The organism is Sneathiella sp. (assembly GCF_029233945.1).
Taxonomy (GTDB): Bacteria; Pseudomonadota; Alphaproteobacteria; order Sneathiellales; family Sneathiellaceae; genus Sneathiella.
The window spans coordinates 1-57,071 of the sequence record NZ_JARGOQ010000005.1 but is presented as its reverse complement, the minus strand read 5'-3'; the positions used below and the strand labels follow the sequence as shown (position 1 = coordinate 57,071).

The following is a 57,071-nucleotide window of genomic DNA, read 5'->3' as shown; positions in this document are numbered from 1 at the left end:
TCTCTCTACCCGGACCGAATTGATCTCGGGCTTGGGCGAGCTCCCGGAACGGATGGACTGACCGCGCAGGCGCTTCGGCGCACAATGAACGCCAATGTAGACAGCTTTCCCCGGGACGTGTTGGAACTGCAACAGTATTTCGCCGATCCGGAACCGGGCCAGAAGATTCAGGCGGTGCCGGGCGCGGGACTAAACGTTCCGCTCTGGATTCTGGGGTCCAGCCTATATGGCGCAGAACTCGCGGCGCATTTCGGGTTGCCATATGCATTCGCCTCTCATTTTGCGCCGACGGACCTGCGGCAAGCCCTTCATATTTACCGGCAGAATTTCAAACCATCCGCGCAGCTTGATAAGCCCTATGTCATGGTCGCCATGAACCTGCAGGCCGCCGATACCCGCAAGGCAGCGGAATTTATCGCGACATCTCTGATGCAGGGCGTTCTGGGCCTCGCGCGGGGGATGCCGATCCGGTTGCCTGCGCCGATTGAAGGCTTTGCCGATCAGCTTGGGCTTCAGGAAACAGCGGCCATCTCGCGCTTCATGACCTATACGGCACTTGGCGATGCACAGGATGTGTCAAAACGACTACAGGAATTTAAAGCGGAAACGGATGCAGATGAAATTATCCTGACGGCGCAGATTTTTGACCATCAGGCGCGCCTGCGGGCCTTCGAAATCGCGGCGGAAGCAATGGCAACACTCATCTAGTCAATGAGAAGGTCAGGGTTTTCTGCGCCTCCCCTGATTTTGCTGCGGGACGCGAATAGCGCCCCGATTGCATAATGTTTATTGAATTTAAAGCATTGAAATTCTTCTAATAAATCTAATTTTTTGCAATGCAAAATAAATTTCGTCTCGGGCGACAAATATACTTTTAAATACTGTGTTTTCGGTTATCATGACATCTGGAAAAGCCGATTGCACGATCCATGCTGCAGTCCATTTGTAATAAAAGCGTCGCTAAACCCGTTCATTTACTAAAGATCTCGAAGCTACAAAATCAAGGGAGTATAGAATGACCGTTAAATCTCAAAAACCCACTCAGACAGATGGAAAATCGGCAACAACAGTCAGCCGCCGGAATGTCTTGAAAACAGCGACAGCTGTCGGCGCCTTTACCGTTGCCGGACCCGCGATTGTCAAAAATGCGTTTTCCTCTTCCGGGGAAATTAACATCCTGATGTGGTCGGATTACCTGCCGGAACCCTTCATTGCGGACTTTGCAAAAGAAACGGGTATCAAAATCAATTACACGGGCATTGGCTCGAATGAGGAAATCATCAACAAGATGAAGGCGAACAAGGGTCAGGGCTTTGACATTGTATCGCCGACAAATAACCAGGGGCTGGAGTGGGGGCCGCTTGAACTCCTGCAGCCTTGGGACATGAGCCGTGTTCCGGTCGATAAAGTCAATCCGACGATGGCTGCCATCGGCACCAAAGACTGGGACTTTGAAGGAAAGGGGTCTCACTGGCTTCCTCACATCTGGGGAACGGAAGGCGTTGCCTGGCGGACTGATAAATGGACGCCGGCCGGCACCGCGCCGAGCTATGGGGATGTCTGGGCTGAAGAGAACGCCGGCAAGACCATGGGACGCCCGCATTCCATGATGCTGTGCGCGGGCTTGTATATGGAAACGACCGGTGAGCTTAATCCGGGCGATATGTGGAAAGCGTATGAATCTGAAGAGACCATGCGGCCGATCTGGGAAAAGGTGACGGATTGGTGCATTGCCCGAAAAAACAATATCAAGCTGCTTTGGAACGATGCAGACACACAGAAAAATGGCTTGCTGAACGAAGGTGTCGTCGTCGGCCAGACGTGGGATGGTCCACCAATGTCACTTAAGACCGCTGGCGATCCGGTTATGTATCAGGCGCCGGTTGAAGGGGCGATGGCCTGGGTTGACGGCATGTCGCTGCCGATCGGGGCGAAGAATATGGATCAGGTCTACGAATTCATTAAATTCTCCTACGACGCCAAGAATGCCGGTAAGGCGATTGATTCCCACGGCTATAACTCGCCTGTCCTTGGGGCGGATCAATTTGCGGGCGATGCCTATAAGAAGAACTTTGCGGATGCCTATCCGGGCGACTCGCTTAGCAATCTGAACCCGTGGCCACCACAGGCCCCTTGGTATGCCGCTGTGCGTACCGAATATGTGAACAAGTTCAAGAGCTCTTAAGTCTTGAATAAACATGCCGGGTCCGCAGTTGCGGGTCCGGCACAATTCCCGCTTATTTTCTTTGGATCGAGGGGGTTTCGATGAAAAAGGGTATTAATTGGGGAATGATCCATGACCAAAGGCGTTGATGTCGATCTGGAAAATGTCTGGATCAGGTTTGGTGATTTCGTTGCTGTTCGTGAAGCTAATGTGAATATAAAGGGCGGGGAGTTCTTCTCTTTCCTTGGGCCGTCCGGCTGCGGCAAGACGACGATCCTGCGTTCGGTATCGGGTTTTCTGGAACCAAGTGAGGGCAATGTCAGGATTGGCGGCCGGGATATGGCCGGGATCGGACCGAACAAGCGGCCTACGGCCCTTATTTTCCAAAATCTCGCCCTCTTTCCCCTGATGAAAATTTGGGAAAATATTACTTTCTCCATGGAGGTGAAGGGCGCCAGCAAGGCCGAACGGCGCAAGCGGGCCGACGAGCTTCTTGATATGATCGCCCTGCCGGATCAGGGAGAAAAGCTCCCCTCCGAACTGTCCGGGGGGCAGAAACAGCGTGTTGCCATTGCCAGAGCGCTTTGCGCGGAGCCGGATGTTCTCTTGCTCGATGAGCCGCTTTCCGCGCTGGATTTAAAACTCCGCCAGCATATGCGCACAGAACTCCGTGAAATTCAGCAGCGCGTTGGTATCACCTTCATCTATATCACGCATGATCAGGGCGAGGCACTGACGATGTCCGATAATGTGGCCGTCATGCGGGCAGGGATCATCGATCAGATCGGATCCGGCCATACGGTTTATAATGATCCGGCGACGCCCTTTGTGGCCTCCTTCGTTGGGGAGAATAATGTTTTTCGGGGCAAGGTAAAATCCATCGATGGAGATATGGCTCTTGTCAGCACCAATCGGACAGGTGAGTTGTTGGCGCGCATTGCGACGACGGTGCAAGGCAGCTTGAAAGTTGGCGATCCGGCGATGATGTTCGTTCGACCGGAGGCGCTCAATATCGCCCCGGATATCTCGTCAGCGCCGAACCGTTTTGCGGCCATGGTCAAGCATGAGGAATTCGAGGGGCAGATTTATAATGTCTTCCTTGAAGGTTCTGAGGGCAAGGAGATCAAGATGTCCCTCGTGAACATAGGTAAGGAGCGGCAATCGGCGGAAGGTATGAACCTGACACTTGAATATGTGCCAGAGCAGGCGATCGTGTTGCCCGCTGGCGAGCTTGCCAGCGAATAGGGGCGCGTGATGAATGTAGGGCAGCTGTTCAAAGATTTCTTCGCTAAAAACGGTATCGGCCTTGGAACTTTTCTTCTCGTGGCGGTCTTGTTTTGGGTTGTTATCCTGATTGTCCTGCCGCAGTTGTCCATGCTCGATTTTTCCTTCCGGCATCATCTGCCACCGCCGGAAATGGGGGGACCGAAAGACACCTATACGATTGAGCATTATAAATATCTGGTCCTCGGCGCGCCGGGTGCGGATACGTCTTACAACGTTGTTGATCTCGGTGTCTTTGGCCGGACATTGCTTGCCGCCCTTTTCGTGACGATTCTTGATCTCCTGCTTTGTTATCCGCTTGCCTACTACCTCGGCCAGTCACGGGGCGGTGGGGCCATCCGCATCTTGGTGCTGCTGCTGATTATTCCTTACTGGATTAATGAGATCCTGCGCGCTTTCGCCTTTCGGATTATCTTTGGCGAGAGCGGCCTGATTAACGAAATGATGCTGGCTATGGGATTGATCAGCAATCCCGTCGACTTTATCAGAGCAAATGTGGCGCTCTATGCGGGGCTTGGGTACGCCTATATCCTGCTCATGATCTTCCCGATATATAATGTGATCGAAAGCCTTGATCGCAACCAGATCGAGGCGGCGCGCGACATGGGCGCACCTTGGTGGCGTATTCATTGGCGAATCGTTATCCCTTATGCCAAGCCGGGGATTTCATCGGGCTGCACGATGGTGTTTATGCTTTCGGCAGGCGCGCTGGCTGCCCCCCAAATTCTGGGCGGTCCCTCCAGTCTCTGGTTTACGCAGATTATCTATCAGTGGTTTAACACAGGCGGAAACTGGCCACGCGGTGCGGCCTTTGCCATCGTCCTGCTTGTCACTTGTATTATCATCGTGCTCAGCATGATGCGGCTGTTTAAGGTGAAGATAGGAGATATTGGTAAATGAAGACCAACAATATTCTCCTCAAATTCATTCTTGCCGCCTATCTCGTCGTCTTTTTTGGATATTTGCTGGGCCCGCTCGTCGTTATGAGCATTACCGCCTTCAATTCCCCGTCTTTCCCGAAACTGACGCCCTGGGAATGCCTGACCTTCGAATGGTTCGACGTTCTCGCCCATGATGAGCGGATATTGAACGGCATCGAGAATAGCCTCATTATCGGCATTGGCACCGTTATTCTCTCCGTGATCATGGGGCTTGCCGGCGCCCTGATGCTAACGCAGATCTGGCCGAAACTGAGGGCGACATACTATACTATCGTTATTGCGCCGATCCTTATCCCGGGGGTGGTGCTCGGTATTTCCACCCTCGTGTTTTGGGACCGGATCAGCATCATGCTCGGCATGAGTAGCGGGGGCATTCTGCATAACGGTATCTTCCTCACTATTCTGGGCCAGTCGACTTTTATCGCGTCATATTGCATGCTCGTCTTTATCGCCCGGCTGCAGCGCTTCGATACGGGCCTGACGGAGGCGGCGCTTGATCTTGGGGCAACGCAGGTGCAGGCCTTCCGAAAGATTTTGCTGCCCTTTATGAAGCCCGCCATAGGTTCGGCGGCGGTCCTCGCTTTTTTGGCGTCGTTTGAGAACTACAATACGACAACCTTCACTTTTGGTAAGTTTCCAACCCTGACCATTGAGCTTGCGCAGAAGGTCAGATATGGGATTAACCCGTCCATTTCCGCGCTTGCCTTTATCATTATCGTGCTGACTATTCTCGGTGCGCTCGCCCACGAAATTTACCGCCGACGGCAGCAACTTGCGCTCGCCAATGGCGCGCCGGTCGCGGCGGTCTCAGGCGGATTTCAGCTACCGAAGATTTTTCGCGGCAATCCGGCTGCAATTATACTCGTACTTTTGACGCTCGGCGGGGCCTCAACCCTCTGGTTCGCCCAGAGCTACAGCCCGGATGTCTGCAAAATGGATGTACGCGAGCAAAAGCGCCTTATCCAGGAAGAGCGGATCAAGGCCATTCGAGAAAAGCGCCAGCTCGAACTACAGCAGAAACAGCACCAGGGTCCGGATGTGTTCGGGGGCAGCAAGTCAGCCGCACCAGCCACACAAAGCCCGGGAAAAGGGGCTTTTGGCAATGTGTTTGATCCGGGCAATCTCGATAAGAGCGGGCCAGGCGCGGTAAAACCTCAGGAACCAACCAAGAGCCCCGGCAAAGGGGCATTTGGAGATGTTTTTGCGCCACAAAATCTCGATAAAGCGGCCCCGAAGGAAGACTAGGAAGGTTAATCGATATCCGAGATTTCGGGTATGTTGAGCACCTGCCGGAGGCTGTCGGCCGCGGTCCCGCCTGCATTGATCCGATGCCATGTCAGACCGGAAACACCGCGTTCTATCTGTTGGTGCACGACCGCTGGTGTCGCATCGGAGGCATCGCCCTTTCGGGCCTCAACCCGCGCTGAAATTACTTTTTCGTCTGCCTCAAGCCAGATACCAATAAAAGGAACGCCCAGCTCTTTGGCGAGAGATTCAAAATCCTCTCTTTCCCTCTCCTTGGAGAAGACGGCATCAACAATGATCCGCTGCCTGGCTTTCAGGCCAATCCGGGCTTTGCGCAGCAGTTTGGCATAAACCTGATCGCTCACTTCCTGCGTATAGCTAGATGGGGCCAGCCGTTCCGTCTCGGGCACATTAAAGAGCGCTTTTCGCTCAAGATCCGTGCGGAAATGCAGGAACCCCGGTGCCTGTTCCAGCGTGCCTGCAAGCAATGAGGCAAGGGTGGTTTTCCCTGTACCCGAGAATCCGCCAATTGCCACCAGCGCGGGCTTTTTTGGAGATAGATACTGCATGGCGGTGGAAAAATATTCCTTCGCCGTTGTCCGTTCCTCATCCGCTACCCCGCCGGAGAGCTGCTGTGCGTGATCATTTGCGACCATGGCCCGTATTCCGGCGCGGATTGCAAGGAAGAGTGGCATGGCTTTCATGCCGTATATATCCTCCAGCGCGCGGGACAGATAAAGATATCGGTTCAGCAGTTGGTTTGCGCTTGGGCTCATGTGCCGCTGGTCAAGATCCATGAGAAGGAAGGCAAGATCATAGAGGGTATCAATCGTTGCCAGTTCCTCGTCAAACTCCAACGCGTCAAAAAGAACGGGCTTTTCATCCATCAGGACAATATTACGAAGATGCAGGTCGCCATGGCAGCGGCGGATAAATCCCCGGCGTCCCCGAAGGCGCAGGCAATAATGGGCATGAGATAAATGTTCCTCTGCCATTGATGCGAACTGCGTGGCTTCCCCCTTCGGGAATATTTCTGGTGACTTGCGAAAGCTATCCTTTAGCTCATCTATCAATAGCTGAATCCGCCCGGGACCATCCGACGCTCTCTCAGCGGGCGCGTGCTGGTGGTAATCAAAAACCGCCTTCGCCAGCCTCTCGATCAGTGCTTTTTCTGTTACCTTGTCGTGCGGGAGTTGATCCAGCATCATCTCCTGATCAAATCGTCTCATCTTGACGGCCCATTCGACAATTTGCCCGGATCCGTCGAGCATCAGGCAGCCATCCGCCTCCTTCGTGATAGTGACAAGACCGAGATAGATTTCCGGGGCGGTGGGCTGATTAATGGCTATTTCTCGTTCGCAAAAATGCCGCCGCTTTGCAAGCGTGGAGAAATCCATATAGGGAAATTTGATCGCTTTCTTTATTTTATAGGCCATGTCACCCGCAAGAAAGACCATTGCGCCATGGGTTTCATGTATATCGACGGTATCTGGTTTGGCTGGATAGCTCTCCGGGTTTTGAAGAAACGCGATAACCTCTCGCTGCGATATGTTCTGAGCTTTCTCGTTCATTCTCACGTTTATATCCCAGTGAGCTTTCAAATAGATGACGGGAATATGGATGTGCTGGCTTTTGCTCCCGCATTTCCTTGACTGCGGCTTTCGTACTTTAGTTTGTACGCAAACCATTTGAAAAGGTTCGCACTTTACTTCCGCTCTGTCGAGAGAGTTTTCACGGGCCAGAATGGGTAGGCGGGCCACCATTGGCAAATTTTATTGGAAGAGTTGATTTACCTCAAAATAGGCGATGAAGGATATGCTAATATCAAATGCGATTGAACAAAATGGGCCGCTTAATGATGGATAGTAAGATACCCCAAGCGTCAGGGTTTTGATGTGCAGGATGTGGATGGGAATGACGCGGTGACAAGACCGGCGGAGCTAAGGCGAAAGCTTACACTCCCTCTCCTCATTCTTTATGGCCTCGGCGTGACAATTGGCGCCGGGATTTATGTGCTTGTTGGAACAACGGCGGCGCGGGCCGGGGTCTACGCCCCGATTTCATTCCTGGTGGCCGCTGCCGTGGTTGCCTTTACCGGCTTTACATACGCCGAGCTGTCAACCCGACATCCTGTTAGTGCGGGGGAGGCCGCCTATGTAAGGGCGGGGTTTAATTCCGGCATCCTGACACTGATTGTCGGGCTGTTGGTCGCCTCGTCGGGCATTGTCTCCTCTGCGGCGGTTTCAATCGGCGCGGCGGCCTATGTCGGGGAGATTATTCCGCTGCCCCGGCCACTGCTGACAATCGTAATTATATTGATTGTTGGCGTCATTGCGGCATGGGGGATACTTGAATCCGTGTTTATCGCTGCTGTTTTCACAGCGGTCGAGATTGCGGGGTTGGGGTTGGTCATTTACTTTGGTGTGAGCACAGAGCCGGACATTTTGTTAAACATCGATACCTTGCTGCCGCCATTTGACGATGTTGTCTGGGGCGGTATAATTTCGGCAAGCCTGCTCGCCTTTTTTGCCTTCGTCGGATTTGAAGATATCGCGAATGTTGCGGAGGAAGTGATTGAGCCTCACAGAAATATGCCGCGCGGCATTATTCTCACACTCCTGATTGCGACGATCCTTTACTTTCTTGTCGTTTCCGTCGTCGTTCTTGTGGTGCCCATGGCGGACCTTGCGGAATCAGCCGCGCCGCTTGCTCTTGTCTTCGAGACAGCGGGAAACGCCGCATCGGGCACCTTCCGCCTGATTGCCATTGTTGCGACGACCAACGGTGTGCTGATCCAGATCATCATGGCCTCCCGGGTGATATATGGGTTGTCTGTGCAAAAAAGCCTGCCGTCCTTTCTTTCAGCCGTTAATCCCGTGACAGGAACGCCGCTTATTGCGACAGCCGTGATTGTTGCGCTTGTGTTGGTCTTTGCAACTCTTCTCCCGATTACACAGTTAGCGGAGGCAACATCTACGATTGTCCTGATTGTGTTTTCGGGGGTGAATCTTGCGTTGATCCGTCTGAAAATGACTGGGCAACAGCCGATGGATGGCGTGTTTGTTGTGCCGTTCTGGGTGCCGGTAATGGGAGTTCTTTTTAGCGTAGCCCTGTTGATTTCCGGTTTTTTGCCGATTTAAGGTGACTAGGCTGTCAAAAAAATGAGGCGGTCAAAAGCCGCCTCATCATGTGGGGTGAGATTGTACTAACTGCTATTAGCTGTTCAGGGCTTCTGTAAGAAGCTCCGCCTGATGCGTGAGTTCACTCGCAACGCTTACCAGCTGTTCAGAGCTGGTACTGACCTCTTTGACATTGTCATTTACGATGCCAACATTGGTGGTGACTTGCTGGACGCCCGAGGCAGCCTCTTGTACATTTCGGGAAATTTCCTGCGTTGCGGCACCTTGTTCTTCAACAGCGGACGCAATAGCCGAAGACACCTCGTTAATACTGGAAATGGATTTGCTAATGTCAGAGATAGAGCCTACGGCGGTTGTCGCCGCCTTCTGAATTGCTTCGACTTGTAGTCTGATCCCTTCCGTTGCCTTTTCCGTCTCTGCGGATAGGCTCTTGACTTCACTTGCGACAACCGCGAAGCCTTTGCCGGCGTCTCCCGCGCGCGCGGCTTCGATTGTGGCATTCAAAGCTAGGAGTTTGGTTTGCCCGGCGATATTATTGATCAGTTTGACCACGTTGCCAATCTCTTCCGATGCAGCTGAAAGACTTGCAACCATATCATTGACTTCTTTAGATTGCGCTACGGCTTCACCGGACATAGTCGCTGAGCTGGTGACTTGGCGGTTGATCTCTTGAATGGAGGAGTTGAGTTCCTCAGCGGCTGAAGCGACCGTTTGTGTGTTCTGGCCAGCCTCTTCTGCGGCGGCGGCAACGGCCGCTGTCTTCTCGCTGGTGCTTTTGACCGTGTCGCCCATGAACTGAGCGCTGGTGTTCAATTGGCCTGCCGCTGTTGTAATAGCAGTGACGGCATCGTGGAACTTCGATATTTTTTTCTCAACACCATCTGCGGCGCGGTTGATTTTATCGACAGCCACGCCATAAGAGCCCAATAGCCCTTCCGGAGCGATACGACGGAAATACTGATTTTCCGCAATAAAGCCTAGACAAGCCGTGGATTCGCGCAAGTAAGCATCGGCACGGTCGATCATTTCGTTGATCTTAGTGCAGAGCGTGCGTTCCATTCCTTCTTCAGCCGGAATATTCTTTATCCGGCTTTCAAAATTGCCAAGACAGATGTTGTCCGCGACTTCCAGGATTTCCTGCAAGCGCTCAGGAGCAACGCCCAAAGTGTCGGTTGCGTCTATTTTCAGTTCCATGTTCATCTTACTGCTCCTTCATCAAGGATGCCGCAAACTCGTTGTAGCTCAATCCTTTTTCCGTCAAAATTTCCTCAAGGCGACTAACAGATTTCTGAATGCCTTCCTTGCGGTTACTAGAGGCGCTTTCGATGTCGTTCAACTCTGTGTAAAGCGGCTCAATAACCTCTTTGATTGTTCGCGGGTTGGGCACGCGGCGGGTGGAGTGGTATCCCGAAACATTGCCATTTTGATAGCTTGGCGTTACATGGGCGATGACCCAGTAATGATCTCCGTTCTTTGTCGAATTTACCACATAGGCGAAAATCTCTTCCCCCTTCCCAATGGTGTTCCAAAAAAGGTCGAAAACGCCGCGCGGCATATTGCCGTGCCGGATAACGTTGTGCGGTTTCCCGATAACCTCATTTTCCTCATAACCTGCTATTTCCAGGAAGGTATGATTTGCATAAGTAATGTGTCCTTTAAGATCGGTTTTACTTACAATCAGGTCGTTTTTATCAAAATAAACCTCTTGTCCAGGATAGTTCACTTTCTTTCTCCAAATTCATGTTGGTGTTTTAGAAATAATTTCGTCTGTACTTGGTAATATGAAATATATCTCTAAGTACTAGATATAATTGTACTTAATTGTAGTTAATTTTTAATTAAATTATTTTTAGTATTACTTTAATAATAAATATTACTCATATTTTTTCTATATTAAATGTCACGGCTCAATGTTAGGAGTTTATTATATTATTTAATGGTGATTAAATGAGCAAAAACAGAATCTATTCTACATAATATTTTTGTAGATATTGATTGTATTGATGAGATAAATTTTTGATCGCGCGAGTTTTTAAGGGGACCGGTTAAACTCAAGGCAAATACTTTCTTTGCCTATAAGCGCCCTATGCGAATATTTTCTATTGTGAGCAGACTTGATCCGCTCGATAGATATTTTCAATCCCGAAACCAGGTCAAATAATAAACAATTCGCTTTCCCGCGCCGTTGCTGAGCTTATACCAGAATCGGTAAAATGGATGGAGCAGCTTCGTGAGGCCGCTGATTTGCCTTGATCTATCGAAGCGTTCATCCCCGATGGTGGAGGGGCCTTCCAGATCGGGAGTAACTGGAGAGGGATGGATCAGAAGGGTCTCCAAGCGTGTCTGCCAGGCTCGGCTGTGAATGATATCGACGGGCACCCAGTTTCTTTGCATAAAGTGAAGCAGCCGGTTAGCGGCATTCAGGGTCAGCAGGTAGGCGTATGCGCCGCTCGGGGAGGTTGGTACCCGCGTAATGCTGTAGCCATGATTGAGCGGATCGAGGGTCCGGTATCCGACATCGAAAACCTTGCCATGCCCGACAAAGCGGATCAAATCCCAGGGAACAGGGGTTTTCTGGATGTCCCGCAAGACCTCCTTGAAATCATCGGCGAGGAAAACATCATCTTCCAACACGAGTGCCTTCGGAATATTCTCGGCGACCATTTTCTCGTAAATGCCTCGATGAGAGAGGAGACAGCCGATCTCTCCCGCCTTTAGATCCTTGCCGAAATAACGGCGGCGTTTCTCGCCGTCATAGTCAGCAAGATTTGGGATATCGAGTTGATATCCGTCGATAGCGTCGAAAAAGACCGGCGTCAACCCAACTTTGGCAAGCCGTTCCGTCATATCCGCCCGGCGATGACTGTCCTTCGACCGGTTGATGACAAAGATCGGCGGCAGATCGCTGGAAGGCTCGGTTGTCAAAGCGTATTACTCGCGCATAAAAAATCGGAAGGCGAATTGTTAGGTGATGTCGGAGCGATGATCAAGCTCCTTCATTTTTTGCTGTATCTCATGAAGGTAGCGATCTTTCACCTTCATCTCGTCAAGATGTGCGACAGTGTTGTTGAGGTAATCGCGGCAGGTCCCGAGACGCCCCTCCCCAGAGGCGAGCAAGCGGGCGGTTTCTTCCATACTGATATTGGCAAGATAACGCGGATGGGACCGGTTGATCACAAATGTCAGCCCCTTCACGGTTCTGTCCGGCAGTCGCATATGGACATGACGGGCATCATAGGAGCCTGAAATCATTTCCCGCATCCAGAGTATATCCGTTTCAGTCTCAATCTTTTCCGGTGCAATATGAAAGGCGCGCCCGTTACAGGAGCCGCCATGATCGAGAGCAAGCATCAGGCCCGGCTTTTCAGGGCTTCCCCTGCCGATCGAAGCCTGGAGGCAGAAACGGCGGCGAAAACCATGGAGGCGCGCGGGCTGCCACTCGGTGAAATGAAAAGCCGGGTTCCAGAGGAGGGAGCCATAGCCGAACACCCAAAGCCCTTCTTCTTTTGTTATTCCGGATAAAAATTCATGCCGGGTAGCGTCCCTCTCTTCATGGGTCAGGGCGTGAAAAGGTCCATGGCGTTTTGCTTCGCGAATAAGCTCGTCTACCCGTTCTCTGCTAAATTCTTCTCGCACCAACATATTATTTATTTGAACTTTCTAATCATAATTCGCTAGTCTGGATTTTCTATTGGGGATATAGGATTTTATATAAAGAGAGCCTTTCAATGTTGAAGAATCTTTTGAAAAATGTCCAGAGGCCAGATCTGGATTTTTCATCACTGAAGAAGCCTCGTAAACCTAATACCTATCTCATGTCACCGCCGGACTATTGCCCGTATCCCCCTAAAACGATCAGTCCAATCTTCGAAATCGATATGGCTAACCTTGCCGCTTCGTTCGAGGAGATTGCCCTCGCTGAACCGCGAACGGAAAAACTTGGTAGCCGGGAAATCGGCAAAGATCTGCAAGTTGACTATGTTCAATATTCCAAACTCATCGGATATCCGGATACAATCACGGCCCGTTTTATCAATCTTGGGGCGGGCCGCTCAACCCTTGCGGTGTTCAGCCGAGCTCATTACGGCTATCGCGATTTCGGCGTGAATGAGGCTCGGATCAAGGACTGGATGCGAAAGCTTGACCTTGCTCTCAAGAAAGAGGCGGATAGCGACTAAATCTTATGGGAGCGCAGCGCGTCGTAATAAGGCATCTGTTCTTCCAGTAACGCTTCCAGCTCTGGCTTCAGCTTGATTTCACGTTCCTCATAAGGAGCAAAGCCCGTCGTTTCCTCAACGGAAGCGTACCAATGGGTAGCCCAGACGCCATCTTCCGGGTGACGACCTTTCTGCCAGGAGAGCATTTCCTGATTCCATGAAATATCGAGGGCGGCGCACAGTTTTTTCAGCATTGCTTCCGGTTGTCTCAATATATCCTCCGCCTCGATAACGATGGGTGTTTGACCTGTCTGTTTTTCGAGGGTCCTGAATATTTCAAGTTGCCGTTTGATCCCGATATCCTCCGTCGTGATCTGGTCCCATTTGGCGGCGTAGGAGGCAATGACCCTTTTCGGATCCCGTATCAGGAAGCAGTTGCGGTGATCTTGAAAGCAGCCGAGATCGACTTCCGGTGTCATATGGTGGGTCATATGCTTGATATAAAGCATACCGCCCGCCGGACGGGGCGCATTCAGGTTCTCCGAGACAACTCGCCAATCTGTCGTCTGACTGGCGATTATTTCCTCATGCATGGGATGTTTGAGGCCGGTCTTGGCAAGGTAATAGGCATAAAACGGCTCATCCACCGCCAGGCATTCCGGACGACTCCCGAAGGAGCGCATCATGGCCGTCGAAATATTACGCGGCCCGGACCACATCGAAACGCGGATGACGTCCTCCTTATTCGATCTGATCCGGCTCATCACTCACAAATCCCGGTCAGAGACTGGGCCATCTCCGCCTTTATAGACCGAGGATCAGCTTGGCCATAATATTGCGTTGAATCTCGTTTGATCCGCCATAGATGGAGACTTTTCGGGCGTTAAAATAACGTGGCGCAACACCGCTTGCGTAATCAGCACCAATCGGCTCCTCGTTCTGGCCGGGATAAAGAGGCGTAAAGGGCATCGAATAGGTCCCGACCGCTTCGAGCGCCAACTGGACAACTTCCTGATAGAGGTCCGTTCCCCGGCATTTCATGAGCGAGGACTCCGGTCCCATATTCTGACCAGAACTCAGTTTGCTCAAGATACGAAGCTCCGTCATCTCAAGGGCCTGAACCGCAACTTCCAGCCGCGCGAGCTTGGCGTTGAAGGCGGCATTCTTGATCACGGGTTCCTGACCATCCACTTCCTTCGCGGCAATCGTGCGTATTTTCTCGACACCGCGTTTGAGGCGACCGGCATAGGCGTTGCCGCGCTCAAACTCGAGGAGATATTTTGCGTAGGTCCATCCTTTGTTGACCTCGCCGATAAGGTTCTCCTTCGGCACTTTCACATCATTGAAGAAGACCTGATTGACTTCCTGTGCACCTTTGATCGGCAGGTCGATAGTTTGGATGGGATCGACCGTCACCCCTTCGGACTTCATGTCGATCAGCAGGAATGAAATACCTTCCTGACGCTTTCCTTCTGTGGAGGTTCTGACAAGACAGAAAATCCAGTCAGCATATTGCGCGAGTGTCGTCCATATTTTGGAGCCATTGCAGAGAAAATGATCGCCTTTATCCTCTGCTTTCATCTGCAGGCTGGCGAGGTCAGATCCTGAACCTGGTTCCGAGTATCCCTGACACCACCACACTTTGTTGTCGCGAATGTCCGGAAGGAACCGCTGCTTCTGTTCCTCGCTGCCGAATTTCATGATAACCGGCGCGCACATGCTGATGCCGAAGGGCATGATTCCGGGTGCATTAGCATTTGCCATTTCCGTCTGGAAAATATACTTCTGCGTCGTGTTCCATCCGGGGCCGCCATATTCCACCGGCCAATCCGGCGTCAGCCAACCTTTTTTCGCCAATGAGTTTTGCCAGCGGACGTGATCGTCCTTGGGAAGATAGCTGTTTCTGTTTTCCGCCATTTTCTGCTTGAGATCTTCGTCAAATTCTTCAGCGAGAAACTGGCGTACTTCGTCGCGAAAGGCGTTGTCTTGCTTGGTAAATGAAAGGTCCATTCTCATTCTCCCTTTATTTTTTATCTCGACGTACGCTATAGGCGTCATGTATGGGTAAATAGTAACATCATATATAGGGCGAAAGACAAGATTGTTTTCGCAATTTGAAGCGAGAAGGGGCGATTAATAATGAAAAAAGGCATAAAGCAGCTCGTTGAAGAAGCGACCAGCGAAATCGAAACCTTATCGATTGACGAGGCCCTTGCGCTCTATGGGCAGGACAATGTGACCTTTGTCGACATTCGCGATGTTCGGGAGCTGGAGCGGGAAGGCCAGGTGCCCGGCGCTGTCCATGCACCGCGCGGTATGCTGGAATTCTGGGTTGACCCGGACAGTCCATATCATCGTGACCTGTTCGCCAACGGCAACCGTTTCGTCTTCTTTTGCGCGGCGGGCTGGCGCTCGGCGCTTGCAACAAAGTCTGTGCAGGAGATGGGCTTGCCGAACGTGTGCCATATTGATGGCGGATTTGGTGCGTGGAAAGAATCCGGTGGGGCTATTGAAGAACGCAAACCGCGGGAAAGCTGAGTTTCCCGCGGGTTATATAGCAGAACTTAGTCTTTTTTACCGCCGAGAAGACCACCAGCAGCATCAAGCAGGTTTTTGACGGCAGCGGGATCTTTATCTTTGACCCCTTTAAGGACGTCCTTGACGCCGTCACCCGATCCTTTGGCGCCTTCAAGGAGCTTCTTTACGCCTTCCGGGTTGGCGGCGTTTTTGAGGACGCCGGCGAGGTCAGGCGCATATTTCAGATTATCCCAAGGGCCGGAAACGATGATCGGGACGGCAACGCCGGCGGCTTCACCGCCACCTTGTCCTTCGGTCGTCGCGACAAGCTTCGGTTCAATCCGGTAATTCAGGGTTTGCGGAGGAAGTTCAACGGTTCCTGCGCCGGAAAGCCGGATAAACGGGCTCAGCATTTTGAGGTCATTGTTTGTGAGGATACCATTCGCAATCTGGTAGGTTCCCGAAATTTCGGCAAAATCCGTCTTCTGCTCCTCGCCTTTACTGGTAAAGGCCGTGGTCACGTTCCGCGCCATGGCGGCCAGATTGACGCCGGAGATTGACCCATCCTCAAACAGGATCTGGCCGGTTCCGTTAAGAGCGCTCACCAAATCGGCCTGCGATTTGCCGCTCGTGGATAGATCAGTCTGGAACATCCCTTTGCCTTCCAGCTTCTTGAAATCTGCGGCGTCAGTCAGCAGGGGCTTCAGTTGGATGTTCTCAATCGTCATCGCGTTGGTGATTTTCAAAGTCGGTTGCTGCGCGTTCACCGTTACAGTGGCCGTGCCCGTTCCGTCATACAGGTTCATTTCCGTCAGGGCGAGATCAAGGATTCCATTCTTGATCGTGGTTGCGAGGGCGCTTGCGCCGATCTTGATTTTCTGGAACAGGATCTGTTGAACCGACAGGTCGAATTTGGCATTAACCGCTTTCAGTGCGGAGAGGTCAATGGGGGTCGTGTCCCATTTTTCCCCTGATGATTTTTGTGCCGGTGCCGCAGGGGCTTTACTTTCTCCGTTTTGCTCCGCCGGGAGATAGGGGTTCAAGTCCAGCGTTTCAAGCGCGAGCTTGCCCACGATATCCGGAACCTTGCCGCCCAGATCAATACTGAAATCGCCGGCGCCGACAATCTCATCAAAGCTGATGGTGGCTTCAGAGAAGCTGTATTTGGTATCGTTCGCGCCAAGCTTACCGCTGATCTTCAGCGGGCCGAAACCTGTTTCCGATACTCCCTCCAGAGGGGCGCCCGCCCATGCTGCGAGGTCCCGCACCGACGGAACATCAACTGTTGTCGTGCCGCCGAGGTTCAGAGGTTGAGTGCTTTTTACCAGGCCGTCAAAATTGAGATTGATGTTCTTGGATGCGACATTAACTGTCGTCGTTGTCTCGATATTTTCAAGAATGCTGCGAAGGGCGCCCACATTGACGTCAAGTTCGACCTCCTCGTTATTCCAGACGGCGCTGCCCTTTGCATCGAACGGCTGATCTAGACCAAGCAGTACAAGTTCGAGATTGATGTCGCTGAGATTGATATTTGTTCCGCCCTTCTGATCGACGAAATTGACCACTCCGTCAACGATGCGTACATCACCGAGGTTCAGGTCCGATATGCCAAGATCCGTCGCCCCGCTATCCGAGCTTGCGGCTTCCGTTTCTTTGGGGGCCTCTGCTTTGGCGGTATCGAACTCCCAGTTTGCCTTGCCGCTTTCATCGACTTCAAGGTTGATGACTGGCTTGGTCAGGACGAATTCATCGACCTGCACCTTACCGGTTATCAGGGGCAAAAGGCTGAGCTTGACAGTGAGGCTGTCGATGGCGGCCATGCTGGGATTCTGGGCGCCTTCCGCGTTCGAGAATGTCACGGAATTTGCGGTCACCCCGAGAGTCGGGAAAACGGAGAGGCTGAAATCGCCGTCAATTGCCAGTTCTCGCCCCGTGGCGTCATTGGTTGCCTGGATCAGTTCCTGTTTGATCCGGTCCGTTGGCACAATGAAGGGCAGAGCTACCGCCAGGCCGACGATAGCCACCAAAACCACAATAATTGCGATGACGATTTTTTTCATGATCCACTCTCTGTTAGTTTCGCGATCTCTTCTGATAATGGCATAAAAGACGACCCGGGTCATGACCCTTTGGAAAATTGGTCATACTTTTGCCGTGAATTACGATAGACTCGACTTCACCTTTCTAACCTGGGGCGTGTGAGCAAAATTGCAATGAAATGGCTATCCCTGATCGCAATACTGATATTCGTTCTGACCCCGAAAACGGACGTTTCTGCCGATGAAGTGGACATGCAACTCGTTCTCGCCATCGATGTTTCGTCCAGTGTAAATTATGACGAGTATAACCTTCAGATGCGCGGCTTTGCGGCGGCATTTCGTAGTGACCTTGTGATCGAGGCAATCGCGGCAGGCCCAAGAGGGCAGATCAGCATCGCGGCTACCCACTGGGCCGGCCTCGGCGAGCAACGAATGATTCTTGATTGGCGCGTCATTGCGGGGGCAGAGGCTGCTCATGAATTTGCGAACCAGCTCGATAATGTGTCGCGGACCTTTCCATATGGCGGGACGGCCATAGCCGGGGCGTTGGATCATGCCTTCTCCCTTTTTTCGCATGATCGGAATATTTCTCTGCGCAGGGTGATTGATATTTCAGGAGACGGTGTGGTTTCCATCGGGCGCCCGCCTGAGGCGGCGCGGGACCGGATTGTCGCATCCGGGGTTATCATCAACGGCCTGCCGATCCTCAACGATGAGCCGGAGCTCGACAGCTATTACCGGGAAAGAGTGATCGGCGGGATCGGGGCCTTTACCGAGCCAGCACAAGGATATCAGGATTTCGCCCGCGCCATTTCCGAAAAGCTGGCGCGGGAAATCCGGGGAACCTGGCAAGGTGTCTAGGATGTGACCTGCCCGTCAGACGACCGGCCGGTCCATGGAGAAGATATCTTCGACATGGCAGTAATCCATATATCCAAGGCGCGCGAGCGGCTGGTATTTCTTCATGTCAATCATGCCATCGACGATGATTTCATCGCTGATATGGATACCGACGACTTCCCCCAGAACCATGCTATTCACTACCTTCGGGTTATGAGAAGGCAAGATAATCGTTTTATGGTGGATACATTCCAAATGAGCGAAGCTTTCCTTGACGCGAGGCGGCTTGACGAGGGCGGACGGTTCCTTGGTCAGTCCGGCATAATCAAATTCGTCAACGGAACGCGGCAGCATGGCCGAACTTAAATTCATCTGTTCCCGAAGATTATAAGAAACCATGTTGCAGACGAATTCCTTCGTTGCCTCGATGTTATCAAGTGAATCCTTCGCACCGCCTTCGCTGTGGGTGCCATTGATTCCCATCGCGACAATCGGTGGATTTTCGGCCATTGCATTGAAAAAGCTGAAGGGTGCCAGATTGACAGTGCCGTCAGTGGCAAGGGTGCTGATCCAGCCTATCGGGCGCGGGGCGACAATGGCCTTGAAGGGGCCGTGCTTAAGGCCATGGGGTTCGGATGGTTTGTAAAACATTCGGAAATTCTCCGGCAAAATACGTGGGTTGCGCGCCCGTTCTTTTATTAAAGTTAAAAACTAATCCTTGAATTTAGCGCAGGCAAGGCATGATTTATTTCTTTCCTTGGAACACTGCCTGTGATATTTGCGCTTCATGAGCAAACAGATGACCAAACTTCGACGACGACAGGCTGCTGCCCTTACTTGTGCTGCCGCTTAAACTGCCTGTGCGTTAGTCATCATATATTTCATGACGGATCGGGATCTTTTTTAAGAGGCATTGTTGTCTAGCCCGTTAGAAATTGGAATTCCGTCATGCCTCAGATTATTCACGAGCGGCCCGAACATGCGGCCTTGATTGAGCCTTTGCTTGATCGTTGTTTCGGCCCGGACAGATTCAATAAGACTGCCTATAAAGTTCGCGAGAACATTACACCTCTGCCTGAATTGAGCTTTGTCACGGTAGAGGGAGACACTCTCCTGGCGACTATTCGTTACTGGCCGGTCATGATTGGCGGAAAAACCCCGGCCTTGCTTCTTGGGCCAATCGCGGTCGAGCCGGAGTTGCAGGGCAAGGGGATCGGGGTCGCCCTCATGCGGGAAACTATTAGGGTTGCGACAGAACAAGGTCATCAGTTGATTGTCCTTGTCGGGGATCCGGAATATTACGGTCAGTTCGGGTTTCAGAACGCAGCTGTTCTCGGCTTTGAAATGCCGGGCCCGGTTGAGAAGCACAGGCTTCTCGTGAAGGAATGCGCGCCGGGTACGCTGGAGAATGTTTCCGGGATTATTGCCGGCGTAGCGGATATATCTTCATTTCCGGGCCGGACTGCTTTTGAGACGGAAACTGATGAGATGATGGCTCGGTTAGCGGCCTTCACGCCACCAACCGATGCATAAGAAGGCAAGGGCGAGGATGAGGGCGATAAGTGGCGATAGCATGGCTTGCCGATTATAGCCGGTAATCTCGTAATTCTCGTTGGCGCGCAGGCCGAACCAGTAGTCCGCAGACTGACGGTTATCCGGCTTCGTCCGCCTGAAGTCCGGGAGGCCGTCCGTTTTCAGCCAGCGAATGCCGCCGCCAGTCGCCTTCGCAATATCCGCAATTTTGTCCGTGCTTGCGCGGATGTCATGGAGTTCCTTCGGATTGAGCGCGCCAACAGCAACCAGAGATTTTTGCTGACCGTCTTCCAGAATATGCAGGCCGCTGGTCTGAAGCGGAATATTTCCCGTTTGCATCCCGTTTTCCGCTTCGGAAAGGGAAAGTTGCGTCACGTTTCCGTCGGGGTCTGTCACCGTGACAGTCGCCGGCGCCGTGTCGAGGGAGCGCCGCTGGATATTGAGCATGTTCCCGGCGACAACGGCTTTCAGTTGTTCCTCTTCAAGTTCCGGTTCTTTCATCAGCCAGTGAGAAACACGCCGGAGAAGCTCAGATTGCGGGCCGCCGCCTTCAAACCCTCTGCCCCAAAGCCATGCATGGTCAGAGAGCAGCTGCGCAACACGCCCGTCTCCACTGCGCTCTAGAATGAGGAGGGGCTGATCCGACGGGCCCGTCATCAGAGTTTCCCCCCCAAGCGCTTCGGCTTCGATCATCCGGAACCAGCGGCCCCAGTTGTCGCTTTCCTGTATATTTGCTTTCAGCAGACCTGTTACCGGATGGCGTTTGCCGGTCTCGCTAATGCTCGGAACATATCCTTCGGTAAAAACGTAACCGGTGGGTCGCCCCGGAAGTACCTCCGACAAGGGAGTTTGATACAGGCTGAGCGGTGTTGCAAAGGCTGGTCCGGCGGCCTCCAGCAAGGCGCCCCCTTCCTTCACATAGCGAGAGATATTGTTAAGGTAACTTGACGGCAGGACCCCGCGCCGCCGATACCGGTCAAAGATGATCAGGTCAAAATCATTGAGCTTCTTCTCAAACAGGTCGCGGATTGGAAACGGGATCAGCGAAAGCTCCGTGATTGGCGTGCCGTCCTGTTTTTCAGGGGGGCGCAGAATCGTGAAATGCACAAGATCGACCGACGGGTCGGATTTAAGGATATTGCGCCAACCCCGCTCTCCCATATGGGGTTCGCCGGACACGAGCAAGACCTGTAACCTGTCCCGGATACCGTTGACCGTGATATAGGCGCTGTTGTTTTTCTCGGTTAGTTCTCCGTCCAGTGGATTGACGGCGATTTCAAAGAAGTTGGCGCCCCCATGCGTCAAGGTCAGGTCCAGAGTGAGGTCCGCTCCGATTTGCGCCAGATCCTCAGCAACAACCTCCCCATCCTGAGCGATTGTCACGCGCGCGGCTTGAACTGGTTCGGTGACGCCAAAATCTTCAATTTTTATGATGAACTGCAACGGCTGATCGACGATACCGAATGTGGGGGCTTTCACGACACGAAGCACGCGATCCTTTTCATTTTCCTCGCCCGTCAGCAAGAAATGGACAGGGCCGGTTTCTTTTGCCTCTTCCAGATTTTGCGGCACGTCATGAATCTGGCCGTCAGTGATAAAGATCGTGGCCGCCACGCGATCCGGGGGGATATTCTTGAGCGCCTCCTCTCGTGCGTCAAAAGCGTGGGTTCCGTCTTTATCTCCCAGAAGAGAGGTTGTCTTGTTTTTGACCGTAATGGTTTCGATATTCAGGTTCGCGATTGCCTCGAGGCGGGATTTCAACTCGTCAAAGGTAGCGCTTGCTGTTTCGCCGCGTTGGCCTATCTTCTGGCTGTTGGTTTCATCCAGAACAATAACGGCGATATCATCAAGAAATGTTCGCTTTTCCGTCAAGAGGACAGGATTGGCGAGCATCAACAACAACAATGCCATCAGGGCCCCGCGCAGAAGCGTTCCGCGCCCGCGCCGCCAAAGAGCGAAAAGAGAAATACCCAGGCAGATCAAGGCAAGGATAACGAGCCAGTCAAGCGGGAGATAGGGGCTGAAATCAAGCGATGAGACGAAGCTTTCCTCTCTCATTGCCCCAGCCTTTCCAGAATAGCAGGGATATGGACCTGATCCGCCTTATAATTTCCGGTGAGCGTATACATCACCAGATTAATGCCGAAGCGATATGCCAGCTCTCTCTGTCGTTCGTTCCCGGGAAGTGTGGCCGCCTGATAGCGGCCATCTGCGTCAATCGCCCAGGCGGCGGCCCAGTCATTGCTACCGATAACGATCGAGGCGACGCCGTCGTTCCCTTGAATGCCAGCGGTGTCTTCAATCCAGACGTCGCCGCCGTCATACCGACCGGGAAAGGTTTGCATCAGGTAGAAAGCGCGGGTGACGACATGGTCCGGAGGGACCTGATGTATTCGCGGAATATCCAGTCTTGCGGTCAGCTGCCGAAGACGAATGTTTTCCGGGCTGTTATAGAGATCCGGTCCAAACTGGCCGACATTGTTCTGGTTGCGGGTATCAAACAGAATTGTCCCGCCGCCATTGAAATAGTCATTTAATTTGAGGATCGCCTGCTCCGAAAGAGCCGGAAAATCCGGGGTAACGGGCCAGTATATCAAGGGGTAGAAAATAAGCTCGTCCCGTTCTATATCAATCGGGAGCGGGTCTTTGGTCTCAACCGCCGTCCTGTTCCTGAGTTGTCGGCTTAGCCCGGCAAGCCCGTTATGGCTCATCCTGTCGACCGTTGAATCATGGGTGCGGATGTAGCCAAGCCGGGTGTCGAGTGTGGCCGCGAGTGCCTTGGCATCCCCGTCGAGATCAGCCTCCTGCGCCGATGTTTCCACTGACATGACATTCACACTGGCCGCGATGACAATGAAGAGGGCGGCTGCGCGCGACACCGTTCGAAGGGCAGGCAGTTTGCCCTGTAAATGAAGCGATACGATTTGATCGACCAGCACCAAAAGCAGCGCGGCAAGAAGGACGGGCAGGATCAGGTCAACAACGGCCGATCTGTCGAAATACCGGATAGTCGCGGGGAACTGTCCCATATCCACAACGGAATAGTCTGCTTCGAACTGGCCAATATTAATGGCGATACTGAAATTCTCATCCCCGTAATAACCGGGTGGATGGCGGGCATCCAGAATCAGATCTTCCATCTCTGCGGTGTTGATCGGTTCGGCTATGCCGGTTTCGCTGCGGAGGCTCCCAAATCCATCCATGAGCTGGAACGGCGGCAGGCTTCGTTGACTGGAAAAATTCTGGCTTGTCAATTGGCCAAGATTGCCAATCTCGCGCAGCATCTCCACAAATAGTCCGGAAATCGCCAAATTCGACCATTCGGGCGTGGCGGTGGTGTGGAACAGTACCAGCCAGCCGTTGCCCTGCCTGTCGGCTGTCACCAGCGGTGTGCCGTCTTCCAACTGGGCCCATGTCTTATCAAGAAGCTCGGGGGATGGATTTGCAAGAACTTGCTTGTTAACGGCTACATCCGTCGGAATAGAAAGGCCAAAGAACGGGCTGGATTGTGGAATGGGCCCAAGAGGTGCAGGTTGGTTCCAGGACATCGCCCCTTGAAGGCTGCGATTGCCGGAACGGAGATTGACCGGCACAAGCGCACCGTTTGAGTTCGCGAGCTTCGGTCCGGCAAAACGAACAAGCACGCCCCCCTTGGCGATCCAGTCGACAAGTTTCCTTTCAATGCCTTCGGGCAGGTTTGCCGCATCCCCCAGTACGATAAGGGATTGGTCCTCTGCCACTAGCCCTTCAATTGTGCCGCGCGTGATATCAAAGAAGGGGGTCAGCGCCTGGGTCAGGTAATGAACCTCATCGAGGAGCGGCTGATCAACCTGCTCGGATACACTTGTGACCAGACCGACCTGACGCCGCTGCCAACGCTGATCGAGCAGGAAAATGGAACCGGCATTCCGGCTATTGCTGATTTCAAGTCGGCGGATATCATTCCGGATCTTGTTCGGGATATTCAGATCAACGAAGGCGGATGTTTCATTCTCTAAAAATGTGAATGGAAGCGAGGCGATAATTTTTCCGTCATCCACAATGGCGGTGAGGACACCTTCATTCGCGGCGGCACCTGCCGGAAGGTTCAACGGTACTCTCAGTTTTTCGCTGTTGATACTGGGTACGCCAATGACCGGTGTGGCGATGACGCTTTCTTCATGGAAAATAGTCAGGGGGCCTATTTCAGTCAGCCTGGTGAAGAAATCTTCAAGATCGGGAATGTCTGTTTCCTGCAGGATACCGCTCGATAGCCAGATAAACTCAGGGTTATCGAGAGATTCAAGGCGCGGCAAAAGCTGGGAGAGATCGCCGTAATATGACGGCCAGGATTTTGGCTCCAGCGATGCGGCAATACCGAGCGCCTCCCGATCGGCCAGCGGGCTCAGGGAGGGCAGTCTGCCTTCAACTTCCCGCGACGTCGTAACGATGTATACCTGGCGTTCCTGCCGGGTTGTTTCCTGTACCAGCTTGTTTAGCGTTGCTTTCAGGTCGTTCCAGGATTCGGCGGCGGTCCAGCCATCATCGACAATCATGACGACGTCACCGCTGCTGTCACGCTGCTCCGGAAGATTGAGGATGGGCCCGGCGATGGCCAGAATGATAAGGGCCGCAATCACCAATCTCAAAAGTAGCAGCCACCAGGGCGTTGTCGCCGCTGATTGTTCATCTTTTTTCAGACGATACAGAAACCGGATTGCCGGGAATATCACGGATTTTGGGCGCGGCGGAACAATGCGCAAAAGCCACCAGATCAACGGGAGCGTTAGGAGGGCTGTCAGTACCCAGGGAAAAAGGAAGGAAATGGACGTGATCGCTGCCATTATGCCTTGCCCCCCCGTATATTGAGGGCGGAATAGAGCGCGGCGAAGGCTTCACTTGCTGGGGCGTCCGTTCGATGGAAACTATAATCCCAGGAGACTTTCCTCGCGATTTCGAGAAGTTCCTGCCGATGCGCGTTAAAGAGCGATTGATAATCATCTCGCACAACTTCAACCCGGCCAAGAGTGATATCATCTCCTTCCGTCATGGGCAGAAACCGGGTGCGCCCATCGAAGGGAAGGTCGGCCTCCACCGGATCGGCGACATGCATCAGGAACCCGCGACAACCGAGATTGACAAAGTGGCTCACCATCTGGGAAATTTCTGACGGGTCAACGAGGAAATCACTGATCAAGACCACAGTCGATTTATTTGACAGTTGATCGGCAAATTTGAGGTCAATCAGGGACGGGCTCTGAATTTCCGAAACGCGGCCGACAAACCGATTAAAAGAAGCAGGCCCGGTCGATGCTTTTTCGGCCTGCCCAATCAAGCCGAATTTTTCGCCACTTTTTGAAAGAGAGAGTGCAAGCGCAAGGCTAAGCAATGTCGCGCGGTCCAGCTTGGACTGTTCCGCGCGATCCGATCCATAGTCCATGGTTTGGGATGTATCCCGCCAGATCCAGACAGTTTCCGCGGTTTCCTGCTCCTTCTGCTTGATATATATATGCTCGCGCTTGGCACTTTGCCGCCAGTCTATGCTGGTTGTCGGATCATCCGGGCCATATTGTTTGAATTGCCAGAAATCTTCTCCGGTTCCGGCGCGTCGCCTTCCGTGAACTCCCATATCAAAGGCATTCACCAGATTTTCCGCGGCAAGTATCAACGGTGGTAGCGTCTGCGCAAGCCTTTCAGCTTTTACCCTGTCATCCAGTTGCTGGGTACTCACGCGACGCGGTTTGAACATGTTTTACTCCAGCGGAACCGTAAGCGAGTCGATGATATCCTCCATCGTTATATTCTCCGCTCGGGCCGCATAGGAAAGCGCCATCCGGTGACGCAGCACCGGCTTGGCGAGCGCAACAACATCATCAATCGACGGGCTCAATCTTTTTTCAAGCAAAGCCCGCGCGCGTACCGCCAGAATAAGCGCCTGACTGGCCCTCGGCCCAGGCCCCCAGGATACATATTTGTTGATCAGTTCGTTTTCGCTCTCGCCGGGGCGTCCCTCGCGCACCAGTTTTAATATGGCATCGATGACGGAATCGCTCACCGGCATTTCGCGAACCAGATGCTGCGCCTCCATCAACTCCGCAGGGGAGAGAATCTGAACTGGGGCCGCCTCTTCATTGACAGTGGTTTCAAGGAGGATGCGCCGTTCAGTCTCCCGGTCCGGATAGCCGACATTGATTTGCATCAGGAAACGGTCGAGCTGCGCCTCGGGCAGGGGATAGGTTCCTTCCTGCTCAATCGGGTTTTGCGTGGCAAGCACATGGAACGGCTGCGGAAGGGGATAGGTCTGTCCAGCGATCGTGACCATCTCTTCCTGCATCGCCTGAAGCAGGGCGGACTGGGTGCGAGGGCTGGCGCGGTTAATCTCGTCCGCCATTAGTATTTGACCGAATATAGGCCCTTTCAGAAATTTGAAATGGCGGCTGCCGTCCTCAGCTGTTTCGAGAATTTCCGAGCCCAGTATATCGGCGGGCATCAGGTCTGGGGTAAACTGGACGCGTTTGTCATCCAGACCGAGCACGCCGCCTAATGTCTCGACAAGACGGGTTTTGGCAAGGCCCGGAACGCCAATCAATAAAGCGTGCCCGCGGGCAAGGAGGGTGATTAATGTAAGCTCGACCACCTGATCCTGACCGAAAATGAACTCGCCTATACCGGATTTAAGGTCGGAGAACTTTTCAGATAGGCTGTCTACTCTTTCGACTATTTCCCGTTCGGTGTTGCCAGTTGTGTTCATGTGAGCCTGTCATCATCTGTGAAAAATGAGTAATCTGAACTGGCGATTTGGTAGCCAGCGAGGACTAACCTAAATATAGTATCAAAAAATGAGCGTTTAAGGCCAAAATTATGACAACTATGGAGACAAAAGACGGCCTCGGGGCCATTATCAAACAGATTGAAGGGCAAAAGCACCCGCCGGTTCATCTGTGGAATCCCGATTTTTGCGGTGATCTCGATATGCGGATTGCCCGCGATGGGACCTGGTTCTATCTCGGATCACCCATCGGCCGGAAACCGCTGGTAAAGCTGTTTTCCGGGGTTATCAGGCTTGATGATGACGAAAAATACTATCTTGTGACGCCGATAGAGAAGATCGGAATCACCGTTGATGATGCCCCGTTTGTTGCTGTCGAGATGTTTGTTGAAGGGGAAGGGCGGGAGAGAGTAATCAGCTTCCGCACTAATGTTGACGATTTCGTGATCATGGATGAAGAGCATCCGTTTCGCCTGGAAATTGATCCGGAAACGAAAGAACCGTCCCCTTATGTCCGTGTTCGGGCAAATCTGGAGGCGCTGATCAACCGGCCGGTTTTCTACGATCTTGTAAATCTTGCCGGAGAAGAAAATATAGAGGATGAGGCCCGTTTCGGATTTTGGAGTAGCGGACAGTTTTTTGAACTCGGATTAGTGAATGACATTTTTGATAAGTAAGAAGCAGGAGCTGACTGAAGTTTTAAGGCAATCGCTGGAGCCTGTGCCAACGGCATTGTCGCCCGCGCTGACTCTAATGGACAAAATGCGCGGGGATCATGATCTGAACCCGGCGAGCGCCCCGGATGTTGATCTGCCGTTTGTTCCGGCTGCGGTTCTCGTCCCTATTGTCCTTCGGAAGGACGGTCCAACTGTTATTCTGACCCGCCGTGCAACGCATCTTTCCAAGCATGCAGGCCAGATCAGCTTTCCCGGCGGACGGGCGGACGAGGGCGACGAAAATGCTGTTGCAACAGCGCTGCGCGAGTCCCAGGAAGAGATTTCGCTCGATCCGGACTTAGTAGAGGTTATCGGATCTTTGACGACATATGTCACCGTGACCCAATACTCTGTGACGCCGGTTGTCGGGCTTGTTGAACCCGCATTCGATTTGCGGCCGGAGGCCGGTGAGGTGTCGGAAATTTTCGAAGTCCCGCTCGACTTCCTTCTTGATCAGGCGAACCGCAAAAAACATAGCGGGTTCCGCAATGGCGTGGAAAGGTTCTGGTATGCAATTCCGTTCGGTGAGTATTATATCTGGGGCGCCACGGCTGGCATGATTAAGGATTTATCGGAACGGATAATGTTGAAATGATCAGATCTATACTTTTCCATATTATTCCTCTCATTCTTCCTTTCGTCGTTTATGGCGTTTACCTGTATTTCAACGCGCGTGCGGGCGGAGACAAAAAATGGGGTAAAACGTCCCTCGCCATCTCGACGATAAGTGGGCTGTTGCTGATGGCGGCTAGCCTGATTGGGCTGGGGCTGGTGACTGGGGAACCAAGCGAGGGGACTGTCTACGTACCGCCCAGATTTGAAGATGGTCGAATAATCGATTCGCAGATTCTGCCTGCCGAAAAGAAAGAGTGACGGCGCGATGCCAGAGCAGCATCGGCTCACAGATCTTCTCACGCACCCTCCTGCCTGGCGGCGTTGGCCGGAAACCCAGGCCATCATCAATGCATTAAGGAATGAAGGGGGCGCCGCCCGTTTCGTCGGAGGCTGCGTACGCGATGCGCTGCTGGATCTGGCGACAGAAGATATCGATATCGCAACGAATCTGCTGCCCGGTGCGGTAATGCAAGGGCTGGAGCGGGCTGGTATCACGGCGCTTCCCACAGGGCTTGATCATGGCACCATCACAGCTGTGCTGAACAAGCGGCATTTCGAGATTACGACCTTGCGGGTTGATCTGGTCGGTCATGGGCGTCATGCCGATATTGCCTTCACCCAGGACTGGGAGCGTGATGCAGAGCGGCGGGATTTTACCTTTAATGCCCTTTACCTCGATCCCGAAGGTGAATTGGTTGATCCGGTCGGTGGCCTTGCCGATCTCGCCGCCGGTCATGTCCGCTTTATAGGAAATGCAGACGACCGCATCCGTGAAGACTATTTGCGTGTTTTGCGCTATTTCCGCTTCTATGCCCGCTTCGGTGAGAATAACCCCGATGAGCATGCATTGCATGCCTGCGCGAAGGCGGCGGGTCAGCTGGATCAGTTGTCGGCAGAGCGGGTGCAGAAAGAGTTGTTACTTCTGCTCGGTACGGATAATCCGGGTCCTGCTCTTGGCCTTATGAGCGAAACCGGGGTCCTTACGGTCCTCCTTGGTGGACCGGCCGATTTGTCTCGCTTGAATTCTCTCTTATCTCTGGGCGCTCCAAGTGATGCGCTTTTGCGGTTCGCGGCGCTTTTGGACGGCGACAAGGATAGAGTATTGTTTCTTGCAGGAAAACTCCGTTTCTCTAACAAGCAAAAAGAACGGCTTGCAACGATGTGCGGGAAAGAGGTAGGAGCTGATATGCCCATATCCGCCTGCCGGACGCTTCTCTATAAACTCGGGAAGGCTGGCTTTGTAGACCAGACCCTGCTGCTATGGGCGGCGCTCGGCCCGGAGGTCAAGCTGGATATCTATCTGGAGGAAGCTAAGCGATGGACCGCGCCGCCGTTTCCGGTCACGGGCGGTGATCTCCTGAAACTTGGCGTAGGAGAGGGGAAGAGGCTGGGGCAACTTCTGCAAAAGATGGAGCAGAGCTGGATCGCCTCTGGTTTTAAGCGCACCAAGGCCGATTTGCTTCAAGAATTCCTACCGGACGCCTAAAATCCATCCCTCTTCGTTCCGGCATTTCCTCTCCCGTGACGGCGACAGCCATTTAGGTGCTGCAAAAGCTTCCTGCACGTCCCCTGCAGCGATTTTTTCCAATAGCCAGTCTCGGCAGGCCAGAACCTGACGCGCATCTTTTATCGGATGGTCATAGGACGCATGGCTATTCAGGCTTGGCCAGATTTCCGTGAGGATGATCCCGTCCAGATCCGCTTCCCAGTTTGTTTCAAACGGCCAGAATTTGACGCGATGCGCTATGTCAGGCTGGCGTGCGAGATCATTCAATTCTTTCAGGCCGGTGAGGGACTGGCTACCGACCGACCCGGTTGTATATAGCTTCCAGACTGTGGAGATTGAATGCTCCTTTCTTTGCTCCCGAAGGAATTTTTCGACAGTGCGCCACTCCGTGAATTCTGTATGGACGAACGCGGGCTTCTTGGCGGTAAGATAGGCTGTTTCTGCGGTTGACGGGCATCCCCAGAAGGGTCCTGCGCCGTCCGATATCTGCTCATTCAGTCGGGAAGCCACGTCGAAGCGGTTGTTCTTGTCCAGTTCGTCGGAGGTCAGGTGCTGTGCGATATATGCGGAGGCCGAACGCCCACCGCCAAGGCCGCTTCCGGCGGGGTACCCGAAGGGGAAATCGAACCCGACGCAGGCGGAACCGTCATTATTTACGAGCAATTCATGAATGCGCGTCATGCAGGTGGCGCGGGTGCGAAAATACTCCGCATTAGAGAGAACGCCTCCGACGGACCAGGCAAGCCAGCATCTATCCGGCGATGGCTTTGCGGGTCCTGGTGAGGCGGCCGCGGACCAGTCCACCATGATGACAAGATCAAACATAGTTGGACTTTCGCCTCATGTTTCCAATGCGCCACATAGAGGCTATATTATGAAAAAGCAGTGTATTTGCCACAGAATTTCTTACATAGAGGAAATAAGGCACATTAATTCGCTGGAGGGATTTGCTATGAAACGGGTCATTTTGACTTCTGCGGTTACAGTTTTTATCGCGCTCGCGCCGCCCGCTCTGGCGGATGATAAAAAGGATGACCCAGAGAATCTTGCGCTTCAGGGCATAACCAAGCTCATGGATGCTCTTGGGGCCTTTATTGCGTCTATCCCGCAGTATGAGGCTCCGGAAATGAATGAGAATGGTGATATTATTATTCGTCGGAAAAATCCCGATAAAGAAGAGACGGAGCCGGACCCCAAGCTTGAGGAGACTGCCACCTGATCTTACCAAGCAGGGCGGCGATATAATCTCGGAAATCGGATAGTCGGTATTTGATGAGTTGCTTAGATTACCTCTCAATGTAATTGAGATGGACCAAGAAAATGACGAATGATTCAAGACTGAACGCAATCCTGACCCGCGATAAGGCCGAAGACGGCAAGTTTGTTTATGGGGTCAAGACGACGGGGATTTACTGTCGTCCTTCCTGCCCGGCGCGCAACCCCAAGCCGGAAAATGTACGGTTTTTTGATTTACCGGAACTGGCTGAAGCTGATGGATTTCGTGCCTGCCGCCGCTGTCGTCCGGATTTGGTGAAAATTGCCGATCCGGGGCTGTCGCTGGCCCGCCAGATTTGTCAGTTGATCGAGCGGCATATAACAGAGAAAGCGGATGAGAAACTCAGCCTTCGATGGCTGGCGAGCGAAACCGGATACAGCGAGGATCATCTCTCCCGCAGTTTCAAAAAGATCCTCGGTATTTCTCCGATGGATTATTATGACAATCGCCGGACGATTGCCTTCAAGGAAAATGTGAAGGCCGGCGAAACGGTGTCGGAGGCGGCCTATGGTGCCGGATTCGGATCCTCCTCCCGGCTTTATGAAAAGGCTCATGCCCGCCTCGGCATGACGCCAGCGTCCTATGCAAAGGGCGGGGCAGGGGCGGAGATAGCCTATGCCTTTGCGGATTGTTTTCTCGGGTTGATGTTGGTTGCCGGGACGCGCCATGGCGTCTGCGCTATCTATTTTGGAGACGATAAGGAAGCACTGGTTGATGAGCTCGCGCGGGAGTTTCCTCAGGCTGAGATCGCGGCTGATGTTGGCCTGCTCGCGGACTGGACAAAGGTGATTGTGGGGTTTTTGCAAGAATCTTCCACGGTCCTGCCGGAAATTCCACTTGATATGTATGGTACCGCCTTTCAGCGGCGTGTGTGGCAAGCCTTGCTGCAGATTGGGCCAGGTAAAACGAAGACATATCGGGAGTTGGCCGAAGGCATGGGTGCGCCGAAATCAGCCCGCGCTGTGGGGCGTGCCTGTGCGACAAATCCAGTTTCCCTGATCGTTCCATGCCACCGGGTTATCGGTACTGACGGTAAGCTGCATGGATATCGTTGGGGGTTGGAGCGGAAAGAGGCCTTGCGCAGCTGGGAAGGCGCGCAATAAGTTTTAATCAGGATGGCGGGCTCATCGCCAGCTTCTGCTGATTTTCCTTCGTGAAACGGCGCTGGCTCGCTTCCTTGATCCGTTCGGCAAGTTGCTCCCGCTTGAGTTTGTAAGCTTCCCGCGTAGCGGCCATTCGTGTTTCGGTATCCTTGCGGCGCTCATTCTGCCAGATTCTCAGGACTTTCTTGCGATAGGGAACATTAAATTTCTGCGTGCGGGAGTGATAATGGGCGATCGCAATGTTCCAGGAGCGACTTTCCTCTCTGAGGCTTTTCAGGAGTTTCGCGGCATATTGTGTATTCTGTTTGGGATCGAGGGCAGCCTCCAGATCCTCAAAGGCTTCCGGGTGATAATGGAGATTGACCTGCATGCAGCCGACGTCAATATTCTTGACGCCTTTTGCCTTAAGCGTCTTCACTTCCTTAATGGCGTCTTCCTTGCTGGGCAGGTATCTCCCCCGTCCCTCGGCATAAACGGTCCAGGGCCAGGCAATCATTTCCTGCTTCTCCTTGTGCCAGTGACCGCTCTCGGTCAGCGATACAGCCGTCAGGAGCCGCTTCGGCAAGCGGTATTCCTGTTCAGCAGCCGCCACCGCTTTGCCGCAGGTTTCTGCGTGTTGCGGGGCTTTTGCAATGACGCTCGCTGCATTGGAAACAGACATCGGCAAGGCAATCAGAATAAAAGCAAGTGACCAGGTTAATATACGCATTTACATCCTCCTGCCCAAAGAGGAGCAAATAGCGCGCCAGTTTTAATCTTCCGTCAGGTTTTTTTGCATAATCACCGTATCAAGCCATTGATTATGCTTATGGCCGACCGATTCCAGGATGCCGACGAGGCGAAAGCCGAAGCTTTGATGCAGCTTGATGGATCCCCGATTGCCGGAGTCTCCGATGACAGCGATCATCTGCTTTTTGTCCGCCTTCCGGCATTCATCAATTAGGACGGAGAGGAGAGCTTTTCCGACGCCTTTTCCTCTAGCATCCTCCCGGACATAAATAGAATTTTCCACTGTATTATAATAGGCGGGCCGCGGGCGATAGGCGCCAGCATAAGCGAAACCGACCACGTCTCCGGTTTGCTCTGCGACCAGATAGGGGAGTTGCTGCTCAAGGATGGCATTTCTGCGGGCTGTCATCTCTGTCACGTCAGGCGGCACGATCTCGAAAGTGCCAAAGCCTGTCAAAACACTTGCCGCATAGATATCCGTAATGGAGGCAATATCATCTGCGATAGAGGGTCTTACTATCATGCGGCCAAATCTCTCATTTATGTTAGGCCGTCAGTAATGAGCTATAGCCAGAACTCATGTCGCGCACGAACCCGGCGATTGCCTTTTTGAGAATGTCAAAGCCTTCATTGGGCTGCAGGCTCTTTTGGTCCATATAGAGTGCCCGGTTAATCTCGATCTGCAGGGCATGTATATTTTTTTCCGGATTTCCATAGTGAGCCGTTATATAACCACCTGCGTAAGGAGAATTTTGGCCGACATGGTAGTCATGCTCTTCAAGCCGTGTGAAAACCTCCTCAAAAAGCTGCGGTCCGCAGGAAGTGCCATATCTGTTGCCAAGTATGATATCCGGCCTTCTGTCTGTCATTCGAAGGAGCGAGCCGCTCCGAGACAGGGTGGCGGAGGGCATGGAATGGCAATCCAGTAAATAGACATAACCGAATTTTTTCCGGCCCTCTTCAAGCAATAACCGAAGGGCATGGTGATATGGAAAATAGCATTCATTGATACGCCGTTGGGCTTCCTCAAAGTCGAGTTTTTCCCCATATATCTCCTGACCGGCGCCGACAACTTTCGGGATGGTGCCGATCCCGCTGGTCAGGCGCGGGCTGGCCGTCATGACATAATCGGGCAGAGGCGTCTTATACATATGCGGGTCAAGCTCGAAGGCTTCGCGGTTGGCATCGCAATAAGCGCGCGGGAACTCCGCAGACAATAATGGCGCACCATAATCGGGCGCGCAGGCAAACAGCTCATCAACCAAAAAATCCTCAGACTGGCGGAGCCGTTTGAAGTCCAGCTTCGCGGTTTCGATAAATTCTTTCGGATAGTTCCGGCCACTATGAGGGGAGGAAAACACGAAGGGTATGCGCCACTCCGAGGGCCACTCAATCTTTACGGGGGATGCAAAAACCGCCATGATCGGGGTGCTCACCTATGTTGCCACTAAATTTATTCGCGCTCATTTTGCCAGCCGTTCCTGAATAGTATAGTCTAATTCCGATTAGTATTTGAATGACAATTATGTAGATTTTGCCATGGCGCGTATTTTGCTCGCAGAAGATGATGATAACTTGCGTCCCTTTCTGGCGCGCAGCCTGGAAAATGCCGGGCATGAAGTTCTTGCTTTTAGTGATGGGGAGGATGCCCTTCCGGCACTTGGGGTCGGTCAGGTGGATATCCTGATTTCGGATCTCGTGATGCCGGGAATGAATGGAATCGAGCTTGCCCGTCATGCCAGAGAGGTGGAGCCCGTCCTTCCGGTGATCTTTATCACCGGGTTTTCCGCCGTCGCGATGGAGGCGCTGGATACGGTGGACGGGGTGAGTAAAGTCCTTTCAAAACCGTTTCATCTTAATTCCCTTGTCGAGGCTGTGCGTAATGCTCTCGATGACCGGGCCATTTCCTGATTGCGGTTGGATTTTTCTTTATCCGCCGCCCAATCTAGATTGGGCTTGCAATGGCCTTCACGGCACATTATAAGTCGCCAATTCCCGCCGCATATGATGCGCGCATAGGGGCGTATAGCTCAGTTGGTTAGAGCGCTGTGTTGACATCGCAGAGGTCACAAGTTCGAATCTTGTTACGCCCACCATTCACTGGCCTATGACTTCATAATATGAAAACGGACGAAGCTGTTGCCTCGCCCGTTCTTTGATGTTGATGTGTCGTCGTCGCTCTGTAAGCCGCAATCTTTGAACTATTGTGCCGCCGTTTTTTTGAGCAATGTCGGGCTTCCCATCGGGAAACGGATGAGCGTTTGATCACCGCCAGCCTGCTGCAGGATGATTTTCCACTCCATGACAAAGACGAACGGGGCTTTCGGCGGTGCGGCCAGCAACTCGCCGGTACTGACATTAAGATACATCAGCTTGTGCGGCATCGGGCCAGCTTTTACCGTAAGATAGGTTGCGTCCGAACTTTCGATCACGATGCCCGGCTTGGGCCAATATTCAACGTCCATTAACAATGCGCTCTCGGTGATGAGAGAACGAAAAACGGGGCCAGAGACGCGATACGCAGTTTTCGCCGTCAGGCTGCGTTCTTCCAGCAATCGCGGAAGCTGAGACCTGTCTCTTTCCGATGGCATAAAGGAAACAACATAATCAATGATTTCCGTATCATTCTTGACCATAAAAGTCTTGATACAGGGATAAATCCGCTCACCGATTTGCGTGTAGAACAAATCGCCATATTTAATGTCTGTCAGGAAAGCAGGCTTGCCAATTAGATCAACATTCATCTTGAATTCGCCTTTACTGTGCCCCTAAATATTAAATTTACCAATCGGTTATAATGGATTTCCGATTGTGTTTTTTTCTCGTCGGTTAAGGCAGTCGACGCGATTATTGCAATTTTCCTTTCGCCCTGACCGATGTGATCGGACAAATATCTCAAAGAAACCGCTGGTTAAATTATAGCGAGAATTTGATGAAAAGTAAAAATAATTGCTGGATATGGTTAACACTGTTTTCGGAAAATCAGATAAAAAGTCCGCGATCTGGTCAACCTCTTATTGATTGAGGGTGCTGATTGAACAATATTATAAGACTATTCCGATCAGGAAGCTGCTGGAGCGAGTTTATGAGAGTTTTCTTTCTAATTATCACCGGCCTGTTGTTGGCGGCCTGCGCCAAGCCGACGGTAGAAGCAAACGTAACCGCCTTTTTCACGCCGGAACTTTCCAGTATCAAAGGCAAAACTATTGTGATCCGGGCGCAGCCGGAGGCAAAAGAATCGAGCCTTGAATTCCTGAACTACCGACCGAAAATTGCCAATAAACTCAGGTTTGTGGGTTTGGTTGTGCGAGAGGACCTGCCGGATCCGGATTATATCGCCTATGTCTCCTATGGTGTCGACGGGACGGAACCGCGCGCATCAACCAGTTCCTCCCCTGTGTTCGGGGGCCTTGGGCTTGGTGTATATGGTGGCAGCGGGCCGTTTTATGGCGGCTCAATCGGGCGAACCTACAACACTCAGACCTGGGTGGAATATAACCGGTTCATCGCAATTGATATTGTCGAAGGGAAGACCGCAGGCTCGGCCAATCCGATCCGGATTTATGAAGGGCGCGCGCAGTCCGCTGGACGATGCCCGACACTTACCGGTGTCTTCGATGAGGTGCTGGATGCGTTATTTCAGGATTTCCCAGGCGTAGATGGAAAGACCGTATTTATCAGCATTCCCTGGGACGGGTCCTGCGAATAGGGAGGATAGTCTACCTACTCTACTTTAAAGACGCTGTATTTCGGACCTTGGGCGTTGCGCGCTCCGGTGCCGACGAAGAGATGCCTGTTCAGCCATAGATGCGGCTCGGAAGCGGTTTCGAAACGCGGCGAGATGCGAAAGTAGAACTGGCTGGGATCGACTTCCTCTCCCCGTGCCATTTTTTCCATAACCTCTTTTGGCCCATGGCGAAGCCCTTCGTAGCGTGTGTAGATCAACCCGCCGTCTTCCGCCTCGATTGTCAGCCGCACATCCAGCTGCATAACGCCGTCGTCGCGTAGCAGTAGCCAGTCCGCGCCGCCGCCCTGTATATGGCCATTGAGCATGGGGCCGGTGACATCGCCGCCTGTAACCTCGGCTATCAGTCGTCCGCCCAGTGGAGTTTTTCCGAGATCAGCAATCGGCGTTTTAACTGAAAGCTGCATATCAAACGCATGTATCACCTTCATTTCAGACATGGCGTTATCCTTTGTTATTATTATCGGCGCGGGCTGTTGCCCGGTTGGCAGCAATCTGAATTGCCGTAAGTATAGACGCTGTAGGGGTTGGGGTTATCGATCGAAAATTTTGCACATCCCATGAGGATGAGAGCCGCGCCTGCAATGATTACATATTTCATGTGAGTTGATCCCTTTTCCCGTCACTGCCTATTCTATCGGGGAACGGGCATGAATGTTATCGGAATTTTAGCTTTCTTGAGAAGTTTATATCAAATCGGTCTTCATAAAATTGGAGGAGGGGTAGCGGGGCCGGTCCCTTCGTTCAATTTAGGTAAGGCAAGGCTCGTGCCCGCAAATTTCATCAGTTCAATGCCATTGTCCTGCAAGGCGCCATAGATTGCGGCATTAATGATATAGCGATCCTCGAAATACTGAAGACCGGGAACCCAGACGCGGGTGCCGATGACAAGGCCGCCATAGGTGAAATCCTGTATGCCGACCTGCGGGGCTTGGGATTTGTCTCTCTCTTCAATCTTTTCAAGAGCTTCCTGTACCAGCCTGATTACCTTGTCCGCGTCGACATCGGCGGAAATGCAGAAATTACTCTCGACAATCCGCACTTCCATGGAATTGACGATGACCTGACCGACAATCTCCTTGTTTGGAACGGCAATTTGCTCGCCATCTTCGCCGGTGAGGAAGGTGACGCCGAGGGAGATGCGCTCGACCACGCCGCTTACCCCTTGAACTGTAATAACGTTGCCGATCACGAATGGCCGGGTCAGGATAATGGCAATACCCGCTCCGAAGTTGGATATTGGCCCCTGCAAGGCGAGTGTCACACCGAAAGTAACGGCACCGGCAAGCGCGATAAGCGGAGCAATGCTCACTCCGAAATTGCCAAGAGTGATGATGATCAGGAGAATGATCAGTATCGCCTTGGCGACGCTTCCCAAAAACTGGGACAGGGTGATATCGATATTCTTGGCCAGCGCCAGACCGATCAGCCGATTTCCAATCCAGTTGGCAACGAGCAGGCCGAATAATAGAAAGACAACAGCCCCAAGTATCTGAAATCCGTACTCGATAGCAAAATCGGTGGCAAAGTCTATCCAGACCGAGACGGTCTCAATATTCTCATTTACATTTTCCATTGTCTTTTGCTTACTCTACCGCGACCTTAATCACCCAACAGCTTTTTGATGGATTTGCCAGCGCCATCAACCGCATCGGTTGCCCCCTTTGTCACATCCTTTGCGGCTTCACCGGCTTTGCCGGCAGCTTCTCCAACGCCCGTCTTGTTTACAAGATCGCCCGCATTTTCGAGCAATGATCCGAGATTCTTGCCAATCCCGAGGTCGGTGATCACATTCATGGCTTTTCCGGTCAGCGCGTCAATGATTTTTGCGGCAACCTCTCCGGGGCTTGCGCCGCCTTCCTCCTTGCCGATATTGCTCATCTGAATATTCGGAAGTCTGCTCTCGATTTTTTGGCCAGCCAGCATATCCGCCTTGACCAAGACCTGACCACCATTAATGAAAATGTTGTCGATAATGACCTTCGGCCCGCTCTCATCGCTACTTTCAGCGGGCTTCTCTCCGCCCGACAACCCATTTTCCTTCATGAAGGCATCGACATTGTTTCGAATGGTATCGAGGTTGTTAGTCGTCTGGTTTACCTCATAAATTACCGACGGGTTTTCGACCCGGATCTCACGTATATGGACAATTTTATCATTTGTGCCGGCAATATCGACCTCGACCGAAACACTGTCGAATTTAATGGAATGATCTTCCTCGAACCCTTCCGGATTACCAACGCTAAAACCTTTGAGGGTTCCCTTACCACTTGTCACATCCAGATCGACTTCACTCAGGACAACATCCGTTTTCGTGACTTCCGAGCCGTATTTCTCGACCGCCGCGATGATCACTTTATCCAGATTGAAATATAAGACGCCTACAACGATGGCTATGATAACGATAAGGCCGACAACAATTCCGCCGATGATTTTACCCATTTCCCTCATGCCCCTTTGCTTGGATCCCTGCAAATTTTCACGGGCCGATTAAGCCAGAGAATACCCTGATAGGCAAATAATTATCCCTGAAAAAGATGGCTGCTTTACACAACTGGTCGCCTCACCTAGGAATAAGCTGTTCCCGATAGCTGAAAGACGCATGACGTGCCTTCATTCCCTTCCAAAGATTTATTCACGTCGATGCGGCTCGCGCCCTTCTATGTTGCGCTTTTCCTTATTGTCGGGTTTCAGCTCCCTTTTTGGCCGGTCTGGCTTTCGTTCAAGGGGTTAACGCCGGAAGAAATCGGCATTGTGCTTTCCGCGCCGGTCTGGTCAAAAATCCTGTTTACGCCAATGATTGCCTCCCTTGCAGATTACTTTGGCCGACGCCGCGCTCCGCTGGTGATCATGTCTGGATTTTCTTTTGCCCTGTTCCAGCTTTATTTCGTCGTTGACGGCTTTTTGCAGATTTTCGCCGTGGCTCTCTCGGTTGGTGTTTTTATTTCGTCCTTTAGTGCCATTGGCGATAATCTGGTTCTCACCCTCGGGCGTACACACAACATAGACTATCCGCGCATTCGACTGTGGGGCTCGGTTGCTTTTATTGCCGGCTCATTCTTTGGCGGCCAGGTACTGGTCGGGCGGTCGCCTGATTTCATTCCAATTATGCTTTCGGCGGCGTTCCTGCTTTTGTTCCTCTGCTGCCTGCTGTTGCCGGAAGTGCATGTGAAACGGAATGATCAGGGTAAGAAGGGTCTCAGGCGGTTGCTGAAATATCCGCCTTTCCTGATTTTTCTACTGGCAACCGGCCTTATTCAGGGCAGTTATGCCGTTCTGTATTCAGCGGGGACGCTGCATTGGCAAACGCAAGGGCTGAGCGACGCCACCATCGGTTTTCTCTGGGCCGAGGGGGTGATTGTTGAAATTATCCTGTTTGCGTTGGCCCGCAATTTATTCAGGTCATTTGATCCCATACAGCTTATCGCGCTGGGAGGTGCGGCCGGGTTGCTAAGGTGGGTTGTCATGGGCTTTTCGCCGGATGTCCCTGTCCTTATTTTCATCCAAATGCTTCATGGAGTGACCTTTGCGACCGCTCATCTCGGTGCGATGCAATTCATCGTGGAAAAGGTGCCGGTTGAAATGTCGGCCCGTGCGCAAGGACTTTATTCGGCTGTATCCCTCGGCTTGATCATGGGGGGAGGTCTTCTTTTCTCGGGCTACCTTTACGAAGAGTTTTCGGCGGGCGCCTATTTCTTTATGGCAGGCGGATGTGCCGTTGCTTTGTTGATATGCCAGTATTTACGGCGTATTCCGATAGCGCTTCAACTTTAAGGGATGACAGTGCGATCCGGAACGGTTTAAATTGGCTGAAATCGCTTAAGGTCAAAAATAATTAAAAAGGAAAAATAATGGGACCATTATCCGGATATAAAATTGTTGAAATGGGCGGGATCGGGCCCGGGCCAATGTGCGCCATGCTGCTCGCGGATCTGGGTGCCGATATTGTTCGCATTGATCGCCTGTCGGACCCCGGTCTTGGCAGCATGCCAAGCTCCCGCAACAGCCTCCTGATGCGGAGCCGTCGGTCTATCGCCGTGGATACGAAAAGCGAGGCAGGACGCGAGGTTGTGCTTAAATTGATCGAACAGGCGGACGGCCTTATCGAGGGATTTCGTCCCGGCGTCATGGAGCGTATGGGGTTGGGTCCGGAGGAGGCACTCAAGCGAAACCCGAAGCTGGTCTATGGGCGGATGACAGGCTGGGGTCAGGACGGGCCCATGGCGCAGGCGGCTGGCCATGATATCAACTATATTGCGCTTTCAGGCGTTCTTCATGCGATCGGCCGTAAGGATGAAGCGCCGGTTCCCCCGCTTAATCTGGTTGGTGATTTCGGCGGCGGTGCGCTCTATCTTGCTCTCGGCCTCGTCTGCGGTATTCTCGAGGCGCAAAAATCAGGTAAGGGGCAGGTCGTTGATACGGCCATGGTTGATGGTGCCGCCTCCCTGATGACGATGTTCTTTGGGCTTATGGCTGCCGGCAACTGGAAAGATGAACGCGGCGTGAATATTCTCGATACCGGTACGCATTATTATGACGTCTATGAGACATCGGACGGGAAATATATCTCGCTTGGGTCCATCGAGAAAAAATTTTACCAGGAACTGTTAGAGCGTACAGGGCTGGATAAGGAAGATCTGCCGCCGCAGATGGACCCGAAAAGCTGGCCGGTGATCAAGGCGCGTTTGACGGAAGTCTTCAAGACGAAAACCCGCGATGAATGGGATGAAGTCATGCTGGGTACGGATGTTTGTTATGCGCCGGTCCTCTCCATTATGGAAGCGACGGAGCACCCCCACAATACCCATCGGAAAACCTTCGTTGAATATGACGGGATTGTGCAGCCTGCTCCGGCCCCACGGTTCAGCCGGACGGAGGCAGCAATACAGAGCCCGCCATGCCTTCCGGGGGAGCATACGGTGGAGGCGATGCGTGACTGGGGGATTGCGGATGATACCATCGATGAGTTGCAGCGCGCAGGTGTTATCAAGTAATCGTTTTTGAAGGGATTTCCGGTTTGAAGGGGGGCGTCTAATTAATCAGAAAACTTGACGCAGCGAAGCTTTTGCGGAACCCTTCCCTGAGAGTATTGTAGGAGAGGGGTGATGTTGCAAAAACATCAGAAAGTTCAAATTCGCAGCGGCGAGTCCGTGCCCGCCGCGAAAGCAAATGCTGTGCCGCAAAAAGCGCCTGAAAATAAGGGTTTATCCGGGGCTGCCTGGTTGTTTGGTATCGGGGTTCTGGTAACGTTAGGCTGGCTTGTTGCCGTTGGGTCCTATGTCTATACAAGAATCGGCTGGCCCGATATTCTTCAGATAGTTCCTTTTGATCTGGGAATTCTGTTTCTTGGTGCTTTTGCCCCTCTTGCTTTTCTGTGGCTGCTGCTCGGCTATTTTTACCGAGGGCTGGAAGCTCGCCTGAAGGGCAACGCGCTTGATCAGTTGATGGCTAACCTTGGTTATCCAAGCAACGAGGCGGAAATTCGTGTCGCGCGCCTAACCGCAACCCTCGAACGACAGTCAAAAGCCGTTCAGGACGGAACGGAAAAAGCGGCACTTCGGATTGAAGGTGCCTCTGGTGACTTGGAAAAGCAGGGGATTGCCGCCAATTCCGCAACGGCCGGGTTACTTAAAACCTCTGACCGGATAAAGGATGAACTTGAAAGCCGGGCACAGCAGATCAATGCGCTGATCGATAAAATTAACGAACAGGGCAACCGGCTAAATGACGCCATATCACTACAGACGGACGGTCTGCAGAATGCTGCGAGTGAAACCGAAGAACGCAGCAAGTCCGTTCAAAGCGCATTAGCCGCGCAGATATCGGCGCTTGAGACCGCCATTCGCACCGCCGACGAAAAATCGCAGGACATTACGAAAATCCTCGGCGATACGAGTGAGAAGATATTTGCAACGGCATCGCAGACTCTTGATAAGACGGCGGAAGCCAAGGATGCCCTTGGCGACCAGATCAGGAGTATGGAAGACGCTGTAAGCCAGCTGCGTCAAAAACTGGACGACGGCACAGCGCATCTGGGCGAACGCGGCCAGGAAATCGCGGAGATTTCCCGCAACTCCTCGACCGAGCTTTCCAAGACCGCCGATATCCTGTTGCAAAGCACGACGGATTTGAGCATTGCGAGCGATGAAGGCGTCACGCGCCTCAATGCTCTTCGAAATACCCTTGCGAACAGCGTTGCCGAAGTAGATAAGGCGCTTGATCAGTTGGAGAGCCGGGAAGGCGGCTTGTTGCAGGCGGCGAAGGAGGCAGAGACCGGCGCCAAGGAATCCGCTGACCTGCTGCGCGAGAATACGCAAGACCTTACCGTCAAAACCAGCGAGATGACTGAGAGAATGCTGCTGAGCAGTATGAAGCTGAAGGACGAGACGGCGGCACTTGATGATATTCTGAGGTCGACGGGGCAAAGCCTTGAAGCGATTGATCAGAGCCTCCGCCAGGGGCAACAGCTTCTGGACGCAGCGGGTGAGAAATCCTTGCGGAATGCGGATCAGCTCGGGGAGAAGCTTGCAAGCCATGCGGCGAGCCTGAACGAAGCCTCCGAGACCACCGGTGCGCGAACGACGCTCATTCAGGAGCAGCTCCGCAATCAAATTGCAGTGTTTGAATCAGCCTCTCAACAGATTCTGGAAATGTCGCGAAAGATTGGCGAGCGGCTCGAGAAAGACGTCATGCTGCTAGCTGAAGCTAGCACGGACACAAACAGCCGCATTACGGAAGTGGGTACCAGCCTGCAACGTCAGGCGGAAGACTTGAAACTGATATCCGATGCGGTCACAGGAAAGATGCGCGAGGCCGGAGAGGAATTACGCCGGGAAGGCTCTGAAATTGAAGTGAGTGCCGATAAAGCCTCCCGCACCCTCGCATCGGCGAGCGAGGCTTTGAGCAAGCAGCAAAAAGAGTTGGGAGCGTCCGCCGATCATTCAAAAGGAAAACTCGCCGCCGCAATCGAAGAAACCATACGGTATCATCAAGACTTTATGGCCACCGCGGAACGGGCAACCTTGCAGGCGCGTCAATCCGGCGAGGCGGCGCATTCGCAAACTGCCGAACTTGCCAAAACGGCGGAGCGTGCGTCGGCCGAATTGCGGGCGATGGGTGATCAGGCGTCCGATCATATCGAACAGTTGAATATGGCTGCCGGTAAGGCCGAGAGCCAGGGGAGCCGGCTTGCCGAGGTTACGCGTTCCTCCCTTGCGAATATCAACGAGGCGAGCGGATCCGCAAAGGTCCATATGGAGGAACTCGCGGATATCTCTGTTCGCGCGAAGGATCATGCTGAAGCTATGGAGGAAATTCTCCAACAGGAAACGTTGGCTCTTGCCGATATTGCCCGTCAGTTGACGGAACAGGTGGAGACGGTCGAGAAAACCCTGTCTGAGCGTTCCTACATGCTTGATCAGTCCGTAGATCAGGCGTCCGAAGCGAGCGAGAGGTTTCATCGGCGCTCGGTTGAGCTGGCCAAGGCAAGCGAGCTGATGATCAAGGGCATTCAATATGCCGACCAGGCCTTGGCAAAGCACAAGATGGAAATTGACGACACGCGCCGTCATATCCATGAAGACCTTGACCGGGTGACCGCAAAAATATCGGAGGCTGGTTTGCAGGTGAAGGAAGCCGGTTCCGGCGCTTCCGAGTTGTTCCATGGCCAGGCGGAAGATCTCATTCGCTTCACCAGTAAAGCCAATGAAAGTGCGCGGGCACTGGGGGAGCAGTTTGAAAATCAACATCAAAAGCTTGCTCAATCGGTGAAGCTGGTGGAAAGCACCCTTAATCATTCCACCGCAATCTTGAGGGAAGAAAGCGCGGCCTTCAAGACGGCGGCGGAAAAGGCGGCGGAAGATGCATTACTGTCGGGTCAGAAAATTGAACAGCAGACGACGAGCCTGACCACCGCCGCAGCCCGGGCAAAGAAGGAAGCCGACCGTCTGGCGGAAAAGAAAAATAAAATCCGGAATGAGCAGTTCATGAAATCCACGGCGTTTATCATGGAAAACCTGAACTCCCTGACCATCGATTTGAACCGTATCATGGATAGCAGCCTGTCCGAAGAGTTATGGCGGCGCTATCGGAAGGGTGAAAAGGGCATCTTTACCCGGAAAATTCTGAAGTCTCGTGATGCCGATAAAATCCGTGCGCGCTATCGCGACAATGGTGATTTTCGGCGGTTTGCAGATCAGTATGTGTCGGAGTTTCGCGAAATCATGACGGAAGCCGGCACCGTTGATCATTCCGAGTTGCTGTCAGACGCCTTCATTACGGCGGATGTTGGGAAAGTCTATCTCCTGTTGCAGGAAGCGCTGGAAGGTATGGAATAGTGGAGAAGGCGTCAGAATGAATAATATCACCGAACAGACTGAGAGTGAGGCCCAGATGCAGGGCGCCGTCAAGATGGCGCAGATCATCTATTTTATCTATCTGGCGGGCCTCATTTTTCCAATTGCGCATCTGGTTGGTGTTGTTATGGCCTATATCAACCGTGGCGACGGCGCGCCTTGGGTTGAAACGCATTTTCGCTTCCAGATCCGCAGTTTCTGGATATTTTTTCTTTACTGCGTCATCGGGTCATTGCTGATGTTCGCCGGCATCGGTTTTTTGATAATCCTGGCGGCGTATATCTGGTTTATCATCCGCTGCGTCAAGGGGCTCAAGCTGCACGCGCGCAACGAGCCAGTCCCCGACCCGGCGACATGGCTCTGGTAACTTATTTGAAATTGTCGAGAAAGCCCGCTTAGGCTTCTATCCGTGCAACGACCTGATCTTCTGCGACGGCATCGCCCTCACCGACCAGAAGCTCTTTCAGCGTTCCATCGGCGGGGGCGCCAACCGGAATTTCCATTTTCATGCTTTCCAGAATGATGACGTCATCCTCTTCTTCCAACGTCTGTCCGACCTTTGCTTCGACTTTCCAGACTTTCCCTGCGACTTCGGCAACTACATCGATCAACGCCATCATACCCTCGTTTGGTTTTTTGTTATTGTTAAGATGGGCATATGTTTTCACAAGACGTGAATTATCGCCACCCTTATTTTAGGATGCTGCAACGATGCCTGAAATTGACGGCTGAGAGTTAGCTGGCAACCTTCTCGCGGGAGGCTTTTTTGCGCTCATGCGGATCGAGATGACGTTTGCGCAGGCGGATGTGATTAGGTGTTACCTCCACCAGCTCGTCGTCGTCGATATAGGCAATTGCCTGCTCCAGGCTCAATTTGCGCGGGGTGGTCAGGCGAACCGCTTCATCGGTTCCTGATGCGCGGATATTGGTCAGCTGTTTTGCCTTGAGTGCATTGACTTCCAGATCGTTGGGACGGTTATGTTCTCCGAGGATCATGCCTTCATAAACATCGATACCGCTGCCGACAAAGAAAAAGCCACGTGCTTCCAGGTTCCAAAGTGCGAAGGCCACGGACTTGCCGGTCGAGTTGGAAATCAGCACGCCGTTGCGTCGACCCGGGATTTCGCCCTTATGCGGCACATAGGAATGAAAGAGACGGTTCATGATGCCGGTACCACGCGTGTCGGTCAGAAACTCGCCATGGTAGCCAATCAGACCGCGGGTGGGGCAGAGGAAAGTGATCCGTGTCTTGCCGCCACCTGAAGGGCGCATATCAGTCATGGTACCCTTGCGAAGAGCGATCTTCTCAACGACGACACCGGAAAACTCATCATCCACATCAACAACCACTTCTTCGAGTGGTTCCAGCGTTTCGCCATTTTCGCCTTCACGGAAGAGAACTCTCGGACGACTGATTGACAGCTCGAAGCCCTCGCGGCGCATGGTTTCAATCAAAACACCAAGCTGCAATTCGCCCCGCCCTGAGACGATATAGGAATCCGCTTCCGCGCTGTCCTCGACACGAATAGAGACATTGCCCTCAATCTCTTTCATCAGTCGGGCGCGGATCACCCGGCTTTGCACCTTGTCGCCATCACGACCGGCAAGGGGCGATGAGTTGATCGCGAATGTCATAGAGATAGTGGGCGGATCGATCGGCTGCGCATCCAGCGGGGTGGTCTCTTCAGGCGTGCCAAGTGTATCGGCAACTGTGGTTTTAACCAGACCGGCAACCGATACAATGTCACCGGCGCGCGCTTCCGAAATAGTTTCTCGCTCAAGGCCGCGAAACGCCATGATTTTTGTCGCACGCGCATCCTCGATCTTGCCGCCCTTGCGGCTCAAGCCCTTGATCGGATCGTTTGTCTTGAGGACACCGCTTTCCACCCGGCCTGTCAGCAGACGGCCAAGGTAGGGATTAGCTTCAATGGTCGTTACCAGCATCCGGAAGGGCGCCCCCTCATCCACTTCCGGCGCCTTAACATGTTTGACAATTAGGTCGAACAGCGGATGAAGGTTTTCCTTAGGCTCGGATAGATCTGTGACGGCCCAGCCTTCTTTGGCGGAAGCATAGAGAATGGGAAAATCAAGTTGATCTTCATTCGCGTCGAGTGCGACAAGGAGATCAAAGCATTCATCAAGAACCTCATCCGGGCGTGCATCCGGCCGGTCGGCCTTGTTGATCACGATAATCGGCTTCAGGCCAAGGCCAAGCGCCTTCTGCGTCACAAATTTTGTCTGTGGCATCGGGCCTTCGGCGGCATCGACAAGAACGACAACACCATCGACCATGCTGAGAATACGTTCAACCTCGCCACCAAAATCCGCATGGCCTGGCGTATCTACAATATTCAGGCGATAGCCTTCCCATTCGACCGAGGTACATTTGGCAAGGATCGTGATGCCGCGTTCCCGCTCCAGATCATTGCTGTCCATGGCGCGTTCGGCCACATTCTGGTTGTCCCGGAACGTCCCGCTTTGTTTCAAGAGGCCATCCACAAGGGTTGTCTTCCCATGATCGACATGGGCGATAATCGCTACGTTCCGAATTTCCATGATAACTACTTTGTCTTTTTAGTAAAAAGCGCGCGCAGTATAGCGCCGATCCGGGGATTAGCAAGCTATCCTTTCGCACATGCACACAAGCCCTCTCATATAGTCTACAAATGAAGAATTAAAAGAAGATTGTGACGCGCAAATGTTCAATTTCAGTCTATTGTGCCTTTTGTGCAGGATATTGCCATTCCGACGAAAGGGTGGCACCATGGGTATAGTCTAAAACGTTTAAAAGTTAGGGAGCGGGATGCCTGTCAATAACCGGATTGCGGAGACCCATAGCGAGATGCAGGCGTGGCGGCGGGATATTCATCAGCATCCTGAACTTTGCTTCGAAGAGCGCCGGACAGCAGCCATCGTTGCGGAAAAACTGCGCGGTTGGGGGATCGAAGTTCATGAAGGCATTGGGGTAACCGGTGTTGTCGGTGTCCTGAAAGGTCAAGGGACAAGCTCCCGCACTATCGGCATTCGGGCCGACATGGATGCCCTGCCGATGCAGGAAGAGAACGACTTCGACCACAAATCCACTATTGACGGGAAGATGCACGCTTGCGGTCATGATGGCCATACGGCAATTTTGCTGGGAACCGCGAAGTATCTGTCCGAAACCCGAAATTTCGATGGCACGGTGCATTTTATCTTCCAGCCGGCAGAAGAGGGCGGCGGCGGCGGTGATGCTATGGTCAAGGATGGCCTTTTTGAGCGGTTCCCTTGCGATGGGGTCTATGGTCTTCATAATCAGCCCGGTATGCCGCGCGGCACATTCAATGTGCGCACCGGTCCGATTATGGCGTCTGCCGATACGGCAGTCATGAAGATAAGGGGCAAGGGCGGGCATGCGGCCTATCCCCATCTGACCAATGACCCGATTGCCGCTGGAGTGCAGCTTTACACCGCCCTTCAGACGATTGTGGCGCGTAATGTCGGCCCGGTCGAGAATGCGGTGGTCAGCGTCACCCAGTTTCAGGCGGGCACCGGCATTAATATTATCCCGCAAGAAGCAATCCTGTCCGCATCCATCCGGGCAATGACGGCTCAGATACGCGATCAAATAGAAGCCCGTGTGAAGGAAATTTGCGCCGGAGTGGCTGCGACGCATGGCGTGGAGATAGAGCTCGATTATCAGAGACGCTACCCGAGTGTGGTTAATCATGAAGAAGAAACGCAGATTGCCGCGCGGGCTGCTATTGAAATTGTGGGGCATGAGAATGTGAATATGGATACGCCGATACGCATGGGCAGCGAGGATTTTGCCTTCATGCTGGAGGCCTGTCCCGGTTGTTATTTCTTTCTCGGCACCAATGATGAAACGCATTTTCAAGCGGTGCATCATCCCGAGTTTGATTTTAATGACGAGGTGCTATCGATTGGCGCCAGCATTTGGGCGCGGCTTGTGGAGCAACAGCTGCCACGCCAGTGAGAACTTTTTTCAGATGAACTTAAAATAAGGAAAATAAAAAATGTCTGATGTACTTCTTGAAAAAATTGAAGATGGAATTGCGACCCTGACCATGAACCGGCCGGAAGCTCGCAATGCCTTCACGCGGGAAATGATGGATGGTTTGAGCGAGAAGCTTGCCCGTCTCGCAAAGGATAACTCTGTTCGTGCTGTTGTGCTGACTGGCGCTGGGGGTGCTTTTTGCGCGGGCGGCGACGTAAAAGGCTTTGCCGCAAATGCAGGCGCGAAGGTCAATCTGGATGAAAGAATCCAGGATCTGCGGGAACGGATGGAGGTGAGCCGCATCCTTCACGAGATGCCGAAGCCGACGCTTGCCGTTATTCCGGGCCCGGCTGCCGGGGCAGGTTTCTCTCTCGCCATGGCGTGTGATATGCGGATCGCGGCGGATGACGCCAAGATCACGACGGCCTTTTCGAAAGTCGGTCTTTCCGGCGATTTCGGGGGCTCCTATTTCCTGACCAAGCTTCTTGGCGAAGCCAAGGCGAAGGAGCTTTACTTTACGGCGGATGTTGTCCTCGGCAAGGAGGCCGAAGCCATCGGAATGGTCAATAAATCAGTTCCGTCGGATGAGTTGCCCGCCGCCGCCGCCGCGATGGCGAAAAAGCTTGCCAGTCTCCCGACCGTTGCCGTTGGCTATATGAAGAAGAATATCAATACGGCATCCGAAGGGACGTTAAGTGAGGTGCTGGATTGGGAGGCGAACCAGATGATCCGCTCTTTCGAGACGGAGGATCACCAAGGGGCTGCCGTTGCCTTTGTTGAAAAGCGCGCACCGGAATTCAAGGGCCGCTGAACGGTCAAGGGCGTGGGGGGTTACCCCCATAGCTCCCGCGACGGGGGATGCATGACATTCCCGTCGAACTGGATGCCATGCTCGCGATCTTTTTCAAGAAGCAGCGGACCATCCAGATCAACGAAGCGTGCATAGGATGCAAGATACATGGCAGGGGCCATGGCCAGGCTTGTCCCCAGCATGCAGCCGACCATAACGCCAAGTCCGAATTCCCGTGCCGCCTCGGCAAGTATGAGGGCCTCTGTTAGACCCCCCGTCTTGTCCAGCTTGATATTGATATAGTCATAGAGTTCCACGACATCATCGAGAGTCGCCGTATCATGCGCGCTTTCATCGGCGCAGATCGGAACCGGTCGCTCCATATCCCCAAGCACCGAATCTTCGCCGGCGGGCAAGGGTTGTTCGATCAACTCGACCCCGAGGTCGGCCATCTTCGGGCAAAATTCCCGCATCATATCGGCGGTCCAGGCCTCGTTTGCATCGACAATCAGTCGTGTGCGCGGCGCGGCGTTACGCACCGCCGCCACTCTTTCCAGATCGCCTTCACCTGCGAGCTTGAGCTTGAAGAGCGGACGGCTGCTGTGCTTCTTTGCCGCCGCAGCCATATTCTCCGGGCTATCGAGTGACAAGGTATAAGCAGTAATAGTCGGCCCTGGGGCGGGAATGCCGGCAATTTCGGCAATGCTTTTGCCGCTTTGTTTCGCTTCCAGGTCCCAGAGCGCGCAATCAATGGCATTGCGTGCCGCACCGGATGGCATAACAGTCAAAAGGCCGTCTCTTGTCAGCCCGTCGGCTAAAAAATCGCGAACGGAAGAAATCTGACCAAGGACGGAGCTAATACTCTCGTCATAGCGGGCATAGGGCACACATTCGCCGCGCCCAGTCACCCCATTCTCGGTAATTTCAGCGACGACGACATCGGCGGAGGTTTTGGCGCCCCTGCTGATCCTAAAACTACCCGCAATCGGCCAGCTCTCTGATCGGGCCGCGAGTTGCCGTTTTGTCATGGCAGATTATCGACTATTGACGCGGTACCGTCCTTGAAGGGATCCACTGTCGGCAGCCCCAGTTCTTTTCCGATCTTTGCCAGATAGTCCAGCCGCTCCGATTCCTTAAGCCCGGACGTGTTGATTGCAACGCCGATAAACTCTGCGTTTTTATTCGTAAGCCGTGCCGTCGTGAGGTTCAGTTCCATACAGGTTTTAAGGTCCGGCAGGGGTTGATGCGGCAATCCGCGCATATGGGTGCGCATTGGCTCGTGACAAAGAACAAGCGCGTCAGCCTGCGCGCCATGGAGAAGGCCGAGGCTGACGCCGGCAAAGGACGGATGAAAGAGTGAACCCTGTCCCTCGATAATATCCCAGTGATCCGCGTCATTTTCCGGTGATAGTTCTTCGACGGCGCCGGAAATGAAATCGGCAACCACGGCATCAATGGAGATGCCGGAACCGGCAATGAAAATTCCCGTCTGGCCTGTCGCACGGAAATCCGCCTTCATGCCCCGTGCCAGCATTTCTTTCTCAATGGCGAGGGCGGTGTACATCTTCCCAACGGAACAGTCAGTTCCGACGGCGAGAAGTCGTTTTCCCTGACGTGGGGTTCCTTTGCCGGTTGGCAAGCTGCGCGATGGATGACGGACATCGAACAGAGCACGGCCGTTTCGTTCTGCGGCGGCCCGGATTTCCGGAACCTCTCCCAAACGCATATGCAGCCCGCTTGCGATATCCATTCCGGAATCAAGCGCCTCGACGATAACGGAGATCCAGTGATCAGGCAGGAAACCGCCGGAATTCACGATGCCGACCACCATGGTCTTGGCACCATTTTTCACCCCCTCTGCGATCGTCATGTCCTTAATGCCAAGATCGGCGGCACAACCGTCCAGCTTCAACTGGCCAACACACCATTCCGGGCGCCAGTCGACAATACCTTTTGCGGTTTTGGCGGCCAGTTGATCGCTCACGTCTCCAAGGAACATGAGGTAAGGATTTTGCATTTCGGTCATTTCGCCTCTCAAAATATTATCAGTTCAACCTGCCCTCAGGCCTGTTGTTCAAGGGGGGCTTGTTCTTTCTGAAGTTTGTCTATTTCGCTCTGCACTTCCTTCAGGCAATCATCGGAAACCCATTCACGGTGTTCACCGCGTGTGAAGGCAAGTGCGTTGCGATAATACATGAAGGCGTTTAACCGGCAACGGGCATAATTATTTTGTGTCCGAACGACCTTACCCGGCGTTCCCATGACGATCGAATTGTCTGGTATTACTGTTCCTTCCTTCAGGAAGCTATGCCCCGCGACAATACAGTTATTTCCGATAACGCAGCCATCCATGATCGTTGTGTTGATGCCGATCAGGCAGTTGTCGCCGATTGTGCAGCCATGCAAAGTGCAGTGATGGGTAATTGAGCAATGGGAGCCGACAATGGTGCCGGTTGACGCGCCGACATGAATCATGACGAAATCCTGGATATTGGTATATTCCCCGATCACCACTTCCTCGGATTCGGCGCGAATGACCGTGTAGGGCCACAGTGACACCCCTTTTTCAAGTCGCACCTTGCCATAAATCAAAGCGCTGGGGTGAAGATAGGCGGTGTTATTGATGATGACGTCCGGACCAAATTCCGACATGGGCAGCTCCCTCATTTTTGATTATTTTCAGGGATATCTGCGGCGGCGTCAAACGGAGTTTGACCGAAATGGTTATTTCAGCTCGTCTTTCCAGGGCTGCTTCGGTAACCAGTCATTAAACGCGTCAAGATCAATCGGTCTACTCATGAAGTAGCCTTGCGCAACATCGCAATCGAGGGCCTCAAGAATTTTCCAGATTTGCGCATCTTCCACCCCTTCGGCAACTACCGAAAGGCCGAGGCTTTTTGCAAGGTCCAGCAACGTGCGGACGATCACCTCATCATCGGCGACATGCATCATGTTCATGACAAAGCTCTTGTCGATCTTGATCTCGTCAACCGGAAGGCGGCGCAAGTAAGCGAGTGAGGTGTATCCCGTTCCAAAATCGTCAATCGAAAGGCAAACACCCATTTCATAAAGACGGGTTACGATTTCCGTTGCCCGGTTGACATCCGAGATAATGGCGCTTTCCGTGATTTCAAGCTTTAGGAGTTCTGCGGGGAAGCCAGTCTTCTCCAACTGTTTTGCCACCATATCCGGGAAGGCGGGATTATGCAGGATTAGAGCGGAAATATTCACCGATACTGAAAGTTTTTTTCCGTCGGCAATCCAGCGGCTCCCTTGGTGGATAGCTTCATCCAGAACCCATTCCGTCAAGGCCTCTATGGAACCCGAGCCTTCGGCCAGGGGAATGAAGCTGTCCGGGAAGATAAGCCCTTGTTTTGGGTGCTGCCACCTGACCAATGCCTCGACACCGATAACCTCTTTGTCGCTGATGCGGACAATCGGCTGATAATTCAGCAAGAGTTGATTATCTGCTACAGCGTCCGGCAAATCCTGCGCTAGTCGCAATTGTTGACGACGCTCAAGGTCGTCCTGGTGTGTGTAGACTGCGTACGGTGCTTTATCCCGCTTCGCTGCGTAGAGCGCGGAGATGGATTTATGCAACAACCCATCCGCCGTATCATGATCGTCGAGCTGGGCCAGACCGATGGTGGCGCTCACGTCCGTTTTTTGACCTTCGATAACATATGGTTTGCGGATTTCATTCATCAGGCGTGCCGCGATATTGTCAGTCTCCGTATCGAAATCCTGATCAACGGCAAGAAGGGCAAATTCATCATCGCCAAGTCGCCCAACGATTGAATTATAGGGGGCAAATTTAAAAAGCCGCTTGGCAACTGTTTTCAGAACTTCGTCACCGAAATCATGGCCACGGCTTTCGTTCAATTCCTTGAAGCTGTTTAAATCGAGAATGATCAGGGATACCGGCTTTTTCGCGTTATGCGCTTTTTCTATCGCCTTGGCCATGCGGACGCGGAACTTGCTGCGCCCGGGCAGGGCCGTCAATGGATCTTCCTCAATAAAGGCGGAAAGTTCCATTTCAAGGATCGCCGTTCGGTTGTTCAGCTTGCAAAGGCGATCAGAATTAAAAAGGGCTGTTTCCAGTCTCTCTGCAGAGAGGTCTGTACTTGCGATATTCTCAGAAGCGCCTGCGCGTAGTAAGCTGAGGGATCCGTCAATCACAATCACTGGCAGGAACGGCGGCTTGTTGGATGCTTCGGTCAGAATTTCCGTGTATTCACAATCGCCCTCTGCACCATCAATGATGATGCAGTTGTAGACTCCGGCGGCAATGTCTTTTGCAATGGACTTGCTATAATTGCTTTCATGGGTTGCGACAGGAATGTTGATGTCGTGGCAGAAGTTGAGGATATGGTCGTGCGGCTCCAGAATCAGCAGCCGCAATTTGCTGTAATTCAGTTTGAGGGCAGGTCCGTATGGCGCCGCGGATCGATTGATCTCTGCAGGGTCATTGCCCGAAGGTTGTTGAGATGCCAAACCTCTTGTATTCAATGGACTAGTTCTCTATCGCAGTAATTATTCACGGATTTCTACGCGGCAATAGCTGTTGCTTCGTAAATAACGTATAAACTTAGGATGTAAAGAAGGTCTTAATTTTTTAAAATGTTTGGCCTCAATACACCATTCCCGCGACCCTAAGGCCTGCAAGGCGCCAACAGATGTTATACGTTTCGATTTATTACCGTGAATAGGGGCGAGATTATGTCAAAGCTAAAGAATCCATTGCTCATAGACGCGAATATTTTTGGGGTAGCAGATTAGCACCCCTGCAACTATAAATTGTTGGATCAAATATCGCAGTCCCCTCCGGAGCTGCAGGCCAATCCGGAATTTACCCTATTGGAAAGTTTTCAAGTAGGCGATGAGGTTTTCCCGGTCGCTTTCTTTCTTAAGGCCGGCGAAGCTCATCTTTGTTCCTTTGACCAGGGCTTTCGGTTTTTTAAGATATTCGCTCAGCGTTGCATCATCCCAAGTGAGATTTGCTTCCTGCATCGCCGTTGAATATTTATAATCTTCAATCGAAGCGGATTTCTTTCCGACAATACCGAAAAGATTCGGGCCGATCTTGTTCTTGCCATCTTGTTCGATGGTGTGGCAGGCCTTGCATTTTTTAAAGACTTTTTCGCCTTTCGCGGCATCGCCGTCTGCGAATGCCGGGGCCGCTGCGAGAGAGATAGCAAGAGAAATTCCCAAGGTTGCTAATTTCGTCATTTTCATGGTTTTTCCTTTCACCATTCACTTGAAGACGCCGCCATTTCACTGGTGGAATAACATAGTTGGTTTGGAGGGAATAGAGGCATAATGTCGCGGTCGGCCTGCGATTAACACAATCCATCACCTTATCGTGAAAGAGTATTTCACCATGGTCGTCAATGTTTATATTGATGCTTTTAATCACGACTGTTGCCCCGGTGTTTGAATGATAAAAACCTCAAAAGAATTACGAGATGCATTAAGAGCTTTGCCGCAGGAACGGCTTGTCCGGATGAATGTGGCGGCCGACGAAATCCTGGAATGCTATCGTGTGCTTAAAAAGGGCGATGCGAACATTGTCAGCGAAATCCTGAAAGGGCAGGGGACATTTTATGAATGGGATCACTACCCCGAAGGGGATGTTTATGACGGTGAAACCCATGCTCAATATTATTATCATGCTCATCGTGAGGGGGAGCACGGGCATTTCCATACTTTCCTGCGCAAAAAAGGAATGAGGGAGAGTGTGGCGCCGGTGCCCTACGACGGAACCGCTGAATGGCCAACTGAAGAAGATGAAATTATCTGCCATTTGATCGCTATATCCATGGACAGCGCGGGTTTTCCGGTTGCGTTATTTACCACCAATCGCTGGGTGACCGGGGAAAACTGGTACGATAAGGCGGATGTTATCGATATGCTGGATGGTTTTATCATTGATCATTGCACTCCCTCCTGGCCAGCAAACCGCTGGCTGACCGCAATGTCGATGTTGTTCCGTCCGCAAATTGAGCAACTGATAATCGCCCGAGATTTGAAAATCAGCGAGTGGCGGTCCACAAACCCCGACATGGATGTATTCGAGGACCGGGATTTGGAGATTACCAGCTACTTGAATATCAGTGTTGAAGATCAGATCCGTGCCGTAAAAGAAGTCACCGAAGGGCGTTTGGATTAAGGAAATATTAACATAATTTAGCCAAAATGGAGCTTCCGAATAACTTAAAATACTGGAGCCAATGTGTCTAATAACGGTTCTTTAAGCCCTGCGGATGTTGAACGACTGCTTAATGATCGCTCCGCAACTGCGCGGGCGGAAACAGTTGAGAAAATCGCGGGAAGTATGGCGGGCACAGGCTTTAGCGAGACAGAACGTCGCGAAGCCGAGGAAATTTTCCGTATTCTCGTGAGCGATGCAGAGGTTCTGGTGCGCCAGACGTTGGCGGAAACCTTAAAATCGGTTCCGGATTTGCCGCGCGATATCGCGAAGACATTGGCGAGCGATATTGCGGACGTGGCGACCCCGATGCTCAGCTTTTCAAGTGCGCTCACTGACGAAGACCTTTTTGACATCATCAGTTCCAAATCCGATTTGCATCAGATCGCCGTCGCAAGCCGGGAGGTTGTATCGGAAGCGGTTTCCGAAAAGCTGGCCGATAGCGGATCAGAGGATGTCGTCGCAACGCTTATGCAGAATGACGGCGCCGCAATTTCCGATGCAACCTATGAAAAGGTTCTCGACCAGTTTGGCGAGAGCGAGAAGATACAGGAGCCGATGGTGAATCGGAGCAAATTGCCGATTACGGTTACCGAGCGATTGGTGACGATGGTGTCGGACAAACTCCGTGAGCATCTTGTGACGCATCATGAAATGTCCCCCGGCATGGCGACCGATCTCATTCTGGAAAGCCGTGAAAAGACGATGATCGGCTTTATCAAGGATGGTGCCAGCCATTCCGATCTTGTTGATCTGATTGATCAGCTGCATGAGAACAACCGCCTGACCCCAACAATTATCCTTCGGGCCCTTTGCGTTGGGGATGTCGATTTCTTTGAAACCGCTATGGCGAAATATTCGAATATCGCGGTTTCAAATGTACATATTCTGGTGACTGACGCGGGCGGAAACGGGCTAAAGCAGCTCTGCGAAAAATCCAATATCCCTGGCGGCTTGCAGCAGATTATGAGAGTTGGACTGGACGTGGCCAATGAATTGGATTTCGATGGCACGCCGGGAGATCGGGAGCGCTACCGCAATCAGGTTATTGAGCGCGTTTTGACCCATTTCCAGGATGAGTTCGATGGCGAGAATGTTGACTACTTGATTGCCAAGCTCGGTAATAGTGCAGCCGCAGATAGTCAGGCCGCCTGACCCCGCCAAACACCTAATCATACTTATTGAAAAAACGCTGCATATTGGCGGTGTTTTTATGATTTGCGGCGGATACCAATCACAGCGCCGGCCTGATGCGGCAAGGGTGCATTCGCGAACCGATCTTTATGTTTCTGCAGGCGTGATTGTAAATAGTCGGGCATGGGCGCGGCCTTTGGTCCGTTCTCTGTACTAAGATGCATGATCATCTGTTCGGACGTTGCGGCGAGGAAGCCTTTGTCGCGATGACGCATCTCCAGAAAAAGAT

Annotated in this window: 54 protein-coding genes, 1 tRNA gene and 1 pseudogene; 27 read left to right on the top strand and 29 right to left on the bottom strand. The window is 52.6% G+C overall.

Annotated elements, in window-relative coordinates; translation table 11 throughout:
- The 5 genes from P1U71_RS03010 to P1U71_RS02990 all read left to right on the top strand — a co-directional run.
- The coding region (locus P1U71_RS03010) for an MsnO8 family LLM class oxidoreductase (RefSeq protein ID WP_301104070.1) at positions 1-708 on the top strand (708 nt) is incomplete at its 5' end.
- Positions 709-1,015: 307 nt separating this feature from the next.
- On the top strand, positions 1,016-2,185 hold the full coding sequence (locus tag P1U71_RS03005) for an extracellular solute-binding protein (protein WP_301104069.1): 1,170 nt from the start codon (positions 1,016-1,018) through the stop codon (positions 2,183-2,185).
- A 111-nt stretch (positions 2,186-2,296) separates the two neighbouring features.
- Positions 2,297-3,409, top strand: coding sequence for an ABC transporter ATP-binding protein (locus P1U71_RS03000; RefSeq protein ID WP_301104068.1), 1,113 nt, complete (start codon positions 2,297-2,299; stop codon positions 3,407-3,409).
- Positions 3,410-3,418: 9 nt separating this feature from the next.
- The gene (locus tag P1U71_RS02995; RefSeq protein ID WP_301104067.1) at positions 3,419-4,348 is read left to right on the top strand and encodes an ABC transporter permease; all 930 of its coding nucleotides are present in this window, start codon (positions 3,419-3,421) and stop codon (positions 4,346-4,348) included.
- Positions 4,345-5,634 (top strand): ABC transporter permease, encoded by a 1,290-nt coding sequence (locus P1U71_RS02990; RefSeq protein WP_301104066.1) that lies wholly within the window; start codon positions 4,345-4,347, stop codon positions 5,632-5,634. The genes P1U71_RS02995 and P1U71_RS02990 overlap by 4 nt, the downstream gene beginning before the upstream one ends.
- A 5-nt stretch (positions 5,635-5,639) precedes the next feature.
- On the opposite strand, the gene P1U71_RS02985 is transcribed toward P1U71_RS02990, so the two are convergent.
- Positions 5,640-7,205, bottom strand: a complete 1,566-nt coding sequence (locus P1U71_RS02985; protein ID WP_301104065.1) for a bifunctional aminoglycoside phosphotransferase/ATP-binding protein — start codon at positions 7,203-7,205, stop codon at positions 5,640-5,642.
- A gap of 351 nt (positions 7,206-7,556) precedes the next feature.
- Here P1U71_RS02985 and P1U71_RS02980 point away from each other — a divergent pair, with 351 nt between their 5' ends.
- Positions 7,557-8,774, top strand: a complete 1,218-nt coding sequence (locus P1U71_RS02980; protein WP_301104064.1) for an APC family permease — start codon at positions 7,557-7,559, stop codon at positions 8,772-8,774.
- A 75-nt stretch (positions 8,775-8,849) separates the two neighbouring features.
- Here P1U71_RS02980 and P1U71_RS02975 read toward each other — a convergent pair whose 3' ends face one another.
- The 4 genes from P1U71_RS02975 to P1U71_RS02960 form a co-directional block, all read right to left on the bottom strand.
- The gene (locus tag P1U71_RS02975) at positions 8,850-9,974 is read right to left on the bottom strand and encodes a methyl-accepting chemotaxis protein (RefSeq protein ID WP_301104063.1); all 1,125 of its coding nucleotides are present in this window, start codon (positions 9,972-9,974) and stop codon (positions 8,850-8,852) included.
- Between the two features lies 1 nt (position 9,975).
- Positions 9,976-10,497, bottom strand: coding sequence for a PAS domain S-box protein (locus P1U71_RS02970; protein ID WP_301104062.1), 522 nt, complete (start codon positions 10,495-10,497; stop codon positions 9,976-9,978).
- 413 nt (positions 10,498-10,910) lie between these two features.
- Complete coding sequence (locus P1U71_RS02965; protein ID WP_301104061.1) at positions 10,911-11,699, bottom strand: glycosyltransferase family 25 protein; 789 nt, start codon at positions 11,697-11,699, stop codon at positions 10,911-10,913.
- A 39-nt stretch (positions 11,700-11,738) separates the two neighbouring features.
- Entirely contained in the window at positions 11,739-12,410 is a 672-nt protein-coding gene (locus tag P1U71_RS02960) for a gamma-glutamylcyclotransferase (RefSeq protein ID WP_301104060.1), read from the bottom strand.
- A 92-nt stretch (positions 12,411-12,502) separates the two neighbouring features.
- On the opposite strand from P1U71_RS02960, the gene P1U71_RS02955 reads away from it, so the two are divergent.
- The gene (locus P1U71_RS02955; RefSeq protein WP_301104059.1) at positions 12,503-12,952 is read left to right on the top strand and encodes a DUF1499 domain-containing protein; all 450 of its coding nucleotides are present in this window, start codon (positions 12,503-12,505) and stop codon (positions 12,950-12,952) included.
- Here the strand turns inward: P1U71_RS02955 and P1U71_RS02950 are convergent.
- Complete coding sequence (locus tag P1U71_RS02950) at positions 12,949-13,695, bottom strand: hypothetical protein (protein ID WP_301104058.1); 747 nt, start codon at positions 13,693-13,695, stop codon at positions 12,949-12,951. The genes P1U71_RS02955 and P1U71_RS02950 overlap by 4 nt on opposite strands.
- 40 nt (positions 13,696-13,735) lie before the next feature.
- Positions 13,736-14,941: an acyl-CoA dehydrogenase family protein gene (locus P1U71_RS02945; RefSeq protein ID WP_301104057.1), complete on the bottom strand. Its 1,206-nt coding sequence runs from the start codon at positions 14,939-14,941 to the stop codon at positions 13,736-13,738.
- 129 nt (positions 14,942-15,070) lie between these two features.
- On the opposite strand from P1U71_RS02945, the gene P1U71_RS02940 reads away from it, so the two are divergent.
- A complete protein-coding gene (locus tag P1U71_RS02940) occupies positions 15,071-15,469 on the top strand; it encodes a rhodanese-like domain-containing protein (RefSeq protein WP_301104056.1) in 399 nt (132 codons plus the stop codon).
- 26 nt (positions 15,470-15,495) lie between these two features.
- Here the strand turns inward: P1U71_RS02940 and P1U71_RS02935 are convergent, their stop codons facing one another.
- Positions 15,496-17,508 carry an AsmA family protein gene (locus P1U71_RS02935; protein ID WP_301104055.1) on the bottom strand — a complete coding sequence of 671 codons (2,013 nt, stop codon included), beginning with the start codon at positions 17,506-17,508 and terminating at the stop codon, positions 15,496-15,498.
- Positions 17,509-17,661: 153 nt separating this feature from the next.
- Between P1U71_RS02935 and P1U71_RS02930 the strand changes: the two genes are divergently transcribed.
- Positions 17,662-18,348: a DUF1194 domain-containing protein gene (locus tag P1U71_RS02930; RefSeq protein WP_301104054.1), complete on the top strand. Its 687-nt coding sequence runs from the start codon at positions 17,662-17,664 to the stop codon at positions 18,346-18,348.
- Positions 18,349-18,363: 15 nt separating this feature from the next.
- On the opposite strand, the gene P1U71_RS02925 is transcribed toward P1U71_RS02930, so the two are convergent.
- A complete protein-coding gene (locus tag P1U71_RS02925; RefSeq protein WP_301104053.1) occupies positions 18,364-18,978 on the bottom strand; it encodes a flavin reductase family protein in 615 nt (204 codons plus the stop codon).
- A gap of 297 nt (positions 18,979-19,275) precedes the next feature.
- On the opposite strand from P1U71_RS02925, the gene P1U71_RS02920 reads away from it, so the two are divergent.
- On the top strand, positions 19,276-19,860 hold the full coding sequence (locus P1U71_RS02920; RefSeq protein ID WP_301104052.1) for a GNAT family N-acetyltransferase: 585 nt from the start codon (positions 19,276-19,278) through the stop codon (positions 19,858-19,860).
- Here P1U71_RS02920 and P1U71_RS02915 read toward each other — a convergent pair.
- Genes P1U71_RS02915 through P1U71_RS02900 form a run of 4 tightly spaced genes read right to left on the bottom strand, consistent with a single transcriptional unit; the run spans position 19,828 to position 26,590 of the window.
- Positions 19,828-21,918: a hypothetical protein gene (locus P1U71_RS02915; RefSeq protein WP_301104051.1), complete on the bottom strand. Its 2,091-nt coding sequence runs from the start codon at positions 21,916-21,918 to the stop codon at positions 19,828-19,830. The two genes, P1U71_RS02920 and P1U71_RS02915, sit on opposite strands and share 33 nt — an antisense overlap.
- Positions 21,915-24,683, bottom strand: a complete 2,769-nt coding sequence (locus P1U71_RS02910; RefSeq protein WP_301104050.1) for a DUF4159 domain-containing protein — start codon at positions 24,681-24,683, stop codon at positions 21,915-21,917. Before P1U71_RS02910 ends, P1U71_RS02915 begins: the two co-directional genes overlap by 4 nt.
- Positions 24,683-25,588 (bottom strand): DUF58 domain-containing protein, encoded by a 906-nt coding sequence (locus P1U71_RS02905; RefSeq protein ID WP_301104049.1) that lies wholly within the window; start codon positions 25,586-25,588, stop codon positions 24,683-24,685. Before P1U71_RS02905 ends, P1U71_RS02910 begins: the two co-directional genes overlap by 1 nt.
- 3 nt (positions 25,589-25,591) lie before the next feature.
- Positions 25,592-26,590: a MoxR family ATPase gene (locus P1U71_RS02900; RefSeq protein WP_301104048.1), complete on the bottom strand. Its 999-nt coding sequence runs from the start codon at positions 26,588-26,590 to the stop codon at positions 25,592-25,594.
- Between the two features lie 119 nt (positions 26,591-26,709).
- On the opposite strand from P1U71_RS02900, the gene P1U71_RS02895 reads away from it, so the two are divergent.
- From P1U71_RS02895 to P1U71_RS02880, 4 genes are read left to right on the top strand one after another with little or no spacing between them, the layout of a single operon-like run.
- Complete coding sequence (locus tag P1U71_RS02895; RefSeq protein WP_367281106.1) at positions 26,710-27,285, top strand: DUF1285 domain-containing protein; 576 nt, start codon at positions 26,710-26,712, stop codon at positions 27,283-27,285.
- Positions 27,266-27,919, top strand: a complete 654-nt coding sequence (locus P1U71_RS02890; protein ID WP_301104046.1) for a CoA pyrophosphatase — start codon at positions 27,266-27,268, stop codon at positions 27,917-27,919. The genes P1U71_RS02895 and P1U71_RS02890 overlap by 20 nt, the downstream gene beginning before the upstream one ends.
- Entirely contained in the window at positions 27,916-28,197 is a 282-nt protein-coding gene (locus P1U71_RS02885; protein WP_301104045.1) for a DUF6111 family protein, read from the top strand. The genes P1U71_RS02890 and P1U71_RS02885 overlap by 4 nt, the downstream gene beginning before the upstream one ends.
- A 7-nt stretch (positions 28,198-28,204) precedes the next feature.
- The gene (locus P1U71_RS02880) at positions 28,205-29,425 is read left to right on the top strand and encodes a CCA tRNA nucleotidyltransferase (RefSeq protein ID WP_301104044.1); all 1,221 of its coding nucleotides are present in this window, start codon (positions 28,205-28,207) and stop codon (positions 29,423-29,425) included.
- On the opposite strand, the gene P1U71_RS02875 is transcribed toward P1U71_RS02880, so the two are convergent.
- Complete coding sequence (locus P1U71_RS02875; RefSeq protein WP_301104043.1) at positions 29,411-30,271, bottom strand: hypothetical protein; 861 nt, start codon at positions 30,269-30,271, stop codon at positions 29,411-29,413. The genes P1U71_RS02880 and P1U71_RS02875 overlap by 15 nt on opposite strands.
- A 127-nt stretch (positions 30,272-30,398) precedes the next feature.
- Here P1U71_RS02875 and P1U71_RS02870 point away from each other — a divergent pair, with 127 nt between their 5' ends.
- Together P1U71_RS02870 and P1U71_RS02865 are read left to right on the top strand one after the other, a co-directional pair.
- Entirely contained in the window at positions 30,399-30,665 is a 267-nt protein-coding gene (locus P1U71_RS02870; RefSeq protein ID WP_301104042.1) for a hypothetical protein, read from the top strand.
- A 101-nt stretch (positions 30,666-30,766) separates the two neighbouring features.
- Positions 30,767-31,825 (top strand): bifunctional transcriptional activator/DNA repair enzyme AdaA, encoded by a 1,059-nt coding sequence (locus P1U71_RS02865; RefSeq protein ID WP_301104041.1) that lies wholly within the window; start codon positions 30,767-30,769, stop codon positions 31,823-31,825.
- 7 nt (positions 31,826-31,832) lie between these two features.
- Here P1U71_RS02865 and P1U71_RS02860 read toward each other — a convergent pair whose 3' ends face one another.
- The 3 genes from P1U71_RS02860 to P1U71_RS02850 are packed head-to-tail and all read right to left on the bottom strand — an operon-like array spanning position 31,833 to position 33,975.
- Positions 31,833-32,534 carry a transglycosylase SLT domain-containing protein gene (locus P1U71_RS02860; protein ID WP_301104040.1) on the bottom strand — a complete coding sequence of 234 codons (702 nt, stop codon included), beginning with the start codon at positions 32,532-32,534 and terminating at the stop codon, positions 31,833-31,835.
- 42 nt (positions 32,535-32,576) lie between these two features.
- Positions 32,577-33,077, bottom strand: coding sequence for a GNAT family N-acetyltransferase (locus P1U71_RS02855; protein ID WP_301104039.1), 501 nt, complete (start codon positions 33,075-33,077; stop codon positions 32,577-32,579).
- A gap of 22 nt (positions 33,078-33,099) precedes the next feature.
- A complete protein-coding gene (locus P1U71_RS02850) occupies positions 33,100-33,975 on the bottom strand; it encodes an N-formylglutamate amidohydrolase (RefSeq protein ID WP_301104038.1) in 876 nt (291 codons plus the stop codon).
- A 118-nt stretch (positions 33,976-34,093) separates the two neighbouring features.
- On the opposite strand from P1U71_RS02850, the gene P1U71_RS02845 reads away from it, so the two are divergent.
- Both P1U71_RS02845 and P1U71_RS02840 read left to right on the top strand, forming a co-directional pair.
- A complete protein-coding gene (locus P1U71_RS02845; protein WP_301104037.1) occupies positions 34,094-34,465 on the top strand; it encodes a response regulator in 372 nt (123 codons plus the stop codon).
- A gap of 108 nt (positions 34,466-34,573) precedes the next feature.
- Positions 34,574-34,650: transfer RNA gene (locus P1U71_RS02840), tRNA-Val, on the top strand.
- 105 nt (positions 34,651-34,755) lie between these two features.
- Here the strand turns inward: P1U71_RS02840 and P1U71_RS02835 are convergent.
- Positions 34,756-35,298: a hypothetical protein gene (locus P1U71_RS02835; protein WP_301104036.1), complete on the bottom strand. Its 543-nt coding sequence runs from the start codon at positions 35,296-35,298 to the stop codon at positions 34,756-34,758.
- Between the two features lie 341 nt (positions 35,299-35,639).
- On the opposite strand from P1U71_RS02835, the gene P1U71_RS02830 reads away from it, so the two are divergent.
- Positions 35,640-36,263 carry a hypothetical protein gene (locus P1U71_RS02830; protein ID WP_301104035.1) on the top strand — a complete coding sequence of 208 codons (624 nt, stop codon included), beginning with the start codon at positions 35,640-35,642 and terminating at the stop codon, positions 36,261-36,263.
- Positions 36,264-36,277: 14 nt separating this feature from the next.
- Here the strand turns inward: P1U71_RS02830 and P1U71_RS02825 are convergent, their stop codons facing one another.
- From P1U71_RS02825 to P1U71_RS02815, 3 genes are all read right to left on the bottom strand, one after another.
- On the bottom strand, positions 36,278-36,739 hold the full coding sequence (locus P1U71_RS02825) for a DUF3237 domain-containing protein (RefSeq protein ID WP_301104034.1): 462 nt from the start codon (positions 36,737-36,739) through the stop codon (positions 36,278-36,280).
- A 263-nt stretch (positions 36,740-37,002) separates the two neighbouring features.
- Positions 37,003-37,875 (bottom strand): mechanosensitive ion channel family protein, encoded by an 873-nt coding sequence (locus P1U71_RS02820; RefSeq protein ID WP_301104033.1) that lies wholly within the window; start codon positions 37,873-37,875, stop codon positions 37,003-37,005.
- A 26-nt stretch (positions 37,876-37,901) separates the two neighbouring features.
- Entirely contained in the window at positions 37,902-38,741 is an 840-nt protein-coding gene (locus tag P1U71_RS02815; protein ID WP_301104032.1) for a hypothetical protein, read from the bottom strand.
- 201 nt (positions 38,742-38,942) lie between these two features.
- On the opposite strand from P1U71_RS02815, the gene P1U71_RS02810 reads away from it, so the two are divergent.
- From P1U71_RS02810 to P1U71_RS02795, 4 genes are all read left to right on the top strand, one after another.
- Positions 38,943-40,073 carry an MFS transporter gene (locus P1U71_RS02810; protein WP_301104031.1) on the top strand — a complete coding sequence of 377 codons (1,131 nt, stop codon included), beginning with the start codon at positions 38,943-38,945 and terminating at the stop codon, positions 40,071-40,073.
- Between the two features lie 77 nt (positions 40,074-40,150).
- Positions 40,151-41,293: a CaiB/BaiF CoA-transferase family protein gene (locus P1U71_RS02805; protein ID WP_301104030.1), complete on the top strand. Its 1,143-nt coding sequence runs from the start codon at positions 40,151-40,153 to the stop codon at positions 41,291-41,293.
- A 111-nt stretch (positions 41,294-41,404) separates the two neighbouring features.
- Positions 41,405-44,635 carry a hypothetical protein gene (locus P1U71_RS02800; protein ID WP_301104029.1) on the top strand — a complete coding sequence of 1,077 codons (3,231 nt, stop codon included), beginning with the start codon at positions 41,405-41,407 and terminating at the stop codon, positions 44,633-44,635.
- Positions 44,636-44,651: 16 nt separating this feature from the next.
- Positions 44,652-45,020 (top strand): DUF4870 domain-containing protein, encoded by a 369-nt coding sequence (locus tag P1U71_RS02795; RefSeq protein WP_301104028.1) that lies wholly within the window; start codon positions 44,652-44,654, stop codon positions 45,018-45,020.
- A 28-nt stretch (positions 45,021-45,048) separates the two neighbouring features.
- On the opposite strand, the gene P1U71_RS02790 is transcribed toward P1U71_RS02795, so the two are convergent.
- Positions 45,049-45,270, bottom strand: coding sequence for an acetyl-CoA carboxylase biotin carboxyl carrier protein subunit (locus P1U71_RS02790; RefSeq protein ID WP_301104027.1), 222 nt, complete (start codon positions 45,268-45,270; stop codon positions 45,049-45,051).
- Between the two features lie 118 nt (positions 45,271-45,388).
- Positions 45,389-47,209: a translational GTPase TypA gene (gene typA / locus P1U71_RS02785; RefSeq protein ID WP_301104026.1), complete on the bottom strand. Its 1,821-nt coding sequence runs from the start codon at positions 47,207-47,209 to the stop codon at positions 45,389-45,391.
- A 247-nt stretch (positions 47,210-47,456) separates the two neighbouring features.
- Here typA and P1U71_RS02780 point away from each other — a divergent pair, with 247 nt between their 5' ends.
- The gene (locus P1U71_RS02780; RefSeq protein WP_301104025.1) at positions 47,457-48,629 is read left to right on the top strand and encodes a M20 aminoacylase family protein; all 1,173 of its coding nucleotides are present in this window, start codon (positions 47,457-47,459) and stop codon (positions 48,627-48,629) included.
- A gap of 40 nt (positions 48,630-48,669) precedes the next feature.
- A complete protein-coding gene (locus tag P1U71_RS02775) occupies positions 48,670-49,461 on the top strand; it encodes an enoyl-CoA hydratase (RefSeq protein WP_301104024.1) in 792 nt (263 codons plus the stop codon).
- A 20-nt stretch (positions 49,462-49,481) separates the two neighbouring features.
- On the opposite strand, the gene dgcA is transcribed toward P1U71_RS02775, so the two are convergent.
- The 5 genes from dgcA to P1U71_RS02750 all read right to left on the bottom strand — a co-directional run bounded on the left by dgcA (position 49,482) and on the right by P1U71_RS02750 (position 54,669).
- Positions 49,482-50,468, bottom strand: coding sequence for an N-acetyl-D-Glu racemase DgcA (gene dgcA / locus P1U71_RS02770; RefSeq protein WP_301104023.1), 987 nt, complete (start codon positions 50,466-50,468; stop codon positions 49,482-49,484).
- The gene (gene dgcN / locus P1U71_RS02765) at positions 50,465-51,466 is read right to left on the bottom strand and encodes an N-acetyltransferase DgcN (RefSeq protein ID WP_301104022.1); all 1,002 of its coding nucleotides are present in this window, start codon (positions 51,464-51,466) and stop codon (positions 50,465-50,467) included. Before dgcN ends, dgcA begins: the two co-directional genes overlap by 4 nt.
- 35 nt (positions 51,467-51,501) lie before the next feature.
- Positions 51,502-52,092, bottom strand: a complete 591-nt coding sequence (locus P1U71_RS02760; protein WP_301104021.1) for a gamma carbonic anhydrase family protein — start codon at positions 52,090-52,092, stop codon at positions 51,502-51,504.
- Positions 52,093-52,164: 72 nt separating this feature from the next.
- Positions 52,165-53,841 (bottom strand): bifunctional diguanylate cyclase/phosphodiesterase, encoded by a 1,677-nt coding sequence (locus P1U71_RS02755; RefSeq protein ID WP_301104020.1) that lies wholly within the window; start codon positions 53,839-53,841, stop codon positions 52,165-52,167.
- A gap of 453 nt (positions 53,842-54,294) precedes the next feature.
- A complete protein-coding gene (locus tag P1U71_RS02750) occupies positions 54,295-54,669 on the bottom strand; it encodes a cytochrome c family protein (RefSeq protein WP_301104019.1) in 375 nt (124 codons plus the stop codon).
- 208 nt (positions 54,670-54,877) lie between these two features.
- Between P1U71_RS02750 and P1U71_RS02745 the strand changes: the two genes are divergently transcribed.
- Together P1U71_RS02745 and P1U71_RS02740 are read left to right on the top strand one after the other, a co-directional pair.
- On the top strand, positions 54,878-55,609 hold the full coding sequence (locus P1U71_RS02745) for a hypothetical protein (RefSeq protein WP_301104018.1): 732 nt from the start codon (positions 54,878-54,880) through the stop codon (positions 55,607-55,609).
- A gap of 63 nt (positions 55,610-55,672) precedes the next feature.
- Positions 55,673-56,803, top strand: coding sequence for a DUF2336 domain-containing protein (locus tag P1U71_RS02740; protein WP_301104017.1), 1,131 nt, complete (start codon positions 55,673-55,675; stop codon positions 56,801-56,803).
- Positions 56,804-56,859: 56 nt separating this feature from the next.
- Here the strand turns inward: P1U71_RS02740 and P1U71_RS02735 are convergent.
- Positions 56,860-57,071, bottom strand: a pseudogene (locus P1U71_RS02735) (hypothetical protein); the annotation flags it as partial.

Bases quoted from the DNA above. Each gene is read 5' to 3' on its own strand.
- P1U71_RS03005 (WP_301104069.1), top strand. From the start codon at position 1,016: ATGACCGTTAAATCTCAAAAACCCACTCAGACAGATGGAAAATCGGCA.
- P1U71_RS03000 (WP_301104068.1), top strand. From the start codon at position 2,297: ATGACCAAAGGCGTTGATGTCGATCTGGAAAATGTCTGGATCAGGTTT.
- P1U71_RS02995 (WP_301104067.1), top strand. From the start codon at position 3,419: ATGAATGTAGGGCAGCTGTTCAAAGATTTCTTCGCTAAAAACGGTATC.
- P1U71_RS02990 (WP_301104066.1), top strand. From the start codon at position 4,345: ATGAAGACCAACAATATTCTCCTCAAATTCATTCTTGCCGCCTATCTC.
- P1U71_RS02985 (WP_301104065.1), bottom strand. From the start codon at position 7,205: ATGAACGAGAAAGCTCAGAACATATCGCAGCGAGAGGTTATCGCGTTT.
- P1U71_RS02975 (WP_301104063.1), bottom strand. From the start codon at position 9,974: ATGAACATGGAACTGAAAATAGACGCAACCGACACTTTGGGCGTTGCT.
- P1U71_RS02955 (WP_301104059.1), top strand. From the start codon at position 12,503: ATGTTGAAGAATCTTTTGAAAAATGTCCAGAGGCCAGATCTGGATTTT.
- P1U71_RS02950 (WP_301104058.1), bottom strand. From the start codon at position 13,695: ATGAGCCGGATCAGATCGAATAAGGAGGACGTCATCCGCGTTTCGATG.
- P1U71_RS02945 (WP_301104057.1), bottom strand. From the start codon at position 14,941: ATGGACCTTTCATTTACCAAGCAAGACAACGCCTTTCGCGACGAAGTA.
- P1U71_RS02940 (WP_301104056.1), top strand. From the start codon at position 15,071: ATGAAAAAAGGCATAAAGCAGCTCGTTGAAGAAGCGACCAGCGAAATC.
- P1U71_RS02935 (WP_301104055.1), bottom strand. From the start codon at position 17,508: ATGAAAAAAATCGTCATCGCAATTATTGTGGTTTTGGTGGCTATCGTC.
- P1U71_RS02930 (WP_301104054.1), top strand. From the start codon at position 17,662: ATGAAATGGCTATCCCTGATCGCAATACTGATATTCGTTCTGACCCCG.
- P1U71_RS02925 (WP_301104053.1), bottom strand. From the start codon at position 18,978: ATGTTTTACAAACCATCCGAACCCCATGGCCTTAAGCACGGCCCCTTC.
- P1U71_RS02920 (WP_301104052.1), top strand. From the start codon at position 19,276: ATGCCTCAGATTATTCACGAGCGGCCCGAACATGCGGCCTTGATTGAG.
- P1U71_RS02915 (WP_301104051.1), bottom strand. From the start codon at position 21,918: ATGAGAGAGGAAAGCTTCGTCTCATCGCTTGATTTCAGCCCCTATCTC.
- P1U71_RS02910 (WP_301104050.1), bottom strand. From the start codon at position 24,683: ATGGCAGCGATCACGTCCATTTCCTTCCTTTTTCCCTGGGTACTGACA.
- P1U71_RS02905 (WP_301104049.1), bottom strand. From the start codon at position 25,588: ATGTTCAAACCGCGTCGCGTGAGTACCCAGCAACTGGATGACAGGGTA.
- P1U71_RS02900 (WP_301104048.1), bottom strand. From the start codon at position 26,590: ATGAACACAACTGGCAACACCGAACGGGAAATAGTCGAAAGAGTAGAC.
- P1U71_RS02895 (WP_367281106.1), top strand. From the start codon at position 26,710: ATGGAGACAAAAGACGGCCTCGGGGCCATTATCAAACAGATTGAAGGG.
- P1U71_RS02890 (WP_301104046.1), top strand. From the start codon at position 27,266: ATGACATTTTTGATAAGTAAGAAGCAGGAGCTGACTGAAGTTTTAAGG.
- P1U71_RS02885 (WP_301104045.1), top strand. From the start codon at position 27,916: ATGATCAGATCTATACTTTTCCATATTATTCCTCTCATTCTTCCTTTC.
- P1U71_RS02880 (WP_301104044.1), top strand. From the start codon at position 28,205: ATGCCAGAGCAGCATCGGCTCACAGATCTTCTCACGCACCCTCCTGCC.
- P1U71_RS02875 (WP_301104043.1), bottom strand. From the start codon at position 30,271: ATGTTTGATCTTGTCATCATGGTGGACTGGTCCGCGGCCGCCTCACCA.
- P1U71_RS02870 (WP_301104042.1), top strand. From the start codon at position 30,399: ATGAAACGGGTCATTTTGACTTCTGCGGTTACAGTTTTTATCGCGCTC.
- P1U71_RS02865 (WP_301104041.1), top strand. From the start codon at position 30,767: ATGACGAATGATTCAAGACTGAACGCAATCCTGACCCGCGATAAGGCC.
- P1U71_RS02860 (WP_301104040.1), bottom strand. From the start codon at position 32,534: ATGCGTATATTAACCTGGTCACTTGCTTTTATTCTGATTGCCTTGCCG.
- P1U71_RS02855 (WP_301104039.1), bottom strand. From the start codon at position 33,077: ATGATAGTAAGACCCTCTATCGCAGATGATATTGCCTCCATTACGGAT.
- P1U71_RS02850 (WP_301104038.1), bottom strand. From the start codon at position 33,975: ATGGCGGTTTTTGCATCCCCCGTAAAGATTGAGTGGCCCTCGGAGTGG.
- P1U71_RS02845 (WP_301104037.1), top strand. From the start codon at position 34,094: ATGGCGCGTATTTTGCTCGCAGAAGATGATGATAACTTGCGTCCCTTT.
- P1U71_RS02835 (WP_301104036.1), bottom strand. From the start codon at position 35,298: ATGAATGTTGATCTAATTGGCAAGCCTGCTTTCCTGACAGACATTAAA.
- P1U71_RS02830 (WP_301104035.1), top strand. From the start codon at position 35,640: ATGAGAGTTTTCTTTCTAATTATCACCGGCCTGTTGTTGGCGGCCTGC.
- P1U71_RS02825 (WP_301104034.1), bottom strand. From the start codon at position 36,739: ATGTCTGAAATGAAGGTGATACATGCGTTTGATATGCAGCTTTCAGTT.
- P1U71_RS02820 (WP_301104033.1), bottom strand. From the start codon at position 37,875: ATGGAAAATGTAAATGAGAATATTGAGACCGTCTCGGTCTGGATAGAC.
- P1U71_RS02815 (WP_301104032.1), bottom strand. From the start codon at position 38,741: ATGGGTAAAATCATCGGCGGAATTGTTGTCGGCCTTATCGTTATCATA.
- P1U71_RS02810 (WP_301104031.1), top strand. From the start codon at position 38,943: ATGCGGCTCGCGCCCTTCTATGTTGCGCTTTTCCTTATTGTCGGGTTT.
- P1U71_RS02805 (WP_301104030.1), top strand. From the start codon at position 40,151: ATGGGACCATTATCCGGATATAAAATTGTTGAAATGGGCGGGATCGGG.
- P1U71_RS02800 (WP_301104029.1), top strand. From the start codon at position 41,405: ATGTTGCAAAAACATCAGAAAGTTCAAATTCGCAGCGGCGAGTCCGTG.
- P1U71_RS02795 (WP_301104028.1), top strand. From the start codon at position 44,652: ATGAATAATATCACCGAACAGACTGAGAGTGAGGCCCAGATGCAGGGC.
- P1U71_RS02790 (WP_301104027.1), bottom strand. From the start codon at position 45,270: ATGGCGTTGATCGATGTAGTTGCCGAAGTCGCAGGGAAAGTCTGGAAA.
- typA (WP_301104026.1), bottom strand. From the start codon at position 47,209: ATGGAAATTCGGAACGTAGCGATTATCGCCCATGTCGATCATGGGAAG.
- P1U71_RS02780 (WP_301104025.1), top strand. From the start codon at position 47,457: ATGCCTGTCAATAACCGGATTGCGGAGACCCATAGCGAGATGCAGGCG.
- P1U71_RS02775 (WP_301104024.1), top strand. From the start codon at position 48,670: ATGTCTGATGTACTTCTTGAAAAAATTGAAGATGGAATTGCGACCCTG.
- dgcA (WP_301104023.1), bottom strand. From the start codon at position 50,468: ATGACAAAACGGCAACTCGCGGCCCGATCAGAGAGCTGGCCGATTGCG.
- dgcN (WP_301104022.1), bottom strand. From the start codon at position 51,466: ATGACCGAAATGCAAAATCCTTACCTCATGTTCCTTGGAGACGTGAGC.
- P1U71_RS02760 (WP_301104021.1), bottom strand. From the start codon at position 52,092: ATGTCGGAATTTGGTCCGGACGTCATCATCAATAACACCGCCTATCTT.
- P1U71_RS02750 (WP_301104019.1), bottom strand. From the start codon at position 54,669: ATGACGAAATTAGCAACCTTGGGAATTTCTCTTGCTATCTCTCTCGCA.
- P1U71_RS02745 (WP_301104018.1), top strand. From the start codon at position 54,878: ATGATAAAAACCTCAAAAGAATTACGAGATGCATTAAGAGCTTTGCCG.